The organism is Pseudobutyrivibrio sp. OR37 (genome assembly GCF_900113655.1).
In the GTDB taxonomy this organism is placed as follows: Bacteria; Bacillota; Clostridia; order Lachnospirales; family Lachnospiraceae; genus Pseudobutyrivibrio.
In genome coordinates this window covers 1-43,861 of the sequence record NZ_FOQF01000029.1, presented here as the reverse complement: position 1 = coordinate 43,861, position 43,861 = coordinate 1, and the positions used below count along the sequence as shown (strand labels likewise).

The following is a 43,861-nucleotide window of genomic DNA, read 5'->3' as shown; positions in this document are numbered from 1 at the left end:
TGTGATAAGAATGGGTGGATTTTAGGCTTCGATGTTAATCCTGGCAATGAGCATGACAGCAGAACTTTCAAAGGTCTGTATGATAAACTTCAGGACATTGGTATGGAAAAATGTGTTGTTGATGCAGGTTATAAAACTCCTGCCATTGCAAAGCTACTTCTTGATGATGGAGTCAAACCAGTTTTCCCTTATAAGAGGCCTCAGACCAAAGAAGGATTCTTTAAGAAATATGAGTATGTCTATGATGAATACAATGACTGCTATATTTGCCCTAATGACCAGATATTAAAATACAGTACTACAAATAGAGATGGTTATAAGGAATACAAAAGCTGTGGTCACATATGTGAGAAGTGTGAGTTCTTAGGACAATGTACAGCAAGCAAGAATCATGTAAAAATTGTAACTCGCCATGTCTGGGAAGAATACATGGAAGCATGTGAAGATATAAGACAGACCTTAGGTATGAAAGATTTATACTCTCACAGAAAAGAAACCATAGAAAGAATCTTTGGAACAGCTAAAGAGAATCATGGTTTTAGATATACACAAATGTATGGTAAGGCGCGCATGATAATGAAAGTCGCGCTTACCTTTGCGTGTATGAATTTAAAGAAACTGGCAAAGATACAGCAAGAATGGGAATTAGAAATGGCCTAAAGAAAGGCCTTTTTCAACAAAAATCAGAAAAGAAACTTAGAAAAAAGAAAGGATGCTGCAAAACTCGGTTTTGCAGCATCCTCTTTGTCTACAGTCTGAGCACTTACCTAGGTAAGTGCTCATTCTTGCTACATCACGCCTTCAGACTCTTTAATATAAAAATCACCAATTTCTCTGTCAAACTCCAAGACATATTCTGGAGTTCCCTCGATGAATTGCCCATTCTTCATCCATTTTTCAACAATCTTAAGTTTTTCTTGTAATTCCTTTGGTAAAATTGGCATTTTTCAATCCCTCTACTGTTCTATATTCAACATATACCTCATCAAATCTCTTTGCATTATACATATGCCTTGCATATATACTTATCTCACCTACATTATCGGCTGTAATGCCTTTTTTGTCAAGAATTCTCTTACTTTTTTCACACATATAGTCGATAACGTCCTCATCAGAATTAATAATATTTCCGGCATTTATGTACTGCTGTGAATCCTCCCAATGAAAGAGCTCATGCAAATTCATATGTCTTTCAACATTTTTATCTTCAAACACTTTAAAATAGAGTGTGTTTTCTGCCGCCACATATCTACCACCAGATTTTCCCAATTCTGTATCCGCTACAAGAACAATCTTAGGTTCTACCTTTCCCTCCACTCCTATCATCTTTTTAAATTGTGTGACATTATTCTCTATTTCTTGTAACTTTTTGGGCTTTATATTTAGCTTATCAGAGACGTATATGCCGTTTGGACTTCTTGTAATTCCTTTTGCTGTTATTGTGCCTTCTTTTACGTTTGATACAAAAGGATTATCCGTATCGCGTTCATGCCTAAAATCCATCTGTCGCTTCGCGTAAGCAGCTCTATGCTGCTCTCTAATCTTCTCAGCATTAAGCTTGTACTTATCTCTACGCATCTGATTGATGGCATCCTTATCGGACTTTCCGCTCCAGAAGGTTCCTTCCTCAGCTGCTCTATCCTGAGCATCATAATACATGCGCTCATAATACTTCGGATCGTAGCCTTCAATATGAGTCTTTGAATCAAATCTGATGGCATAGGTACAATCACAATTTGAATGAATATGCTCTGCGTGTCCATTCTTAATAGCATTCTTCGAGGCTAACTGCCAACCTCTTGATGCAAGTGCAATACAGAAGGCACATGTATCACCAGCAGGAATCCATGCAAATTCTGCTCCATATCTCAAAGCATTCTGGAGCGTGGTATCAGCTCCAGCTTGCTTGACTTTTCTACCTACGGCATTCGCTATAACATTCTCATTTTGAGTCTGCTTCATAATGCCATTAACCATTTTTGCTACTTCGTTTCTAGAGGCTGTTTGAGCCATTACAGCGGGCTGAATAACAGCCCCTTCCATCTCTGCTATAGTTTCAAACATCTGCGCCGATAAGGCGGCAGAGCCTTCACCGTACTTAGTTACAAGACCGTATGCATAATCAATAATGGCCTCTGTATCTGCAAATCCGTGTTTGGCAATATACTGCTGCATCTTTTCAGCTGCTGTAGCGTTAAGTTTGGATAACTTCGCTATGTAGTTCTTCCAGTCCTTAGTTGATATCTGCATCTATGTCCTCTATCAGAGCCAATCCTCTAGCTCTTTGCTCCTGAGCTTTGATTCTTGCAATATCTGCTGGGCTAAAGCCCACCATTTCCAAAAATACGTCTGTATCTGCGAAATTGCTTCTAGCACTTGCAAGCTTAATAGCCGCATCTGCTGTTGATGCAACATTAGGCATTGCAGGATTTTTGAAATGTGCTATCACATCCGCTGTCTCATCCAATTCATCCAGGCTCTTATTTTCTGCAATAGCTAGAGCCATTCTTGCAATATGCTCTAATGCATCACCATTTCCTGAATTCAGTTCTTCTGCAAGCGATACTAATGTTTTGCTTTGTGCCAAAATTGCATCACTTGATGTAGGATTAGCATCATTAATGACACCTGTATCTGTAACAGACAATCCTGTTTCTGCTGCAAACTGTGTGGCCAACATTCTCATCATATCGATGTGAGGCTGTAGGCTTCCTTGAGTGAGCTGGCCAAATTGTGGCTGCTTATCACTGTCTGGATTCATTGTTGCTGTCAAAAGTGAGCCAACATATGTCTTGAATTTGTTGTCAATCATCGCATCGTACTGTTCATCAGTAATGCCTAGTAAATACTTCTGCGGTGATGTTGCAAACTCTAAGCCAATTGTGGCATTGGCTACAGTTCTAATGTGACCATCTACCAAGCTTCTTACAGTGCTCTTAATACGAGAACGACCAAAAGGCTTTGCTGTTGTCTTATTCCACACAAGAGCTTCCATCAGAGGACATCCCATCTTATGCTTATACTCATGAGCTACCCAAACACCGTCCTCACGGATGATTTCCCATATGGCCTCATCAGTGTAGTAGTTTATATGTGATGGCTTGTATTCTCCCTGCTTTGATTCGTCCGGAACAGTATCGATAATGGCAAAGCCACAATCAATCCTATCCTTTTCGCCGTTCCAGAGAGCCGCCGCAGTCTGTGGGGAATGAAATTTGATTTTGCATTTGATTTTCTTATCTGCTGATAAGGTCACAAATGTACATCCAAACTTAAGCTCATCCTTACAAGCAGCCTTATACATGGTTACCAGCTTATTTTCTTTCGAGATAGCATCAAGTGTCTTGTTTTCTGTTCCCTTTACACTTACAAAGCCATCAAACATAGAACGTGCCGCAAGCACATCTACAGTCTTTGTAGCCCACTCACAGCCGATTCTAAGATTCTTTAAGCCATCTGGTAAGGCAATACCAATATTGACCTGATTAAGGGTAACCTTACCCTCGTAATACTCTTCTTTTGTTTCATTTTGTGCTTTATGGCGATCGTAAACATCAAATAACTGCTGCAATTTTGCAGCTTCGTTAGAAGGAAAGTTTACAATGCTATCTGGATTGATATTGAATTCCATTAACCTATCCTCATTTTTCTTCCTGGTTCTGATTTACTATTCCTACATCCCCAAAGAGCTAATGCACAAGCCTCAATAGGTTCGGGATTTTCACCACCGAATCCAAATCCACCGCCTGAGCCAATAGACCTTTTAACAGATGTCAATGCACTATCATTAAGCAGCTCCTGCTCTCCATACCAGCTAACAGTTTCTTCCGCCAGCTCATTGATCAGAGTAGATACTGCTGCAATCATGTCGTTTGCTCTTGGACGAACAACAGAGCCTTTGCGCTTCCATGTAGGTGCTATCTTGTCGACAAGCACATCTACACCGTTTCGTCCATCTATTACAACGCAAGATGCCGTGTTGTATCTTGCATTAAGCCAATCTGCAAGCCAGTTAGTACCATGGATAGTCTCTTTGTGCTCTATAAGTGATATTCTTGCATATCCCTTAGAATCAATAATCGCTCCACAAAGAGTGACCATGGCTCCATCTGATGAGAACTTGACTCCATAGGCTCTTTTGCCTTCTCCATCCTGTTTCCTAGAAGATTTGCAAGCCTCCCACATTTTATGATTTAGTGCAAAGTCTTGTTTCTTCTCCAGAATGTTCGCAATATATCCTAAATGCTCTCTAGCGAATCCATCATCGGTCATCATTCTCATGTCTTTTTCAAGACCAGAAATCAAAAGGTTGTATCCCAGAGATGGATTGCATCTGTACCATCTTGTTATGTCCTTGACATCTCCAACCTCATCCACTCCCCAAAGATGCAAGCATGAACCTTTAGGCTTGTCGGCTCTTATCTCTTTAATTGTCTTAGCCAGGATAAATCCTTTGTGTATTGCCTCTGGTGTTGGTGGAGTCCCCATCAATATTGTTTGAGGACTACCTGTAGGGGCTGATATATTTAAAGGCGCTAGAGCTTCAGCTTGTGCTTCTGTGTAGCTCTGCGCCTCATCAACTACTACCAAATCGAATGTACCGCCTCGGCCAACATCTGTACCGTTGCCACGAGTTCTGAATTCAATATGTCCGCCATTAGTCAAATCGAGAATCATTTGATTGGCTGATGTAGTATACTTTTTCACCATTGCATTAAGTTCGGGATACTTTGCAAATGGATCATTCCTTTTTTCACCAAATTTAGCTCTCAATCTATCAAATGCCTTTTTAGCTGTTTGATACTCTTGAGCTGTGTGTAATATGCTCTCACCTCGTGCAATTAATCCCCATGTCTCACGAGGATCTGAAACGCCAGTCTTACCATTTTGACGTGGCACCATTAGCACGCAGGTGTGATTAATCAATACTCCGTTTTCATCTACAGCAAGCCAATCATTTAATACCAGGTCTTGCCATTCATGGGGTGTTAAATCATAAGCGGCTGATAACTGACTAGCAAAGCCACCTTCCGTTTTTTCATATGGAGCGGACCATCTGAAGGTGGGCTCCTGGCACCCCAGCTTAATTTCCATTAGCTGCCTTTAGAATCTTAAATACTGGAGCTTCCATTGCTCCACTTTCGCCCTTCGCCGCTTCAAGGGCTTTCTTTCTGTCGATAGCTTCAAGCATTCCAGATGCCAATGGCTTCAAATCTCTGCTCGAATCTGTGATATCTATCATCTTTGCGTATTTAAGAATGATTGCTTCAACTGCTCCAAGTTCGCCCTCAGATTTCCACTTCTTTTCAACAGAATTAACACTTCTTGCTGATGTCCGCGAGCTCGCTGTTTTAGTGCTTTTGCGCTTTGTTGTAGTCTTCTTTGTTGTAGCCATAATGCACCTCCTTTGTTGTTTTTTGTCGTAAAGTGAAACGACATTTGTTCATTATGTTGTTACTTTTGAAACCTGATGCAAAAACTGTGGATTTTTGCATTTAGTGTGTCGACGCTGGTACGGCATGGGGTCGCTTAGGGGTGTGGGGAGGGGTCCCTCCCCACCCTTCAGCGAAAAAGGAGAATCTATATGACATATAAGAGTTTTACCAGTTGCCGTCCTGCACAATTCTTGAATGTGAAACCTTTTTCTTTTGTTCGTTTGGAAGCTTGTTGCTCTTCTGGGCATTGCACCAATAATGAGCCGCTTGTAGGTTATTCCAGTCCTCGGCAGCTTCACGCTTCGAGCTGTAACCGAACTCTAAAGCTCTCGATATCGGTATTATCTCGTCGATAACGAACGATAGCGGGTGGTTATGGTCGCTAGGCTCGTCGTAATGGATGGGGCCGTATTTGCCTTTGCAGATGCCACAGGGTGCATCCATAGCCTTGAATCTTGCTCTATGTTTTCTTCTTAAGCTACCATTTGCATATCTTTCGTTCTTCATAGTTGCCTCGGCCTTAGCCTCGGGGCGCATTTATATGCTGCCCCGACATGATCTATTATAAAAAGCACTCGAACAGGCCAGCTGTTAATGCTTTGTTATACTCAAAAAGGACCTAGCGTCACGCTAAGTCCTTTCGGAGAAGTAATTTGTATTGGGGGGTCTTTAAGTTTTTTTACACTATCATAGTAGCACTATAAAAACTTTTTTTCTTGACTTTTACTATCATCCTTCTAAAAGTTTTATTGCTTCTCTTTTGAGCTTGTATACCGTAGATTCCGAATAGTTTAGCTCTAGTGCTATCTGTGGTGCTCCATAATCCGCCAAATATCTTAGTTTTATTACATCTCTGTGTGCATCATCCAGGGCATTTGCTAGAGTCTCCACTGCTGTATACTGCTGCATGTATGCAAGTTCCAATCTCTTTGCGGTTTGCATTAGCTCGTCCAGCTTCTCGGCGAATATCAACATTGGGTCTTGTGGCGATGATTGCACGCTATCCTTGTCGTATCGTATTGCTCCAGGCAGCATCATAACTCTAAGCTTCTCCATCTGAGCTTTAGTGACCGCTATCTGTCTTTTAGTCCTTCTTGGTGATGTTAATATCTCGTGCACTTCCGCTTTTGTCATGCTTATTTAATCTCCCTTTTTTTCGTGTGGTATATAAAATTTATTATCCTGCTGCAATAGACCAATTACTTTGGTGGCTCTCTTTCCTTCTCCATGTTCCCCTCCTACTAGATTCCTTCTGTTACAGGATTAAGCACTATTACTGCTCTATGGATATCTTTTACTATCTCCTTAGCATATTCTTCTGTCTCATAAGCTCCAAAAAACCAGGCTTTATCCTGATGCAATTCATCAACTCTTACAATCCAAATTTGATAGTCCTTTGCGTATGGTGGTGCTCCTTCAACCCTTAATCCTACAATCTGTTCCATAACTTACCTCCTTTTTGCTATTTGATAATTATCCGCATTCCTTCCTTGCCATCTTTCTCATACAGATAATCTGCCTTGTAGCCCTGCTTTTTTAGACTCTCTAAAACGTGGCGCATATCCTCATGGTTAAAACATTTAACTGTATCACCAGCTTTTAATTCTCCCATTTCAATTCTCCTCTCACGTTCTTCTTGCATTCTTTCCCTTACTGTTTTGCGTTCTACCCCGTCGCATTGAATAACTACAACATCCTTTCTTTGAAGCTCCTCCATGTAATGTCCATAGCTCTTTAGACTCTTTTTCGCAGCTCCTGCTGCAATGTCTGTTTCATCAGGTCCTCTGTATTCTGCTTTCTTGCGTGCCATTTATTTCTTCCTCTTCCAAAAATCTAAATCCTGGCTCTGTATCTTCTGTTTCTTGCGATGTCGCAACCGACTGTTCATCTTGCTTATAGTTGCGTCCAAATACGCTCATCCAGTCTAACTCTGGGTGTACTGCCTCGAATCTCATTTGTGCTTCGTTCTGAAGCATACGAGCTATCTTGTAATTCTTATGTACTGCATATTTGCCTTCCGTGTGATGCTCATGGCAAAGATAAACCTTGAGTCCGTAGTGCTCGGCTTTGGTTCTGTTCTGGACTCCGAACACTACGTGATGCTCTTCTGTAGTCTTGTGCGTATCATAGTCAAGGTTCAATCGCATACACAGGTAGCAGCTGCCATCCTTCTGATGCATGATTGATTTGCTCATCTTAAGCCTCCAATGTACTCTCGTCTGTGACTTTCTTTTTGACGATGATTTTTCCATCCTTGTAGCTCATTGAGGCTGTAACATTACCAACTTTGACTGTAAGGCTGTCTAGATGGAACTTAGCAAGCTCCTCTGCGAATGGCTTTAGAAGTTCAGCAAATGCATACTTGCCTAAAAGCTTGTCTACGTTCTTCTTCGCCAGCTCTACGCCCTCTAGGCGCTTTGTTTCTCCTATCGCTTCCTCACAATCACACATTGATGTGGCCTTTGTGATCTTCTCCTCTTCGGTCATGTCGATTATTCCTTCAAAGGAATGATGCTGGCCACAATATCGGCATGCTCCGTAGTGTACTATTGTTCCTCTGCTTGTTTCTTTGCTTGGGATTTCGTTTGACATTATTTTTCCTCCTCAAAAAATATTGGTATACGTTTATCTACTGCATAGCAGAATTCTTCTCTAGCTCCGCTGGATTCCTTCCAACCGTTAAGCATTACAATTGCATCGCAACAATCTAGCTGAGCCAAGCACACCTTCATGTACTCTTTGTGTGTAGTTGTTCTTGGCATTACGTGAGCATTCTTTGCTGGATTGATTACCTCGTGTCCGCCTCTTTTGACATCATTCTCTGCTGCTGCAAAATGCTTCATGTAATTCTTTTTTCCTGTGATTGGTCCACTTAAATAAACTCTCATTCTCCCTCGTCCTCCTCATCGTCTTCTGCTATCTCTTTATCCCAAAGCGCTGATGCAAGTCTTCCCATTGCTTGGGCGATTAATGGAACCATATTGTCTTTGAGTTCCCTTACGCCTCGACTTGTTAAATTAGGTTTGCACAGCTCTGCTCTGTAGCCATCTAAAAGATTGATGCACTCTGCCAACTCAATCTCAATAGGTGTTGGCTCGTGACTGTCATCAACAAAATCTTCTACTGCTGCAACCTCAACATGTTCTACTTCATCATCAGCTTCAGCTTCGTCTGAATAATCATCCTCTCCAGGATTACCATTATCAGTTTCATCTTCTATCTCCCCGTTATCATCTTCACAAGAATCGTTCTCAAAATCATGTGATTCGTTCTCAAATCCTTGATTTTCGTTCTCAGAATCGTTTGATTTGTTTTCAGCCTCTGTCAGGTGAGTATCTGTTTCTGTTACTTCCTTGGCTTTGACAACTTTTGACTCCTTTTTCTTTGTCTCTTTCTTTTCCTCTTGCACCGGTGCAATTTCTAGTTTTCGGCCATAGTGCTTTTCCCATCTTTCTTCAGGTTTGTTTGGAAATGGCAGCTCTTCAATAGCTCCAATCTCCTCCCACATTTGCTTAACCTCAGCCCAAGTGTAAAGCTGCTTATCAGCTGTTCTAGAATTTACGATTGAGACCTTATCCTCTGAGCATGTCAGCACCATTCTGCCTAAGCCCATAACTCTTACCGAATACACCTTTGTATCACTAGGAACCATTGCAAGTACCACTCGGCTTTCCGTGTTTTCTAAGTCTGCAGACTTGGCAACCTTGATAAATATCTCTGGCTCACTTTCTCCGAGGCTATCAAGTGTCTTGTACAATAATTGCAACCTCATTGGCAACTCAGGAGCTTCTGCTTGAGGCTCTATCATTCGCTCTATATCTGTCACCTTTTTTTCAGCGTCGAACTCGTCTTTAACGGCTGTTATATCTGCCTTAGTCATGTCTGCTGATAGTTCCTCGTTCATCGCATCTGGAAGCTGAAGCATTACTGAGAGCTTTGCGTATCCGAAGCCTTGATATTTGCTCTCAAGCCGATCTGAGTAGCCACCTTCTGAAAATCTGTCGTTGATAGAAATAAATCTGCTCACGTAGGTGGCATTTAATCCGTATTCAGCTTCAGCAAACTCGGCCACCGTATTGTAGGTGCTTTCTTTCAAGATGTCTGTGTCTCTTGCCACCTTCAGCAGATATCCAAGCCTTACAAAGCTTTCTGCGGTCTGCTTGACTACTGTGTCGCACTCCTCTTTGAACTGCGCATAGGTCTTTTGGTAAGTTATTTCGTTTTCCATGTCTCCTCCTTACATTGCTTTCATGAAATCAGCCTCCAGGATGTCTGCCAGAAGTTGTCCGGCATATTTGCCATGCCATACCTCTTTTTTATCCTTCCTCAGCTGGCTGTAGTTCTCTTGTCTTAATTGGTCCGCTATGACTCCAAGCTTTTTCTCCTCTTTTGTCAGCTGTTTTTTGAAGTATTTCTGCCACTTTTTCAAAAAGGCTATTGCTTTCTTGAAATCATCGTTTTGCTTGTCTCCAGTGGTTCTTTTCTGCCTAATATTTCCTGATGGCTCTACCTCTAAGGTGTACCAAGGAAAATCAGGGTTCTCAGCTCTTCGCAAAAAGAAAATATAGCTTTCGTCCCTTTGGATTCTGTCGTAGTAGTATGTTGAGGTATGTACACAATGTCTCAAGCACAAACCTTCTGTTACGATGTCTTCAATTCCGTTAGGAACCACAATTTGATATCCGTCTGCTGCAAACTCGAACTTCTTGAGCTTTGGCATCTTTGAGTCAACCTTTGGCCATTCCTTTTCTAGCTTTTTAACCAGCTTTGCTCTCTCTTCTTTCTTCGAATCAAGAACCATTGCATCATGTGCCAGCTTGAGGTCTTTTGGCTTAAATAGTTGGTCTGCTGCAAGATTCAGCTTTGCCCTTTCTGCCATGCTCAAATAATCTTTCCATGTTGTGATTGTCTGTCCGATACTCTCGCCCATTGCGTCAGCCTGCTTTACTAAATAGTTAAAGGTTTTGGTTATTGATAGACGTTTGAGAGCAAATGCTATGTCTAGATATCCAATGTTCTCTGAGGCCAATGTTTTGATTATGTCGTCTGATATAACCTCGTTATCCTTCTTTTCGCGCTGTAGCCATCTGAGTGCTGTTAAATTGCCATCCATGGCCTTTAATCTTTTAAGCCTGAACTTATCAAGCTCTAATCCATCTGCAAGAGATGTCTGTTCTGAATACTTTTTTAGTTGCTCGCTGTTGCTGGTTCGAATTAATTCTTTTGCCAGGCTAAACAATCCCACTTTGGCCAGTCTCTCGATTACTGGGTATCGCTTTTCGAGTATTACGTATGCCATCAACCTCGTTGGAAGCTTGTTCCATAGCATATATGAGCTATGTTTAAGCAAAGGACTATCCATCTTCTTGAGATTGCCTTTGTATAGAATCGTGTTTTCATACCAGCCATAGTGGAAGCCTTCATGGGCTACACTAATGGTCTCTCCTAGGCACCATCTAACATATTTGTTTTTGTATGACTGCCAGTAGTATGTCTTCACTTCGTCATCCACTAAAAGCTTTCTTGAATACTCGTAGAAGTGTTCTTGCGGATGCCTTGGATCACCTCGATAGCTCTCGCTATACGTAAATGTCCTCTCGACAATTCCTCCATCAATCTTTTGAATGATGTTCGCTGAATATCCTTCAGCGTATAGCGTCTTAATCTTGCCTGTGGACTTGTAGATGATTTTAGCTCTACAGTGAGGGCACCTTGCTGTTTTGTTGTACTTAGGCTCCTGGACTGTTACCTCAGTTCTACAATTCGTGCACCACCCTGTGGTAGTCTTCTTTGGGCTATATTCGTAGAAGATAAAATGGTCTTTAAGCACATTCTTCCTAGCCCATACATTGAAGTTCTTTGGCAGTGCTGGTATCTTTGCCATATCCTCATCCCATGGCTTCTGTTCTGCCTTCTCTCTTCTCTTTGTTTCCTCGTCTTTGACTGCTTGTTGCCACTGCTGCAACCTTTCTATCCCTTTATAGCCTCTTTCATGTTCTACTGGAATTCTTGCTAATGTCTTCATTGCATCTGCATTAGCAAATATCTTTTGTTTGCAATCATATTGCCACCAGTAATGCTTGAGCCCGTTCTTCTCTAACAAGTTGTATATCATGGCTGTTAGCCATTTTACTTCGTTGCCTTCCTGATCGAGCTCTCTTGTGATGTATTCCTGACCTTCGATGTTTAAAAACACTTCGAATTTTGCACCGGTGCAATTTGCCCTCATCCAGCTTGGGTCAAAGATTGCTATTTTGATATAAGCTCCTAGGTTTTGTATTCTGATAAAGGCTTCGTACTCATAAATCTGCGTGTCCTCATCCTCGTATCTGTCATGGACCGTAATTTTATACTTTGCCTTTTGCATCATCTCTTTAGTCGCATCTAGCCTTCGGAGTTTTCTTAATTCTGCTTTTTGCATCTATCCTTCCCCCGCTTAAGAAAACAATGTTTTTTGTTTCCTCTGTAACCTTAATCACATCAATCGATACTATTTCCTTTTCATGAGCTTTACCTTTTTCTTTTACCAGGAATAAGGTTGCTCTCTCGTCTCCTGATGCTTTAGGATTTGTGCCTCTTACGATAAGAATCTCGTTTTTGGATGCATAACCTGAATTTCGTTGAACAAATCCGTCATAATCTCGATTGGGTCTCTGTCTCATCCACTCGCATTCCAGAGCTGCTATCTGCTCCTTTGTTACCTCTTTGAGCAATGTCAGTTCGGTACAAGATATTCTGTCAGCACCATCTTCATGGACATCTCCTTTTGCTTCGCATATGCAATATCTTGCTCCGTTACCGCTATACCATCTAAATACCTGGATTGGTTCTTCAACTGCATGGAATCCAGTCTGAACGCACTGGGCTTTCTCTTCTTTGTAGGTTTGGCCAACCTTGTACTGAAATGCTCCATTTCCTAATGTGCACACCAAGTCTCGATTGAATCCTTTGTAACAAATCATGATGGCCTCCTAACTCAGGTAGTAGTCCTTCATCAATTGCAATCTTGTAGCTTTATCTGGCACACCTATAGAAAACTCGTGGCCATTTAGCAGCTTATTAATTGTTTTTGTCTGCTTCACAATTGCTGGGCTTACTACGCATCTGTTCTCATATCCGTTTTCAGCAAGAGCTGCAATATATCCTGCAAGCTCCTTTGATGATGATCTAACAGCCTGCTGCATCTTTTCATCGTTTATGCATTCATTTCTAAGTTCATCTACCCAGTCTGTTAGGATTCCGCCAAGCTTCAGATACGCTTCCTCTGCTCTAAGTTTTCCAAGAGCTGCTGACAACGGAGTAACAAGCTCATCTAGAACTCCGTCCATATAGTCTTCTGCATCTTCTTGGTCTATTCCGTTCTCTTCGCATAAAGCCTTTAGCTTTTCTTCGTCTCCTGTCGCTTTGATTTCCTCTGCGACCTTGTTGATTGCATCTGCTGTGTCTAGATTTCCGAATCTTTCAAACATAACAACTTTTTCCTTTCCGTGTTTAACTATCCTTTTCTATGCCTTCAAGGATTTTAATGCCTGCATGCCATAGTAGTTCCTCGTCCTCTTCTCGTATAGTTCTAAGAACTGTTTCGCCTCGCTTGATTTGTAGAAAGTTTTCTTTGGGATGAATCAAGTTCAAATAAACATGATGGTTGAGATTTGGCGCACAGCTTTTTTTCAGCTTTATTTCAAGATTGATGAACTCCACTTGCTTATCCATCAGCTGCTCTCCTTTCCATCTCTGACTTCATCCACTTTGAATAACTATGGCTCTCTGTACTTACAGTGATTTCTTTGGTCCTAATATGCTCAAATATCGCTGACCAGTGAGGCGCATATTTGAGTTCCTTCCCATCCGTCTTCTTCCAGTCGTTAGCGTTCCATTCATCCAAGCTGGTAAGTCCTTTTGCAACGTATGTTGATGTTGTGTATATTAAAAGCTCGTCGGCTTCAACGTTTATCAGCCTTAACGCTCCTTTTAAACACATGAGGTTTGCTTTTTGAGTAGTTCCTCGTATCTGAGAGAAGGCTGTTCGGCTTCTTCCGCCCTCGTATTCAACAACTGCTGCACACCAGCCATCTGTTTCCGCTGGGCCCTTGATGGTGCTGTCTGTGTATATTGTTACTTTCATGGTTCCGTGTCTCCTCGGATTTCCGTGTAATAGCAATAGCTGAGTCCTGTGAACGGGTTAACTCCGAATACCACAGAGCTCTTATCCACGTAATAGCCTTTACGTGCTATTGGCTGACCTGTGTCAACAACCTTGCGCATGGTTCTGTGACTATACGCTTTTCGCTTTGGCTTTGGCCTGATCAAGTTGCGGGAGCTGGATACCTTGACAAGTTCCTTTGGATTGATGTCTTGCTCTCTTGCTCGTTTAACCTGGTTCTCAGTCAATGGCTTGGTGATGTAGTCTCCAATCTTCTTGTTTGACTCTTCATCGCCTTTGAACATTTCGAAATTGACTCGTCCCTGCTTCCAGTGTTCCGCTATAAATTGTTCTATGCTTGGCTCTCCTCTTACGTGATTAACAATCATGTGTATGTGGATGCCACCGTTTGCCCCAATTTCGATTCTGCTAATCCATTTGTAATCAGCTCCTCGTTTTCGATACTCCCGCCTGAGCATCTTGTTGAGATTCGAAATATCCTTTTTCACTTCCTCGATGGTTAGTCTAGTTCCTCGTGGGTAAGTGAGAGTCAACCACAGGTCTCCCTTCCTGAAATTGGCCTTTATTAATCTTCGATATCTCTTTTCCTTGTTTCGCTGATTTTGTTTTTCAATAACCTCTGGCGTAGCTTTCTGTCGTGGGCCTCGTCTCTCTCCCCTGGCTCCATACCTACCAGTCCATTTAATCTCTACTTCTATTGAGTCGGGGAATGTGTATTCTTCTCTTATATATGCCATGGTGTGTCCCTAACTTTAATATTCTTATCAAGCTTTCAAGACTGCCCTTGGCAGCCCTTAAAAATTGCATTGGTGGGCACCTTATGGTATACTTTCTTTAGTTGAAAAAAGCCGTAAGGTGCTTGGCCAATCACTTAGTTGATTGGTCTTTTTTTACATTTTTTAATAAAGTGAAATTGTTGCCGACTGGCAATGTGAAACACCCTCTCCCAATTTCATTTTTTATTCTCCCTTGTAAAATATTAGATTTCCGTATTGAAACAGCTCTTGAAGATTTTCTTTGTGCCACTGGCTTTCGTTCCAGTCTGCCTCAAAGTAAAGTGCTCCGCTGGAGCCATCCCAACCGTTTAAAACCATCTCTAGTGATTCGTAGCATTCTGCATCGGGTACCGCCTCATCATATCGACCATCCCAGACGGGACTGAATTGCTTAAAATCGTATATGACATCCTCAATGCTGTTTGGGAATGCTTCTGAATCTACTCTGTTTTTGATTACATTCATTACAAGTGCTTTTCCGATAACGCCCTGGTCTTCCGCTTCAGCCATGGCTATCTTTAAAAGCATTTGTGATTCTTCATCAGCGAATGTTAGTCCTGAAACATCGTCCGCTTGCGACGTCGCAACAGAGTAATTCGGACTTACCATATTAAGGATCAGATATGGTTCTTCTGTTTCTTTTTGTATCTTTGATACTGCTGCAATTGCTCCAGCTCTTGGAGCGCTCGCTTTGGCAACTATCATTTCATCTAGCTTGTTGTCTAGATAATCCATTGTGAGCCTACTTGTTAATCCGCCGACAAGTAGCCCTGCTGCAATCGGTACCGCTGTATACCTTAGCAGCCTTAACTTTTTTCTTTTCATTCTCTCCTTTTTTCCTTTCAACGAGCCGCTTGCTCGGGAATGATTATGTTTATCGCGGCAATCAGGTTGAATGCCGGAATATTTTTGGCCATGTTCTTCTCCTTGAACCATCTACGGTATTTAATGAAGTCTGCGAATGCCGCCACATTCGTTTGGGTATCTAAGATTGCGTATGGTCCATATCGACCTGTTGCAACCACCGCCTCAAAATCCGAGTACCAGTTGCCAATGCATTGGCGAGATAGTCCAAAGGTCTCTGCCAGTTGGCTCTTGTTCTCGTACGCGTGGGGAATTTTAACAGCCATTTTTCTGGAGCTTTCTAATTCAACCGCAAGCTCGTTCATAGCCTCATAGGCTTGTGTTATTGCTTCTTTTAGCTTTTCTTCCGTTCCCACCGTGGTCTCCTTTCTGCTATACTCTCCTTATCAGCTGTTGCAGAGCTGAAATAAGATAAGGAGGTTAATGTTATGTGCGATATCGAACTCGATGAAAAAGGCATTTCAGACATGCTTGCTGAAATATCTGCCAATGTTTCAACAATTGGCATTGATGTGATTTGCCCTCACTGTAATTCAGAAGTACACGTATTTTCGCTTTTAGTGAACTGCCCTAATTGCGAAAAAGATTTCGAAGTTAGCTTTGTTTAGAAGGTAGCTTTACTTTTATTTTTACTTCTGTATTGGCCAGTTCTTTCTGCAAAGAGCTGGCTTCTTTTAGTAAATTCTTTAATTCTTCAGCTTTCTTCCTTACAGCTTTTAGTTCTGAATCGTCAAGCTGGAGCTGTACATATGCTTTCTTCATCTCATCTTCAAGTACAGCATCAAATCTGTATCTTTTCCCTGTCTTAATTACCTGCGTACTCTTAACTACTCCTACATATCCATTAGGTCTTATATAATGAACATTGCGCTTTCTTTTTGGATTAATTCCAGTTACCATTCCATCAAATAAGTAATGTCCATTCCTATCTAATACTTGGATTTCGTCGCCTCTTTGTAATTCCATATCTTCCTCCCTTCCCCAATGTTTTAGACATATGTTGTCAACATATGTCTACTGTGATAGCCGTAGGGTATCACAGTAGTAACCTAAAAGGTTACTCGTGTGCAAAAAAAATATCCATAGGATTCTCGATTTCGAGCTTATCTATCATTATTTGGATTTCATCACTTCCAAATATTCCAGATTTCATCTTGAGGTACAGTGTTTTTGTGCTTATTCCAAGCATATCAGCTATTTCTTTCTGACTGTATCCCTTAGCTGCGAACCTCCCTCTAAGCTCATTGGTCTTTATCATTTAATCGCCTCCGTAACTTTTTAAGTTACTTATATCATATTACATTTTTGTAACTTGTCAAGTTATTTTTTTCTTGTTCGGTAACTTTTTTGATGATATTATGTATACATATTCAAATATTGAAGGAGGAAGTAGCAATGACCGTTGGGGACCGAATTAAAGTACTAAGGGAAAAGATGTGCATGCCGCAAGTAGAGTTTGCCGACAAAATCGGCGTTTCAAAGCAAACACTATACAAATATGAAAATAATATTATAACCAATATTCCATCAGACAAAATCGAACTTGCCGCCAAATTATGTAATGTGCCCCCCGCCTTTTTGATGGGATGGCAACAAACCGGTTCTATTAACATGCCAGTAATGGATGGTGAAAATGTAGTTGAATTAATAAAGATGCCAATTACAGAATCTTTAGATGATAAAGAATTCTTGGCTCGCGCAAACAAACAGTTCGTGACAACAGGTATTACTCCCGAGGAAAAAACTGTAATTGAGAAATATCGCTCAGCAGATAATATAACTAAAGCTATGGTTTGCAGAGCGCTCGGATTAGATGATAGAGAACGTGAAAACAGATTAAAGCAAGAAGTAGCACTAGAACATGAAAGAACTGAAATGGAAGAGCATGAACTAGATAGGTAAAGTCTTATCGTTTTGCCGACGTCGGGAAAATTGCACCGGTGCAATTTAGATAAACAAAAAAGCACCCCGCAGGGTGCTAAATTGTTCGCAGTTGTTCAGGCTGCTGTTTAGAAAGTTCAGTTATGAACCGTCTCATCGTTCTATAGATATATTATCACATCTTTAGTTTTTGTCAAATAATGCAGCTCCACTCACTTCCGTAGTGCCTGGCTCGCCAGTTGCATGAGATTTTAATGTCTCAAGTGAACGGTTTGAGCTTGCGAGCTACACTGCTACTTCTGAGAGCTTCTGCTGCATCATCAGGCTAGATTAACTAGCAGTCACTTTTGTGACGGTCGCGCCAGATTTCATAAAGCAAGCGAATAATATTCACTGCTAACTGAGCCACTTGAACGATGAAACTCATAATCTGTCTCCCTCTAACTCATGCAACCAGGCAACGCCTATTATATAGATTTCAATTTGCATATTCAAGGAGGTATTTATTATGTGGGTTGAACCTTTAGATAATGGAAAATTTAAATTCTGTGAGAGATACAAAGACCCTCTCACGGGTAAAACTAAGAAGGTCTCTGTTACTCTTCTAAAAGATAATAAAATGACTAGGAAGGATGCTGCTGCAATCCTGGCTGAAAAGATAGCCGCTGCATCTACCCCTGCTCTCAAGCATGAGAACATTACTCTTGGAGAGCTTGCGGACCTTTATATCGAATATCAAGCAAAAACTGTTACCAAAGGAACTGTTAAGCGCAACAGGAGCACTCTTAACACCATTTGCAAGATGCTTAATCCTGCTGCAATCGTCTCCAACCTGACTGCTGGGTACGTGGCCAATAATCTATATTCCACAAGAGACAAGGCTAGCACCAAGAACGAGAGGCTCGTTAGGTTCAAATCGTTTATGCACTGGGCTTATGATAATGACTATATTGCAGATATCAGATGGATTGACAAGCTAAAGCCTGTAAATGATAAAGAGGCTAAGGAGAAGCTAGAGCATAAGTTCCTAGAACGTGAGGAGCTGAACCTTCTTGTTAATTCTATGAAGGTGCAACGGTGGAAAGGGCTTACTCAGTTCATGGCTCTTACGGGGATGCGTGTAGGTGAAGTGCTAGCTCTTACAATCGTTGATGTTGATTTCAGAAATAAGAAGATACACATTAACAAAACTTTAGACGCTCAGATAAAATCTGATGTGCACTCTCCCAAGACCAGCTGCTCTAATAGAGATATAGATATGCAACCTGAGCTTGAATCTTTGTGCCAGGAGATTAAAAAGGATCTAAACGCTAGACGGTTTAAAACAGGCTTGAGGCTTCGCTTATTCTTCTGTGATGAAAACGGGGATTATTTGAATTATTATGCTTTTAATAAATACCTTAAGAAGACGTCAGAGGATGTTCTGAAGCGTCCAATAACTACTCATGTGCTAAGACATACTCATGTGTCACTTCTTGCTGAGGCTGGCGTGCCTCTTGATACCATTACAAGAAGAGTTGGCCACGAGGATTCAAGAATCACTAAAAAGATATATCTGCACGTTACTGAGAGAATGAAAGAAAAGGATAAGGAACTTGTCCGCTCTGTTAATCTACTTGCTTAATAAGGGGCAATTAAGGGGCACATTTTTTCAAAAAGGGGCAATTAAGGGGCAAAAATATTGCCACTTATTTACATCAAAAAAGAGCACAAACCTTGAAAAATCAAGGAATGTGCTCTTTTCGTTTACGCCTATTGGCGCTTCTGAGATGCGGGTGACAGGACTTGAACCTGCACGGTCGCCCACTAGAACCTAAATCTAGCGCGTCTGCCAATTCCGCCACACCCGCGTAAGCAATGAAGAATTGCCATTTAAAATTGCTTCGCAATGGGCAATTCTGGGCAAGTAATTTCACTCACTGCATGAGCGAAATTACTTACATTAGTCGGCTCATCGACGTAGAATAATATATCATAATCCCCATTTAAAAGCAACAAAAAACTGCCAAAAACTTGGCAGTTTTTATTTTAATTATTATGGTGGCTTGCGCCTTTAAGTCGGGCCATGGCGCGGGCCATGTTTGCGATTGACATCTGGTGTTCAATATAGCTTTGCTTCTGTTGCAATGCATCCTGAGCACGCTCTAAAGCTTCCTGAGCTCTAAAGGTGTCGATGTCTTCTGGCTTCTCGCAGGAGTAGGCCAGAATCTTGACACCGCCGTCGGGATATACTGAAAGCAAGCCATCTGAAATGATTGCGTGCTGCCAGGTGCCATCTTCAAGCTTGAAGCGGATTTCACCGATATCTACCACACCTGTCATCTTCTCGTGATGATTCATGATGGCGATTTCACCATCGTCAGCTGGGTACACAAGCATCTCGCTTGGTCCATCGTAAAAGACTCCGTTACAAGCCACTATTTTAAGATTAAATACTGATGCCATAAGCTACTCCTTTGAAAGCTCTGCAGCCTTCGCCTTAACATCTTCGATAGTTCCAACGTTGAAGAATGCAGCTTCTGGATATTCATCCATTTCACCATCAAGGATTGCCTTGAAGCCCTTAACTGTTTCTGCAACTGGAACGAACTGTCCCTTTACGCCTGTGAAGTTCTCAGCAACTGAGAATGGCTGTGAAAGGAAACGCTGCACCTTACGTGCACGATATACTGTAAGTTTATCCTCGTCAGAAAGTTCTTCCATACCAAGGATTGCGATGATATCCTGAAGTTCCTTGTACTTCTGTAGGATTTCCTGAACACCACGAGCTACTGCATAATGCTCATCGCCTACAACGTCTGGCTCAAGGATACGTGATGTAGATTCAAGTGGATCAACAGCTGGATAAATACCCTGCTCTACGATCTTTCTTGAAAGAACTGTGGTTGCATCCAAGTGCGAGAAGGTTGTTGCTGGTGCTGGGTCAGTTAAGTCATCAGCAGGTACGTAAACGGCCTGAACTGATGTGATTGAACCGCTCTTTGTAGATGCGATACGCTCCTGCAGCTCACCTAAATCGTTGGCAAGTGTTGGCTGGTAACCAACGGCTGATGGCATACGACCTAAAAGTGCTGAAACCTCTGAACCAGCCTGTACGAAACGGAAGATATTATCAATGAAAAGAAGCACATCCTGATGCTTAACATCACGGAAGTATTCTGCCATTGTAAGTCCTGTTTCAGCTACACGCATACGTGCTCCAGGTGGCTCGTTCATCTGACCAAAGACTAGGGCTGTCTTATCAAGAACTCCTGATTCGCCCATTTCTGTCCAAAGGTCATTACCTTCACGGGAACGCTCTCCTACACCTGTAAATATTGAATAGCCACCGCTTTCTGTTGCGATGTTGTGGATAAGCTCCTGAATAAGTACAGTCTTACCTACACCGGCACCACCGAATAGACCGACCTTACCACCCTTTGCGTAAGGTGCAAGAAGATCAATGACCTTGATACCTGTTTCAAGCATTTCTACTACAGGACTCTGGTCCTCGAAGGTAGGTGGCTCACGGTGAATACACCAGTGCTCACCCTCGTCAAGCTTTTCGCCATTATCAAGAGTGTCACCGAGTACATTGAAGAGTCTGCCTAGAGTCTGCTCGCCAACAGGAACGGAAATACCCTGTCCTGTTGCAACAACCTCCATATCACGGCAAAGGCCTTCAGATGGAGCAAGCATGATACATCTAACAACATTGAAGCCAATGTGCTGACTGACCTCCATAACTCGCTTTTCGTCACCAACCATTACATACAATGCATCTCTGATTGCAGGTAAGTCATTGCTTCTGAATTCCACATCGACTACAGGTCCTGAAACCTGTACGATTTTTCCTTTTAATTGTGACATATAGTTTCACCTCTCATTTCCAAGCAACGGTGCTCGAAAATAATTATTTGTTCTGTAATTTCTTTTTCTCTTTCTTTTTCTTAAGTGCCTTGGCACCACCGATTACCTCGGTAATTTCCTGTGTAATCTGGGCCTGACGCACTCTGTTGTATTCTATAGATAAATCATGAAGAATTGCCTCCGCATTATCAGTTGCAGATTGCATGGCCATCATTCTGGCGTTTTCCTCACTGGCTGAACATTCTACTAAAGCTCCATAGCAGAAGGCTGTAAAATGATTTTGTACAAGCTTCTCTAGGACAACCGAAACAGAAGGATAAAATGGAATGAAATTATCTCCTTGAGATATAGCCTCCATTTCGTAGCTGTTGATGGAGTGAACATGCTTGATGCCTTCCTTCATCTCTCGGGCGGCTTTACTTACGCCCTCGGAATCAGCTGCGATTTCCTCTGCCTGTTCCTTGATAAACTTATGTGTCTTAAGTGGAAGTAGACGTTCTACACATACCTCCTCAGTGATTGAGTTAAGCATCTTTGTGTAGACCACATCTATCCTGTCAAGCTCACCCTTGTTGTACAAATCAATCATGTATGATGCCATTACTCTGGCGCGGTGCATGGAAGGATTGTTTGATGAAAATCTGAAATTCTCGTCAACCTTGTATCCACCGTTCAAGAAGAATGAACGTCCAACCTCACCAACAACAAACAGCGTACAATCATCTCCATCAGCTATACCTTTTACACGATCAACCGCAAGCTTGATGGCGTTGTGGTTGTAAGCACCTGCCATTCCTTTATCGCCTGTGAAGACGATGATTCCATGCTTTTTCATGGATTCATTATCATCTTCTACTCGGTTATCAAAATAGATATGTCTGATATCTGGGAAATGAGCCAGGCATTCTGCCAGTCCGATCTGAGTACCCTTGAAAAATGGCTCAGTCTCTTCCAGCTTCTTTCTTGCCTTTCTCAGCTTCATTGAAGACATCATGTACATGGCTCTAGTAATCTTCATGGTATCCTGAATACTATTTATTCTATTTTGGATTTCCTTTGTACTAGCCATAGATTACTCCTGATTCTTCTTAAATTCAGTAGCGGCATCAATGATTGCAGCCTTTATGCCATCTGATAAATCCTTTGATGATTCCAGCTGGCTGATGATATCTGAGTGCTCTGTCTTGAAGAAATTCAGCATATCTGTTCTGAACTTCTTGATATCTGAAAGCGCTACATCACTGAAGATGTGTGCGTTAGCAGATACCAAAATGATTACCTGCTCTGCCATTGAGAATGGACGTGAAAGTGGCTGCTTCAAAAGCTCCATAAGAGCTCGTCCATGAGCAAGCTGCTTCTTAGTTGCATCATCAAGGTCTGATGAGAACTGAGTGAATACTTCCATTTCACGATACTGAGCAAGGTCGATACGAACAGAACCTGCTGCCTTCTTCATAGCCTTTGTCTGCGCGGCACCACCTACACGGGAAACTGAAAGACCTACGTTTACCGCTGGGCGCTGACCAGCATTGAAAAGCTCTGACTCAAGGAATATCTGACCATCTGTGATGGAAATAACATTTGTAGGAATATAAGCTGATAAGTCACCAGCCTGTGTTTCAATGATTGGAAGGGCTGTGATTGAACCGCCTCCTGCTTCATCTGTGATTCGTGCGCTTCGCTCTAGCAATCTTGAGTGTAAGTAGAATACATCACCAGGGTATGCCTCACGTCCTGGAGAACGCTCAAGAAGAAGTGAAATAGCACGATATGCAACGGCATGCTTTGATAAATCATCATAAACGATAAGTACATCCTTGCCTGAATACATGAAGAATTCTGCAAGCGCTGTACCAGCGTAAGGAGCGATGTACTGCAATGATGCTGAATCAGATGCAGTAGCATTTACGATGATTGTATAATCCATAGCGCCGTGTTCTTTTAATGTGTTTACAAGCTTTGCAACGGTAGAAGCCTTCTGACCGATTGCAACATAAACACAGACAACATCCTTACCCTTCTGATTGATGATTGTATCAGTGGCGATTGATGTCTTACCTGTCTGTCTATCGCCGATGATAAGCTCACGCTGACCACGGCCGATTGGGAACATTGAATCGATTGAAAGAAGTCCTGTTTCCATAGGAACACTAACGGATTTTCTATCAACGATGCTTGGTGCTGGGCACTCGATTGGTCTGTAACCATCTGCATCGATTTCTCCAGCTCCATCAAGAGGAGAACCAAGTGCATCAACGATACGTCCAAGGAAGCCGTTACCTACTGGTATACCAGCCATCTTGCCTGTACGAACAACACGTGTACCCTCTTTAATCTCTGTGTCACGGCCAAATAGGATAACACCGATTTCATCGCGTCGAACATCCTGAACCATGCCCTTGACACCACAATCAAAGATAACGATTTCACCGTAGAAGGCATGGTCGATACCATCGATATTGGCGATACCATCACCAACCCATGTTACAATACCAACTTCGTTATCCTTAATCTCTAATTCAAATTCATCAACGCTAGCCTTCAAAATTGAAAGGATGCTTTCATCAACTGATGAAATACCAACTGCTGCGTCGATTTTTGTGGCCAACTGCTTGATACGGCCCTGCTCACTCCAGTCGTACTCCTTTGTTCCAACTGAAAGAATGAAACCGCTCTTGATAGATGGATCACTTACAAGATTAATTTCGATATCAGCATTGCCTGTTTCCTTAACAAGGAATTTCTTAATTCCAGCAAGCTGTTCGTCTGATGGAGCTGTAACGTATCTAAGCTTTGCCTTTTCTACAACCTCTGATTTAGCCCTCTGGCTATCTTCAAAGGATTCTTTAATTTCATAAAATAAATCAAAATCTCCGTTTGAACATAGAAGCTTCAAGAAGTTTCTAATTTCATGTGGGAAGATGCTATCTACAACGATACACTTTTTTGCAAGCTCCACTGTAGGATTTCGTAGCTCTTCGCCAACTGCAGGCACAGCTTCAAGAATAGAAGCGGCAGACTGCAAAAAAACTTCTGCATTAGCTATACTATGCAAACTGTGTGCATATTCTAATGTTTTCTCTGTCACTTTTACTCACCTGCTTTACCGATAAACTCATCAAACAAACTGCTATCAACTTCAGCGCCTGTCTGACCACCAACGACCTTTGTAGTTGCATCAACAATAATGTCTGCAATTTCTTTCTTAGCACTGGCAATAATCTGCTCTTTCTCGCGATTTGCCTCTGTAGCTGCTGCTGTTTTAATCTCTGACGCATTAGCCTTAGCCTCAGCAACAATCTTCTGATATTGACCATCTGCTGATTTTCTTGCATCAGCTATAATCTGCTTCTTCTCTGTCTCAGCCTCTGCAACCTTCTGTTCATACTGTGCAGCAAGCTCATTAGCTTCAGTTTCCTTTGCTGTAGCTTTTGCATAAACCTCATTTGCTTCTTCCTGGCGCTTTGCAATGATATTGGCAATTGGCTTAAAGAAGAAGATTCTGAAAGCTACAAACAGGATAAGAAGATTGACTACTGTCCAGAGAATACTCCAAAATGAAATATTAATCATATATATTACCTATCCTTATATTTATAAAATATAAAATGCTTTTTACAATACGAACATAATCATAAGAGCGATAACGAAACCATAGATGGCTGTTGCTTCTGCAAGGGCACAACCTAAAATGAGGTTCTTCTGAATCTTACTCTCTGCTTCTGGCTGACGAGCAATACCTTCGCATGCCTTACCTGTTGCGATACCGATACCAATACCAGCACCAAGACCTGTTACTACTGCAATACCTGCTCCAACTGCAATTAAAGTGTTCATAAATTTTTCCTCCTAAGTCTGTTTGTTACGCTGACAAACTCATTAAATTAGTTAATAAATAAAATTTCTTTTAGTACGATTATTCAATAGCTTCCTTGATGTACAAAGAAGTTAAGAATACGAATACGTATGCCTGTAACAGTCCATCGAATAAATCAAAGTAGAGACTGAATACGGCTGGAATAACTGGTGGAACTACAATCTTAAGTAATTCCATGATAACAAATGCACCAAGTACATTACCAAAAAGTCGCATGCACAAAGACAATGGACGGGTAAATACATCAAGGATGTTGAATGGTGTTACGATTGCAACTGGCTCTACGAATTTGTGTAGCCATTTTTTAACACCAAGCTGATAAATACCAGCAGCCTCAACTAAGATAATGCTCATAAGAGCAAGTGCTGCTGTAACATTAACATCTTTGGTTGGTGACTTAAAACCAAATAGACCTATTATGTTGGATAAACCAATGTATAAAAGTACTGTAACCAAATAACCAGTATAAGCTTTTCCTTCTTCACCTAAAGTGGCTCCAACAATAGCATTTAGTTTTTCGTAAATAAGCTCTGCAAAAGCCTGCTTTTTACTGATGTTTTGTGTCTTTAGTCCCGTAGTCAAGAAAATTGCCAAGAGAATAAGCACAGCCATGATAATCCAAGTAACTACAACTGATTCCATGACCGGGATTTCATAGCCACCAATGTGCATTCGAAATACCTCTTCACAATTAAGCTCTTCTACAAGCTTTTCTGCTAAAGTCAAGAAAACACCTCCTATTCTTTCTTTTGATAGCCCTCATTTTAAACTTTTTACACAAAAATATAAGATACAAATTGGGCAATCTGTATAGATTTGTAAACTTGACATTAGGTTTGTCTAACCTTCGAAAACAATCCTAACATCACTGTAAAATATTAAAAAAGAGGGCTAACATAACAAGCTAGCCCCCTATTTTAAACTCCTTTATTCAGCCTCTGGGTTAACCTCTTTATCATCCTTGAAGAACAGCATTTCTTCATTTAGTTTTTGAGCAATTTCCTTCAAATCATCTGCAGAATTTGCAAGACTTGAAACTGTTGCTGAAAGCTCCTGAACGGAAGCGCCTGTGGTTTCCGAGCTAGCTGCATTCTCTTCTGAAATAGCTGAAAGAGAAGACATTGCATCAGATACTACATCATTAGATGTAACGCAGGTAGATGCGCCACCAGCAATATCTCTGATACCTACTACAGTACCATTGATATCTTCCAACATTCCGTTTACAGACTCAAGCGTTCCGCCGATAGCTTCCTGCTGCTCCAAATTGCCCTGTTTAACAAGATTTGCAGCTGCAACCGCCGCCTCGGCCTGCCTCAGAAGCTCATCCATCTCAACTCGAATTGCCTGTGCCATGCTATCGGAATCATCTGCCAGTTTTCTGATTTCCTCAGCAACTACAGCAAAGCCCTTACCAGCTTCACCTGCACGGGCTGCCTCGATTGAAGCATTCAGTGAAAGCAAATTAGTCTGGGATGCGATTCCCGAAATGCCTTCTACTCTATCATTAATATTTGCAACCGCATTTTGTGTTGCAGAAATGGTTCTTGCAATCTCTTCAATCTTTTCGGTCATATCGCTACTTGAATCCTTAAGATTGATGAGGGACTTACTAGAAGCCTGAGAAGCTTCTTTCATCTTGCCTGCCAGACTCTCTACATTATCAGTAGAATTCTGAACACCGCCTACGGCATCAGTAATCTTACCAACGTTTTCAGCAGCCTCCTGGATTTCTTCAGCCTGCTGAACAGCGCCAGTAGCAATCTCCTGTACTGCGTTTGCTACTGTGTCTGTTGTGGCAGCAATCTGATTTGCCATATCTGCCAAATCTTCAGAGGACGTTGTGACTGTTGAAGCCGATTGCTTGATAGCATTCACAATGTCTCGCAGCTTATCTATAACTGAATTCGTACTTCGCACAATCTCGCCAAATTCATCCTTGCGCTTTGTATAACCTTCAATTTTCTTAAATCTACCGTCAGCAAGAAGGGTAACTGTATTTGTAACCGCAACAATTGGTTTTGTGAAGCTTGTAGCAACAAGGATGGCAATTACAACGCCTAAAATCAATAAAATCGTTCCGATTGCTACTACTAAAAGTGCGGCTTTTATAGCTGACGCCATGATTTCGCTATTCTTCTGTGATACCGCTACATAATATCCACTAGCTGGTTCTTTTACCCAAGACATATAGGTAAGTTCCCCGTCAAATGAAGATGTAATAAGACCGCTCGAATCTGAGGATGTCATGAATTCATATCCGCTTAAGTCATACTCATCTTCAGGTGTAATTTCAAACTGAGCATGAGCTACCATCATACCCTTTGTATCTGCGATAAAGCCATCGCTAATGTTTGCTGCCAAAAATTCATGTAAAACATTTAAATCGAAGCTTCGCTGAACTGTTCCGATTATCTGTGTATGGGCTTCATTATAAACAGGGACGCAAATAATAGTGATTCGATTTCCAACCGCTTTACTTACAACGACATCAGATACTGCTGGCTTTCCTGTGTTAATCGCCTGCTGGAAATATTCTCTGTCAGCTATATTTGTTAATTCATTTCTATCAGCTCTAACTAATTGATCACCAGTTGTCGTTGAAATAATGATGTTAATATTACCATCATTCATATATTCGTTAAGAGCATCCATCTGCGCAAGCATTGCTGCATCCGGAACTGCTTGACCTTCAGTTCCATAGGTTTCAATGAAGGCAATAGTGCTGGGAGCCGTAGCAATAGTTTCTAGCAATGAAGTATTCTTCTCAACCATCTCTGAAAACATGGACTCCACAAGACGAGCGTTTGAATTCAACAATTGCAAAGCATCTTCTTTTGCCTTACTTGTAGAGCTATTGTAGCTAACAATAATGGCAATCAATAACGGTACTGCCACTAATGCTGCCATCAATAATATCAGCTTAGTCTTAATACTGTCTTTAACAGCTATAGTGCTTTTAGCTGGTTTCGTGGCTTTTTTTGTCTTCTCGCCCATATTTGCCTCCTTTACTTTTCACACCCCTCAGCGTAAATTTTACTATTTTTTTCGGAAATAATTGTGTGACAAATGTTAAATAAATGTGTACAAATCCTCACCCGTATCGAAATTTGCGTACAAAAAAAGAGTAGCCAAAAATGACTACTCTCTAGACTATTTTACATTTGAATATATATTGTTACCGCGTACGTATTTATCGGTAATAATAGCATCAGCATCGTTATAGACCATACGCTCGATTCTTTCTCTAATAGACATATCTCGCATTGAAAACATCTTGCTATCATCTATTACAACGGCGTCGAAATCGTATCCATCCTTGAATGTTCCAACCTTGCCAAAGTAGCTTCCTCCACCCATTGTAGCCAGATAGAACATTTCCTCAAAGGATAATGGCTTTACATTAGTATCTACTAAACGGTAGTACATCTTTGACGCCTGAAGAGAAATAAGCATTGTCTTAATCATGTTCATAGATGAACCTGCCGCCACATCAGTACCAAGACCAATGTTGATTCCGGCATCCATAAACTTACGTATTGGTGCGATACCTGATGTAAGGTTCATATTTGAATCTGCGCAGTGAGCAATATATGCTCCATGCTCCTTGAGGATTCTCATTTCTTCCTCATCAGAATATACACAATGTGCCATTATTGTAGGAAGCTCGGCTGAGCCCATTGTATCGAAAATTTCGTATGCATTTGCATAGCTGGTAGATTCAGGAACAAGCTCCTTTACCCAGGCAACCTCGGACTTATTTTCTGAAAGATGTGACTGAATTCTAAGACCTCTTTCAGCTGACATTTCGCCAAGTCCCTTCATCAAATCATCTGAGCATGATGGAATGAACCTAGGTGTAAGGATTGGCATGGTGTTTTTATATCTGCCCTTAATAGCTTCTAACCATTCTACGGTAGCCTTAAGAGATGCAGCTGCATCTTCCTCTTCAAGTCCGACGCCACCATTTCTATCCATGTTTACCTTACCAACGTAGGTAATCATGCCTGTCTTTTCAAGCTGATCCATAAGCTCTATGGTAGCTTCATTGTGAAGTGTGGCAAATACAACTGCACGTGTGGTAAAGCAACGGCGTAAATCCTCTGAGAAATATTCATAGGCCTTACGGGCGTATGCCAAATCCGCATACTTTGCTTCCTCTGGGAATGTGTATTTGCTAAGCCACTCCAAAAGCTCCTCATCCATACCGATTCCACGGAAGGTATACTGAGGCGCATGAACATGCAAATCAGTCATTCCTGGAATGATTAGCTTATCGCCATAATCATATACTGGTAAATCCTTGTACTGGTCTGGAAGTTTGGAAAAGGCACCCTTACAGATGCCGTCCACACAAACCACATAGCCATTGCTATATGTAACTATACTTTTACTTCCCTCCGAAAAGGCAATGCCTCCGCGAAGGACAAAACTATCTTTATTCATAAAACTCCTAATTGTAAAAAATAACTGCTAGCCCTGAAGACCTCTAGCCTGTCTATCCATATCTTCTACTACGATATCGTAGATTTCGCCAAGTGTACGGCAATACTCAAGTACCTTCCATGGCTCGTTTGTATGATAGTGAATCTTGATAAGCTCCTCATCACCTACTGCAAGAAGGCTATCACCTACAAAGTTCTCTGTGATGTAATCGTTGATTGCATCCTCATCAAGATCCTCTCCTTCAATAAGAAGCTGTGTGTCATATCTAAATTCAATTGACTGCTCTGGTAACATTTTATTTTCCTCCTAATAATTAGTATTTATTCTCTTAAAAGCAAGTAAGATTTTATCATATATTTGCCCAAAAGTAACTATTGAAAAAAAATGTAAAAAAGTTGTTGACATAATGTGTTTTATACTGTAATATTATCTTCGTTGCTGAGGCAAACACAAAAGAAAACAGCGAACATGGTTCCTTGGTCAAGCGGTTAAGACGTCGCCCTCTCACGGCGAAAACAGCGGTTCGATTCCGCTAGGAACTGCTAAAAGCACTCGATGATTCGAGTGCTTTTTTTTATTTTTTATAATCTTGCCTCAACTCCACCTCATTTATCGCAGGCCAACGGTAGCTTGCGGCTTCCCAGACTTCTTGCGATAAAATTCAGCCAATATCTTCCAATTTTTATCACAAGCCAACAGTGACTTGCGGCTTCCCAGACTTCTTGCGATAAAATTCAGCCAATATCTTCCAATTTTTATCGCAAGCCAACGGTAACTTGCGGCTTCCCAGACTTCTTATGATAAAATTCAGCCAATATCTTCCAATTTTTATCGCAGGCCACATAGACGAAAAGCCCTGGATTACTTGTTTTGGTATTGGTTCTTCTAAAAATTATAATATGTAAGTAAAAAAGAGCCTAGTAGCTTTCAAGTACTTGTATTGCTCTGGTGATAAGTTTCTTCACTGAGCAATACTAGAGCTTGATAACATAACTAGGCTCTTATTATATTAATATTATTTATCTTCTTCTGGCATTACGATAGCGATGTGAACATCGTCAAGCTGCTTCTGATCTACAGTAGCAGGTGCATCCATCATAATATCCTGTGCGTTCTTATTCATTGGGAATGGAATAATCTCACGGATTGATTCCTCGCCAGCGATAAGCATAATCATACGGTCTACACCAGGAGCGATACCGCCGTGTGGTGGTGCACCATAAGTGAATGCATTGTACATAGCTGGGAATTTAGCCTTAACATCATCCTCACCAAGACCTACAAGCTTGAATGCTTCGATCATGATTTCAGGATCGTGGTTACGAATAGCACCTGATGAAAGCTCTACACCGTTACATACTAAATCGTACTGGTATGCAAGGATATCAAGTGGCTCTTTAGTCTGAAGTGCTTCCTTACCGCCCTGTGGCATTGAGAATGGGTTGTGGCAGAACTCAAGCTCTCCTGACTCCTCGCCGATTTCGTACATTGGGAAATCAACGATCCAACAGAACTCGTATGTGTCCTTCTTCATGTGACCTTCTGCTGCTGCACCAAGAAGCTTTCTGAATACACCAGCTGTCTTTTGAGCAACAAGAAGTGGACCTGCAGCAAGACCAACGAAATCGCCAGGCTTAAGACCAAGCTTTTCGATAACAGCAGCTTTTCGCTCTTGAAGGAACTTAGCGATACCACCAACAAGCTCTCCGTTTTCGTCAAGCTTGAACCAGTATGTCTTCTGAGCTGTAGCAACTTCTACTTCAGCGATCATAGCATCAATCTGCTTACGTGTAGCTGTAAGATTATCAACAACGATAGCCTTAACTACATTGCCCTCGAATGGACCAAAGCCGCAATCAGCCATAACATCTGTAGCATCCTGAAGTACAAGGTCGATACGAAGATCTGGCTTGTCTGAACCATATTTATCCATAGACTCAAGGTATGGAATGCGTACGAATGGAGCTGTTGAAGCTGTTTTATATACGCCGTACTTAGCAAAGATTGGTGGAAGTACATCTTCTACTACCGCGAAGACATCTTCCTGTGAAGCAAATGCCATCTCCATATCAAGCTGGTAGAACTCTCCTGGAGAACGATCAGCACGTGCATCCTCATCACGGAAGCAAGGTGCAATCTGGAAATATCTATCAAAACCTGATGCCATAAGGATCTGCTTGAACTGCTGTGGTGCCTGTGGAAGTGCATAGAACTTACCAGGATGATTACGAGCTGGTACAAGGTAATCACGTGCACCCTCTGGTGAAGAGCATGTAAGGATTGGTGTTGTGATTTCCATGAAATCATGTGCAATCATAGCTGCTCTTAACTCTGCAACGATTTTGCTTCTAAGAACGATTTTGCTCTTAACCTCTGGATTACGAAGGTCAAGATAACGATATTTTAAACGTGTATTCTCATCTGCTTCTTTTGAACGATTGATTTCAAATGGAAGCTCGTTGTGAGTACACTTTCCAAGTATTTCGATTGATGTAGGAACTACTTCGATTTCACCAGTAGGAAGCTCTGTGTTCTTAGATGAACGCTCGCGAACTGTACCAGTAACTGAAATTGTAGATTCCTTATTTACAGAATCAATGACAGCCATCATTTCTTCTGTCTCTACGACTATCTGTGTAGTGCCATAAAAATCACGAAGGATAACGAATCCAAGATTCTTTGACACTTTTCTGATGTTTTCAAACCATCCAACTAACGTAACTTCCTTACCTGCATCTGCAAGACGGAGCTCGTTACAGTTGTGTGTACGTGACTGAGTCATTTTATATCTCCTCTTCTTAATACAAAACTAGGGCTGCCAGTACCTACTAGCAACCCTTTTATGATACATCAGAACATAAATTTATTCAATATCCTACATAGCCAATCTGGCAATCTTCTTGCCTGATTCTACACGGCCTGTGGCATGTAATCCTGCCTCCAAAAGCTTGGTGAGCTCGTTTCGGCCAATAACAAGCTTTGTGTCGTCATCCAGTGTGACTACCACATTGGTCTCGCAGGCTGCGCAGCTACCACCAGGACAGCTTTCGTCGCAATCTGCATCCTCACAAAGATTTGCACAGTTGGTGCAGTCTACCTGATACATGTTTTTGCGATTGATTACGCCAATTTCTTCTAATGTATTAACCATTCTGTAAACGGTGGCGCTTCCTATATTTTTATCAATCTTTACAGCCTCGCGGTAAATCTCTTTAACACATGATGGATCGCTATTTAAAATGATATCCAAAATGGTAAGACGCTGTTTAGTAATACGACAGCCTGATTCACGAAGCTGCTGAATAATTATATCTCTCTGTTCGGTTTCCATAACATCCATCACTTTTACCTCTCGTTCCATAACATGAAAAACCAGCCCCATACAGGGCTGGAATAGTTTCAACGCTAATTTACTTTGATACTCTTTCAACGTAATCTCTTAAGGCCTTAAAGCTTTCCTTGCTGATTACGTGCTCAATTCTACAAGCATCTTCAGCAGCGATTTCCTCATCAACACCAAGCTTCACAAGAATGTCTGTAAAAAACTCGTGTCTTTCAAGAATCATCTCTGCGATTTCCTTACCCTCTTCTGTAAGATATATGTATCCTGCATCTGTAACTGTGATTTGATTCTTTTCTCTAAGATTCTTCATTGCTATACTAACAGATGACTTTTTAAAATTTAGTTCGTTGGCAACATCAACAGATCTAACAACTGGCAATTTCTTGCTAAGAACTAGAATAGTCTCTAAATAATTTTCTGCTGACTCATTAACAAAAGTTCTCAAAATGTTTTCCTCCTGTATAAATGGATCAATTATTTCAATTGCACACAACCCACTTACAATGTATAGGTTATCACACTTCTTACTCCTGTGCAACTGTATAAACTATAGTTAGTTTACACTAACTATAGACTTTTTTCAAGCATTATAAATCAATTCTTAAACTTTTCTAAAATAACCCTTCAAAGTGTTGACGATGAGCTAATTTCCGTATAAAGTGCAACTAGAGTTTTTACCTAACAGGAGGCCGGTATGAACGATTTCAGATATCGCATGGCAAAATTTTTTAGTGGACGCACAGGTGTGGATGCCTTAGGCAGAGCTGTTACCTGGTTAGCACTTATCCTGATGCTTCTCACTATGATTACACATTCAAATATTTGTTATCTGCTTGCCATGGCTTGTCTCCTATACAGCTTCTGGCGTATGCTTTCTAAGAACTATCAAAAGCGCTACTATGAAAACGCTAAATTCTTAGAAAAGACCGCAGGTATTCGAAGAAAGCTTTCTGTTTTATCTGCAAAGCTTATGGCGTTTTTTAACAAGGCCAAGGCTGATTATAATCAGCGCAAGGTATACGCAATCTTCAAATGCCCTAGCTGCAAACAGAAGCTTCGCGCCCCAAAGGGACGTGGTAAGATTCAGGTAACATGTAGTAAATGTCATACAGTATTTATTAAAAAGGTGTAATCTTGTTTGGATACATTAACGCTGATTTAAAACAGCTATCAGAAGAAGACAAAAATAAATACAGACAATTTTACTGTGGATTATGTCATTCACTTGGAAAGACTGCAGGCTTTAAGGGGCAGATGCTTCTTAATTATGATTTGTGCTTTTTGGCTATTTTACTGCAAAGTCTTTACGAGCCTGATTTGTCACAGGACAATCACTGGTGTGTCATTCATCCTTTCAAGAAAAAGCCATTTTTTGAAAGTGAAGCCATTAAATACGCCGCTGACATGGATATCATCCTGTCATATTACAGTCTGATGGACAATTACATTGATGACAACTCAAGGCTTGCAAAAATTGCCGCAGATAGCCTGAAAAAGGAGTATGTTCTTATAAAAGACAGATACCCTAGACAGGTGGCTGCCATCGAAGAATATATTAAAAATCTTTCCCTGGCAGAGGCTGCAAACGAAAGCAACATCGATATAATTTCCAGCTACACTGGAGAGATGCTTGGCACTCTCATGAACTGGAAGGACGATAATTGGGGAAAGACTCTCCATTGCATGGGCTTTCACATGGGTAAATTCATTTACATTTTGGATGCTTATGAAGATTTAAAGAAGGATGAAAAGCGTGGTAGCTACAATCCTCTTCTATATATGAAAAATGAGTCGCCAAAGGAATATGAGACATTTGTAAGAATTAATCTTACATCTCTCATGGCAGAATGTGCCAAAGGCTTTGAGCGATTGCCTATAGTTGAAAATGTAGATATTTTAAGAAACATCATTTATTCTGGTGTATGGACTAAATATGAATATCTGCAGATTAAAGAGAAGAAAAACACTCCAAAGGAGAAGCCTTAATGATTGATCCTTATAGTGTCTTAGGCGTTAATAGAGGCGCCTCTGACGAGGAAATCAAAAAAGCATATCGTAATCTTAGCCGCAAGTATCATCCTGATGCCAACATTAACAATCCTAATAAGGCACAGGCGGAAGAAAAATTCAAAGAGATACAGGCTGCATATAATCAAATCATGGATGAGCGCCAAAACGGAAGCTATTCTAGTGGATTTGGCTACAACAATTACAATTCCACAGCAGGTAATTCATCTATGGAGATGCAGGCCGCAGCTAATTATATCAACGCAAGACAGTTTGGGCAGGCATTAAATGTGCTTAATTCCATCCCTGATAGCGGACGAAACGGACAGTGGTATTTCTTCGCTGCCGTTGCTTCACAGGGACTTGGTAATCTAAACGATGCAAGAGAATACATTTCTCGTGCCATTGCTTTAGAGCCTAGCAACTTTAGATATAGACAGTTTCAGCAAAGCATAGACTTTGGAAGCAGTTGGTACAACACCACTGGCGCAGGCTACGGTTACTCCAGACCTTATTCAGGGGTTACCAGATGGTGCGTAAGTATGTTATTATTGAATCTGTTGTGCAATATATGTTGTTGCTTTTAAAAGATTATTACTAGGTCATTCGGACCGTTCATATATTTTCTCCCTTCAAAGAACCCGCGGGCTTCAGCCACCCGCGGGTTCTTTACTTTTCTTATTTAGTTTGTACTTCTTTATTTTGCTTTTCCTTTTTGTTCTTTCTCTTTTTATGGATTCTAATTATAATCACCACCACTACTAATATTATAATAATGTATGGCAGTATATATATTAATCCAATCACAAGATTTTGCAGGAACGTAATAAATCCTGCGAAGGAACCCTCAAAGGCTTCTGCGAAACGATTCCATGCACTATCCGCCTTCACCTCGGAATAGGTTGCCACCTCTTCAATATCGATTGAAACTGTACTGTAATCTATCTGGTCGTCATAGGCCTTCTTCTGAGCTGTGTAACTTTCAATCTGATACTGAACATCGTTTATTCTATCTTCTATTTCAAGAAGCTCTGTCACATTTTCTGCGTTAGCCTCAAGCTCCTGAAGGCGGGCAAGCTTTGTATTGAGGCTCTTTAATCTTGCCTGCACATCAACATAGCTTGATGTAATATCATCCACACTTTCGCTCTTAGATGTTACTGAGCCTACATCCCCCACGCTAGACATAAATGCTTGATACTTATCAGCAGGAATGCGGGCTATCATGCTTGCACTACGGCTGCCATATTCTGCATTACCATAGGTGGAATTATTTTCTAAATAACCTCCATTTTCAGTGACAAGTGCTTTTACCCTGGCAAGGTCATCATCAAACTTCTTAGTTTCTAGCCTTATATTAGAATTATATACTAGTTTTCTGCTGGTATCGTATTCGGATAGGTCTACTTCCTCTCCACCTGCATCCGTGGTGGTATTAGTATCCATGTCATAGGATTCTGCTGCGGTTTCTTCAAACCCAACTGCATCCTTTGCCATAAATGAATTAGTAGCGCCTTCAAGTGTTGCTGCACTATCTGCACTACTTGTTCCCCCACAGGCAGTAGTTGCTAGCACCATACAAGAAATAATTACTGCTAATAGTCTTCTTTTCATAATTACCCCTCACCTTCTTTGTTTGAAATCTCTACCTGACAATGCCGTAATTGGATTTACAAATATATTATCTATGAAATAGGCCGTAATTAGTGAGCCTATTAAGGTTATTAATACTATTAAAACAAATCCAAGCCCTTGATAATATAGAGCGCTAAAATATTTGTATATATATAGCTTAACAGCAAAATTAATTACAAGCATGTGAACTAAGATTATTCCATAGCTATACTTACTTATAACTCTGACTAGATAGATGTTTTTTAACTTTTCCTGTAGCTTGAAAAATATAGCCATTATCCCTATAGATGCAGGAATCAAAAATGGATATTCACCGTCTAAATCATCAGGCAAGCCTGTTCGCAATTTAAGATATATTCCAAAGAGAATTGCTGCAAGTAAGCCTACTACTATGGCAATATTATCGTATTTTCTGGTTTCACTCCTACCATACCAATAGCCCATAATAAACATCATAAGCCAAAAACTAAAATGCATTGGCATTGCACTTTCGTTGATAATAAACCTTGTAAGTAAATAATATATAAACAGCACTGCCACAAGGGATGTGAGAACCTTGTATGGCATATCCTTTAGCATATATCGTAAAAACGGTACTATCACATACAAGGAAATAATGATATATATAAGCCAAAAATGGTATACATTTGCCCCTGCATAATCTGCTGTGATAATCTTTTTGATTACCTGCAATACACTGAGTCCGCCCATAGCATCATACTGCCAGAGATAAAATAGATAATATATGATAAGTGGAATCGCAACCTTAGTTAATCTTTTTCTATAAAAGGTTAATACAGGCTCTTCCTTAAAGCCTAATAGCAATGCACCAGAAATCATAATAAAAAGGCAATCACCACTGACACCTGTGAAACAGCGAATGTAGTTTAGCACATGATAGATAATGGTATTTTCCATGCCTTTAGTATTTTCCCAATCAGGTCCAAGTATATGAACGCTTATGATAAAAACTACGGCGATAATTCTAATATAATCATATACCGGCTTACGATTATTCTCAGGGATGGCTAGTGTATTTGGCAGATATCCAGGAGTTTTGTATGATTTAAATATGCTATACATACTAAATCCTACAACGCCAATTGCCACCACCCATAGATTAGCCTTATGGCTTGAAAACATGCAAGCAAGTACTATCGTTATTAAATCTATTATAAACCAACATACTACCTCTAATGAACCTTTTTTCATCATTATCCTCCATTGTAGCTTCTCCCTTAACCCTCTTTTTACTTTACATCATTACATGTTCAAGATAAAGACCTCAAGTATAATAAAGGCTATAACATTTTGGTTGGTATTGATGATATATCAAACAAAAGATGGAAAAGCTCAAGATATAAAAAATTTAGAAGGGCTGCAATTTACAGCCCTTCTTTTGCATATTTTTCCAGCAACTCATCTATCTTACGGTTAGTGTTATCAATTGCTGAGTTTTGGTCCTCTATAATCTTTATCCACAAATCTATGTCTGCATACTTTTTGCCGTATCTGGTAGACTTTGGAGTGTCGGATACTACCATCTTTACCTGAGCTTTCTTTTGCTCAAATAGAGGGATGATTACATAATATAGCCTATCATCCTTAAAACTAAGATAGCCTAATATCTCGCCACCCTTGTTTCGTAAATATAAACGATGTTTTGATATACCGGCAGGATAAAGCGCGGTACCTGGCTTTGGCACAGGTGTATTCATCTCTAGCTCCACCATTGCATCTATCTTATAGGCACTGGTATCCATTACTGCCAATTCATTCAGTGTAAGGCTGCTATCAATAAACTGTCCTGTTAGAAGATATGTAATATCAGCCAGATATTTCTGTTTAATTACCGCTGGCGGTTCAAAAAATAATGAAGGCCTTGCATTGTCCATAAGCTCCTTACTGGTCTCGTACAAGCTCTTCAAAAATAACGAAAACTCCTCATCCTTTGACCACACATACTTACCTCTGGCAATCTCTATAGTTCCGATACTGCTACCATCATAATCTTCTACCTCATGAAATATAGGCCTAACACAATATGCATTTTTATTTTCCTTGGCGTTCCAGTTTTTTATTTTGGTAGATTTTTTAGTTGTAGGCTTCTTTGGGGTACTATGATGCTTACCATCACTCCCATCAAAGTCCTTCATAACCATCTCATAGGCTGTATTTATCTTTGCTGCAAGCTCACTATCCTCGGACTCACTATTATCAGGATGATGTTCATGCATCAGCTTTCTGTATTTCCTTTTTATTGCTCTTTCATCCTCGGTTCCATTTAGCCCTAAGATTTTTCGCGCAGTACTTTTATTCATTTACTTTATAAGCTCCAGTAATAAATCAAGTTATCTTAGTATTTCGTCGATAGTAGATACCGTACTAAAACTTCCTGAATGATTAGAGATGATATCCTTCATAATTGGTAATTCAAAATAGCTGATGTAGCAGATAAGAGTGTTATTCTCTCCTGCAATAGCACCTCTTGAATCCATGATTGTACAGGTCTTGTTTAGCTTTTCCTTGATATCCTTTATGATGTTATCAGGATCCTGGGTGATAATTGTCACCTGCTTGATTGCTTCGAAATGGTCAGTGTAATGATCGATAACAGTGGTAGCCACCACATAAACCAAAAGACTAAGCAATGCCGCTGTCATATCTATCGTGAAAAACACTGTGAAATAAACTAATGCATTGAATGCAAGCAAAACGGGAGTCATGCTGTAATTTCGACCTGTTTTATCAGATAGGCGTTTAACAACTATGTTGGCTAATATCTCAGAACCATCTATGCATCCACCATTTCGAAGGATAAGGGATAGGCCTGCCCCAAGGATTGCCCCGCCAAAAGCAACTGCAAGGAAATGCTCGGTGTTAAGCTCAAAGGGAATCTCCTCGAAAAAATGGATTCCCAAAGTGTAGGTCAAAGAACCTAATGTAGCTTTGATAGTGAAGCTTTTTCCAAGCACTACGTGTCCTGCTATTATAAAAGGTATAAATACTAAAAATACAAGAGGCGCCAGTGAAAGCCCAGTAAGCTTGCTGATAATAATAGCAACCCCTGCTGTACCATAATCAATGGCGTCATTTGGCAATATAATCAGTGCGACTGCAAAACTTGCCATTATGGCTCCAACTACAATAAATATGTACTGTAAAATCCCTTGAGTTTTCTTCATATACACCTTTCTACTGTAAATGTTCTGTAAAATTGATTCTTATAAAAATTATAACTAACAATATTTTCCATATCAACAGATGTGTCCCACACTTATTGAAAAATATTTTAACAAGTGCTATCTTGTTCATAACGCTATCACTTTAAAGCGCTAAACTATTATTTATAAGAAAGGATGGAATTATGTTATGAAACAAATCAGTAGCTTTATCGGAAAGTACATGGCTATCATTGTACTTGTAGTCGCAGCGTTGGCTCTTTTTAAGCCAGGCACATGCCTTTGGATTCAGACTAGTTGGATTAACTATCTCCTTATGATAGTAATGTTTGGAATGGGTCTTACAATTAAGCCTGAAGATTTTGTTTTAGTATTCACTCATCCAAAGGATATTCTTATTGGCTGTATTGCCCAATTCACAATAATGCCTCTGCTTGCATTTATACTGGGAAAGACCTTCGGTCTTGAGGCTGGACTTCTTGCAGGTGTTATTCTAGTTGGAACTTGCCCTGGTGGTACATCCAGCAACGTCATCACATATCTTAGTGAAGGTGATGTAGCTTTATCAGTTGGCATGACTAGCGTAAACACTCTTCTTGCTCCACTGCTTACACCTGTTATCACATATTTATTCCTTCGCACAACAGTATCTGTTGATGTGCTGGCTATGTTCCTATCAATTATCAAGGTAGTAATCGTTCCAATCGCACTGGGCTTCGTCATTAACCACTTCTTTGGAAAATTCACTACTAAGGTAAAGGAAGCACTTCCACTTGTTTCAGTGCTGGCAATCACACTGATTGTTGCAGCCGTTGTATCTCACAACTCACAGCAGATTCTTACAACAGGTGCTGTAATCTTTGTAGTTGTAATCCTTCATAATCTTCTTGGTTATGGCTGCGGATTACTTCTTGGAAAAGCCCTTAGACTTCCACTTGCTAAGAAGAAGGCACTCTCTGTTGAAATTGGAATGCAAAACTCGGGACTTGCAACTTCTCTTGCAGCCACAGCATTTCCTAATCTTGCAATGGCCACAGTACCTGGCGCCATCTTCTCTGTATGGCACAACATCTCAGGCGCTTTGCTTGCAAACATCTACCGCAGAATGACTGAGGAGAAGGCAGTTGCTGTTGGGGTTAACCTTGATGTAAAGGCTACTAATAGTTAATATTATTGGGGAATTGAATTCAGTTGGCTTTTGAAGTAATCGCACCTTTTGACGGGTGGGCGATTACTTCTTTTTTTGTAGTAACTTTTTTAGTAAATGCAAAATTCTTAAACTTAATGCAAATTTTTACAGGTAAAAGCAAAACATATTTCGATGTTGCATTTAGTCAGACAAATTTGAAGTTGTTAATCTTACTGTTTTCAATTATACAGAATCCACATCCAGCAAGGAATACACAATTCAAAAGTGATATTTTTTTCTACTCCCAAGCAGTGCTGGATTCACTTTTTGCTCTAGCACTGCCTACTTCTCTTCTCCAAAGCAGTACTAACCTTATTTTTCTTTCTAACACTGCTCATTTCTCTTCTCTCGAATGGGCTTTGTGGCTTTGAGATTTGTGATGCTACGGTAATATGCTATGAATAGTTACTTCTTACCGTAATATTTCGCTGAGATTGGACTGATTTTCTATTGCTTATTTTAGTTTACTTTTGTTAGCTAAAGTGTATTTCACCATATTTCAAATACGTCGCCAAGTTACGCCACACTGCCTGAAGTCATTACATCACAAATCTTGCTAATGTTTGTCAACGTTTTTTTACAAGAAATATGTGTTTAAGTTTTTGAAAAAAGCATGACTTTAATAAGGCCTGTCTATGCAGGTCTTTATTATGAGTTTATAATTATGATATTGAATTTACTTGTATAGCTCCATTGCACGGGCGTAGTAAATTCTGAGGAACTTATTAACGGCAGCCATTTTAGCTACGTTATAAGGCTTTCCTTCCTGTTCTTTCTTTATCATGAAAAGATAGACAGGATCGTTTTGAGGTTTGGATAGTTTGAGAGCTTGCATAACCTCAAAACAAGCTTTTCGTAGAGCCGGATTGCCACGTTTAGAGATATGACGGTTTCGGCTCTCGAATTGCCCAGATTGATATGGTGGGGCATCATTTCCTGCATAGGCATTTAAAGCTTTTCCGCTATGGAAACGACGTATATCTCCTATTTCTGCAAGAATAATTGGGCCTAGTCTATCGCCAACACCAGGCATGTCATGAAGGATTTTATACTCAGGTATGGTTTCTGCAATAATCCTCATCTGCAGGTTGATTTCATCGGCTGCAGTTTGAGCGGTCGAGACTAAATCAACGCATTGTTCTTGGACAATAGATGATAGTGGATTTTCACCTCTAGTAGTTACGCTATTTATTACTAATTCATAGATTGCAAGACCTTTGGAAAGAGCATATCTGTCAGTAGTTTTTTTGACTAATACTTTATAGCTCTCTAAGAACCTTGTTTTTCCCATCTTTCGGATTACATCAAATGATTTAAAGCGTTTGATAAATCTTAAGAGAACACAGTTTTCTGGATCTCGGCTCTTAAGAGGGAGCATTCCTGTAATTCATAAATAACACCAATTGAATAAAAAAGAACCTCAAGGTAAGATTGAGATGCATCTTGGCGGATGTAACAAATCAATCAAAACACTGGAGGTTCCAAATGAATTATACACAGAATGAAAAAATCGAACAAGTAACAGATGAGACATTAGTTGTTGGTGTGGATATAGGAAGCCAAACTCACTACGCTAGAGCATTTGACAACCGAGGACGTGAGTTAACAAGAAAAGTATTTGTATTTCATAATGACTTAGAAGGGTTCAATTCCTTTAATTTCTGGACAGAGACATTAAAAGCTGATAATAAAAAGACAAAAGTTTTAGTAGGCTGTGAGCCAACAGGTCATTATTGGTTTTCATTAGCAAAGTATTTGAAAGACCATCAAAAGAAGCTTGTAATGGTAAATCCATTCTCTGTTAAAAAGATAAAGGAATTAGATGATAACAGCCCAAAGAAAACAGATGCTAAAGATCCAAAAACAATTGCAAAATTGGTTATAGATGGTAGATATTCAGAGCCATATATACCGGAAGGCATTTATGCCGAAATAAGAGATTTGGTATACAGCCGCGATAGAATTATGAAGCAGCATAACATTTCTGCAAATAGAATTCAGCGCTGGCTTGCAATACATTTCCCAGAGTATCTGGGATTATACAAAAGATATGATGCTGTGTGTGGCTTAATGATTCTTGAAAAGGCGCCTTTGCCACAAGATATCATTACACTTGGAGTAGACGGTGTTAAACAAATCTGGAAAGATGCTAAAAAACGAGGCCGTGGAGTAAGTAAAGATAGGGCAGAGACCCTGGTTGAGGCGGCTCATAATAGTATTGGACTAGAAGGAGGCATCGGTGCAAAAAGTGAGTTCTTTATGCTACTTGAAGAGCATCGCTTATGGGCTTCGCAATTAGAAGCTATAAATAAGGTACTTGAAGAAGCAATTCGAAAAGTATCAAACGTGGAGAAGTTACTCGCCATTAAAGGAGTAGGAGTTGTAACAATAGCAGGATTCATAGCTGAGGTTGGTGATATAAGACGCTTTAAATCACCAAAACAAATCCAAAAGTATGCTGGGCTAGAACTAGTGGAAAGAAGTTCTGGAAAGCATAAAGGAAAAACGAGAATCAGTAAACGAGGAAGACGTAAACTGAGAAGAATTCTTTATCAAGTAATGGTGCCATTGCTAGCAAGGAACCATGAATTTAGAGAAATCTATGATTATTATGTTACTCGTGTTAAGAATCCGCTGAAACGCAGACAAGCCATGATGGCCGTAAGCTGCAAATTGATTCGCGTATTTCACGCGGTATTAACAAAAGGTATGGATTATGACAGATTCAAAATGATGACGGATATCCATAGGAATAGCGAGCTAATCGCTGCCTAGTCAAAAAAGAAACTTGTAAACAGGAAGCGTCCGCCAATAGTTGGTGCTGAATACAGGAATGACAAAATATAGAGAACAAAGTAGAGCTAGTAGCTGCGTTGACATTTATTATAGGGCAACGACCCTGACTGAGGAGCATGAGCAGCACCCAACTACGGATAAGCAGTACGAAGGAATTTAGGACCTGACAGAGGTCAGTGATCCTGGTAGACATGAGAGGTTAGTTACTGTAGGTGATTAGGGAGACAAGAGGGCCTTCATAAAGAAAAAACAAAGACGTTCTTTTTGTTGTACCAAAAATCATCAGAAAAGGGCTCCAAGAAGCCAACTTCATATCTGTAATGCACTATTTTGATCAATATAAGTAACTGTAAACAGTTTAACAAAGCTTGATAAATCAAGGTTCTTTGTTAAACATCAACAAAAAAGAATAGAGAG

General features: G+C 40.5%; 49 protein-coding genes, 2 tRNA genes and 2 pseudogenes. 11 read left to right on the top strand and 42 right to left on the bottom strand.

Annotated elements, in window-relative coordinates; all coding sequences use genetic code 11:
* Window positions 1-642, top strand: a pseudogene (locus tag BM097_RS12855) (transposase); the annotation flags it as partial.
* Window positions 643-788: 146 nt separating this feature from the next.
* Here BM097_RS12855 and BM097_RS16420 read toward each other — a convergent pair.
* The 21 genes from BM097_RS16420 to BM097_RS16105 form a co-directional block, all read right to left on the bottom strand.
* Complete coding sequence (locus BM097_RS16420; protein WP_177197464.1) at window positions 789-944, bottom strand: hypothetical protein; 156 nt, start codon at window positions 942-944, stop codon at window positions 789-791.
* A complete protein-coding gene (locus tag BM097_RS12850) occupies window positions 907-2,250 on the bottom strand; it encodes a VG15 protein (protein ID WP_090550726.1) in 1,344 nt (447 codons plus the stop codon). Before BM097_RS12850 ends, BM097_RS16420 begins: the two co-directional genes overlap by 38 nt.
* Window positions 2,234-3,631, bottom strand: a complete 1,398-nt coding sequence (locus tag BM097_RS12845) for a phage portal protein (RefSeq protein ID WP_090550722.1) — start codon at window positions 3,629-3,631, stop codon at window positions 2,234-2,236. The genes BM097_RS12850 and BM097_RS12845 overlap by 17 nt, the downstream gene beginning before the upstream one ends.
* The gene (locus BM097_RS12840; RefSeq protein ID WP_090550717.1) at window positions 3,631-5,094 is read right to left on the bottom strand and encodes a hypothetical protein; all 1,464 of its coding nucleotides are present in this window, start codon (window positions 5,092-5,094) and stop codon (window positions 3,631-3,633) included. Before BM097_RS12840 ends, BM097_RS12845 begins: the two co-directional genes overlap by 1 nt.
* Window positions 5,084-5,395: a hypothetical protein gene (locus BM097_RS12835; protein ID WP_090550713.1), complete on the bottom strand. Its 312-nt coding sequence runs from the start codon at window positions 5,393-5,395 to the stop codon at window positions 5,084-5,086. The genes BM097_RS12840 and BM097_RS12835 overlap by 11 nt, the downstream gene beginning before the upstream one ends.
* Before the next feature lie 205 nt (window positions 5,396-5,600).
* A complete protein-coding gene (locus BM097_RS12830) occupies window positions 5,601-5,942 on the bottom strand; it encodes an HNH endonuclease (RefSeq protein WP_143084992.1) in 342 nt (113 codons plus the stop codon).
* Window positions 5,943-6,164: 222 nt separating this feature from the next.
* A complete protein-coding gene (locus BM097_RS12825) occupies window positions 6,165-6,569 on the bottom strand; it encodes a sigma factor-like helix-turn-helix DNA-binding protein (protein WP_090550704.1) in 405 nt (134 codons plus the stop codon).
* Window positions 6,570-6,676: 107 nt separating this feature from the next.
* The gene (locus tag BM097_RS12820; RefSeq protein WP_090550701.1) at window positions 6,677-6,880 is read right to left on the bottom strand and encodes a hypothetical protein; all 204 of its coding nucleotides are present in this window, start codon (window positions 6,878-6,880) and stop codon (window positions 6,677-6,679) included.
* A 17-nt stretch (window positions 6,881-6,897) separates the two neighbouring features.
* Entirely contained in the window at window positions 6,898-7,245 is a 348-nt protein-coding gene (locus BM097_RS12815) for a hypothetical protein (protein WP_090550697.1), read from the bottom strand.
* The gene (locus BM097_RS12810; RefSeq protein WP_090550694.1) at window positions 7,211-7,630 is read right to left on the bottom strand and encodes a hypothetical protein; all 420 of its coding nucleotides are present in this window, start codon (window positions 7,628-7,630) and stop codon (window positions 7,211-7,213) included. Before BM097_RS12810 ends, BM097_RS12815 begins: the two co-directional genes overlap by 35 nt.
* 1 nt (window position 7,631) lies before the next feature.
* Window positions 7,632-8,027, bottom strand: a complete 396-nt coding sequence (locus BM097_RS12805) for a hypothetical protein (protein WP_090550690.1) — start codon at window positions 8,025-8,027, stop codon at window positions 7,632-7,634.
* Window positions 8,027-8,323, bottom strand: coding sequence for a DUF1937 family protein (locus BM097_RS12800; protein ID WP_090550686.1), 297 nt, complete (start codon window positions 8,321-8,323; stop codon window positions 8,027-8,029). The genes BM097_RS12805 and BM097_RS12800 overlap by 1 nt, the downstream gene beginning before the upstream one ends.
* Complete coding sequence (locus tag BM097_RS12795) at window positions 8,320-9,663, bottom strand: hypothetical protein (RefSeq protein ID WP_090550681.1); 1,344 nt, start codon at window positions 9,661-9,663, stop codon at window positions 8,320-8,322. The genes BM097_RS12800 and BM097_RS12795 overlap by 4 nt, the downstream gene beginning before the upstream one ends.
* A 9-nt stretch (window positions 9,664-9,672) precedes the next feature.
* Window positions 9,673-11,856, bottom strand: coding sequence for a PcfJ domain-containing protein (locus BM097_RS12790; RefSeq protein WP_090550678.1), 2,184 nt, complete (start codon window positions 11,854-11,856; stop codon window positions 9,673-9,675).
* Window positions 11,810-12,397, bottom strand: coding sequence for a DUF7666 domain-containing protein (locus BM097_RS12785; RefSeq protein ID WP_090550676.1), 588 nt, complete (start codon window positions 12,395-12,397; stop codon window positions 11,810-11,812). The genes BM097_RS12790 and BM097_RS12785 overlap by 47 nt, the downstream gene beginning before the upstream one ends.
* Before the next feature lie 9 nt (window positions 12,398-12,406).
* On the bottom strand, window positions 12,407-12,904 hold the full coding sequence (locus tag BM097_RS12780) for a hypothetical protein (protein ID WP_090550673.1): 498 nt from the start codon (window positions 12,902-12,904) through the stop codon (window positions 12,407-12,409).
* A gap of 22 nt (window positions 12,905-12,926) precedes the next feature.
* On the bottom strand, window positions 12,927-13,148 hold the full coding sequence (locus BM097_RS12775) for a hypothetical protein (RefSeq protein ID WP_090550670.1): 222 nt from the start codon (window positions 13,146-13,148) through the stop codon (window positions 12,927-12,929).
* Entirely contained in the window at window positions 13,141-13,560 is a 420-nt protein-coding gene (locus tag BM097_RS12770; protein WP_090550668.1) for an RNase H family protein, read from the bottom strand. Before BM097_RS12770 ends, BM097_RS12775 begins: the two co-directional genes overlap by 8 nt.
* Window positions 13,557-14,132: a rolling circle replication-associated protein gene (locus tag BM097_RS12765; RefSeq protein ID WP_143084991.1), complete on the bottom strand. Its 576-nt coding sequence runs from the start codon at window positions 14,130-14,132 to the stop codon at window positions 13,557-13,559. Before BM097_RS12765 ends, BM097_RS12770 begins: the two co-directional genes overlap by 4 nt.
* 426 nt (window positions 14,133-14,558) lie before the next feature.
* Complete coding sequence (locus tag BM097_RS12760; RefSeq protein ID WP_177197463.1) at window positions 14,559-15,110, bottom strand: cell wall hydrolase; 552 nt, start codon at window positions 15,108-15,110, stop codon at window positions 14,559-14,561.
* Between the two features lie 107 nt (window positions 15,111-15,217).
* Entirely contained in the window at window positions 15,218-15,595 is a 378-nt protein-coding gene (locus BM097_RS16105) for a hypothetical protein (protein ID WP_143084990.1), read from the bottom strand.
* Window positions 15,596-15,667: 72 nt separating this feature from the next.
* Between BM097_RS16105 and BM097_RS12755 the strand changes: the two genes are divergently transcribed.
* A complete protein-coding gene (locus BM097_RS12755) occupies window positions 15,668-15,847 on the top strand; it encodes a hypothetical protein (protein WP_090550656.1) in 180 nt (59 codons plus the stop codon).
* On the opposite strand, the gene BM097_RS12750 is transcribed toward BM097_RS12755, so the two are convergent.
* Both BM097_RS12750 and BM097_RS12745 read right to left on the bottom strand, forming a co-directional pair.
* A complete protein-coding gene (locus BM097_RS12750) occupies window positions 15,834-16,205 on the bottom strand; it encodes a hypothetical protein (protein ID WP_090550653.1) in 372 nt (123 codons plus the stop codon). The two genes, BM097_RS12755 and BM097_RS12750, sit on opposite strands and share 14 nt — an antisense overlap.
* Window positions 16,206-16,296: 91 nt before the next feature.
* Entirely contained in the window at window positions 16,297-16,497 is a 201-nt protein-coding gene (locus BM097_RS12745) for a helix-turn-helix domain-containing protein (protein ID WP_090550648.1), read from the bottom strand.
* 137 nt (window positions 16,498-16,634) lie between these two features.
* Between BM097_RS12745 and BM097_RS12740 the strand changes: the two genes are divergently transcribed.
* A complete protein-coding gene (locus BM097_RS12740) occupies window positions 16,635-17,141 on the top strand; it encodes a helix-turn-helix domain-containing protein (protein WP_090550644.1) in 507 nt (168 codons plus the stop codon).
* A 487-nt stretch (window positions 17,142-17,628) separates the two neighbouring features.
* Window positions 17,629-18,744, top strand: a complete 1,116-nt coding sequence (locus BM097_RS12735; protein ID WP_090550639.1) for a tyrosine-type recombinase/integrase — start codon at window positions 17,629-17,631, stop codon at window positions 18,742-18,744.
* 146 nt (window positions 18,745-18,890) lie between these two features.
* Here the strand turns inward: BM097_RS12735 and BM097_RS12730 are convergent.
* From BM097_RS12730 to BM097_RS12680, 11 genes are all read right to left on the bottom strand, one after another.
* A tRNA-Leu gene (locus BM097_RS12730) sits at window positions 18,891-18,970 on the bottom strand.
* 178 nt (window positions 18,971-19,148) lie between these two features.
* Window positions 19,149-19,565 carry an ATP synthase F1 subunit epsilon gene (atpC, locus tag BM097_RS12725; RefSeq protein ID WP_090550634.1) on the bottom strand — a complete coding sequence of 139 codons (417 nt, stop codon included), beginning with the start codon at window positions 19,563-19,565 and terminating at the stop codon, window positions 19,149-19,151.
* Window positions 19,566-19,568: 3 nt separating this feature from the next.
* Window positions 19,569-20,969 carry a F0F1 ATP synthase subunit beta gene (gene atpD, locus BM097_RS12720; RefSeq protein WP_090550630.1) on the bottom strand — a complete coding sequence of 467 codons (1,401 nt, stop codon included), beginning with the start codon at window positions 20,967-20,969 and terminating at the stop codon, window positions 19,569-19,571.
* A gap of 43 nt (window positions 20,970-21,012) precedes the next feature.
* Window positions 21,013-22,038, bottom strand: a complete 1,026-nt coding sequence (gene atpG / locus BM097_RS12715) for an ATP synthase F1 subunit gamma (protein ID WP_090550625.1) — start codon at window positions 22,036-22,038, stop codon at window positions 21,013-21,015.
* 3 nt (window positions 22,039-22,041) lie between these two features.
* Window positions 22,042-24,057, bottom strand: a complete 2,016-nt coding sequence (atpA, locus tag BM097_RS12710) for a F0F1 ATP synthase subunit alpha (protein WP_090550621.1) — start codon at window positions 24,055-24,057, stop codon at window positions 22,042-22,044.
* 2 nt (window positions 24,058-24,059) lie between these two features.
* On the bottom strand, window positions 24,060-24,542 hold the full coding sequence (gene atpF, locus BM097_RS12705) for a F0F1 ATP synthase subunit B (RefSeq protein ID WP_090550618.1): 483 nt from the start codon (window positions 24,540-24,542) through the stop codon (window positions 24,060-24,062).
* A 42-nt stretch (window positions 24,543-24,584) separates the two neighbouring features.
* Window positions 24,585-24,806 (bottom strand): ATP synthase F0 subunit C, encoded by a 222-nt coding sequence (gene atpE, locus BM097_RS12700; protein WP_015548814.1) that lies wholly within the window; start codon window positions 24,804-24,806, stop codon window positions 24,585-24,587.
* A 79-nt stretch (window positions 24,807-24,885) separates the two neighbouring features.
* Window positions 24,886-25,518 (bottom strand): F0F1 ATP synthase subunit A, encoded by a 633-nt coding sequence (locus BM097_RS12695; RefSeq protein ID WP_090550734.1) that lies wholly within the window; start codon window positions 25,516-25,518, stop codon window positions 24,886-24,888.
* Between the two features lie 255 nt (window positions 25,519-25,773).
* On the bottom strand, window positions 25,774-27,843 hold the full coding sequence (locus tag BM097_RS12690) for a methyl-accepting chemotaxis protein (protein WP_090550614.1): 2,070 nt from the start codon (window positions 27,841-27,843) through the stop codon (window positions 25,774-25,776).
* A 156-nt stretch (window positions 27,844-27,999) separates the two neighbouring features.
* Window positions 28,000-29,292, bottom strand: a complete 1,293-nt coding sequence (locus BM097_RS12685; RefSeq protein ID WP_090550610.1) for an amidohydrolase family protein — start codon at window positions 29,290-29,292, stop codon at window positions 28,000-28,002.
* A gap of 27 nt (window positions 29,293-29,319) precedes the next feature.
* Window positions 29,320-29,586 (bottom strand): hypothetical protein, encoded by a 267-nt coding sequence (locus BM097_RS12680; RefSeq protein WP_028248527.1) that lies wholly within the window; start codon window positions 29,584-29,586, stop codon window positions 29,320-29,322.
* Between the two features lie 176 nt (window positions 29,587-29,762).
* On the opposite strand from BM097_RS12680, the gene BM097_RS12675 reads away from it, so the two are divergent.
* A tRNA-Glu gene (locus tag BM097_RS12675) sits at window positions 29,763-29,834 on the top strand.
* A 473-nt stretch (window positions 29,835-30,307) separates the two neighbouring features.
* On the opposite strand, the gene aspS is transcribed toward BM097_RS12675, so the two are convergent.
* The 3 genes from aspS to BM097_RS12660 form a co-directional block, all read right to left on the bottom strand.
* Window positions 30,308-32,074: an aspartate--tRNA ligase gene (gene aspS, locus BM097_RS12670; RefSeq protein ID WP_090550608.1), complete on the bottom strand. Its 1,767-nt coding sequence runs from the start codon at window positions 32,072-32,074 to the stop codon at window positions 30,308-30,310.
* A gap of 93 nt (window positions 32,075-32,167) precedes the next feature.
* Window positions 32,168-32,632, bottom strand: coding sequence for a Fur family transcriptional regulator (locus BM097_RS12665; RefSeq protein WP_242944715.1), 465 nt, complete (start codon window positions 32,630-32,632; stop codon window positions 32,168-32,170).
* 70 nt (window positions 32,633-32,702) lie between these two features.
* Entirely contained in the window at window positions 32,703-33,080 is a 378-nt protein-coding gene (locus BM097_RS12660; protein ID WP_090550598.1) for a metal-dependent transcriptional regulator, read from the bottom strand.
* A gap of 249 nt (window positions 33,081-33,329) precedes the next feature.
* Here BM097_RS12660 and BM097_RS12655 point away from each other — a divergent pair, with 249 nt between their 5' ends.
* Genes BM097_RS12655 through BM097_RS12645 form a run of 3 tightly spaced genes read left to right on the top strand, consistent with a single transcriptional unit; the run spans window position 33,330 to window position 35,229 of the window.
* Window positions 33,330-33,767, top strand: a complete 438-nt coding sequence (locus BM097_RS12655) for a hypothetical protein (protein ID WP_242944714.1) — start codon at window positions 33,330-33,332, stop codon at window positions 33,765-33,767.
* A 2-nt stretch (window positions 33,768-33,769) separates the two neighbouring features.
* On the top strand, window positions 33,770-34,621 hold the full coding sequence (locus tag BM097_RS12650; RefSeq protein ID WP_090550593.1) for a DUF5685 family protein: 852 nt from the start codon (window positions 33,770-33,772) through the stop codon (window positions 34,619-34,621).
* Window positions 34,621-35,229: a J domain-containing protein gene (locus BM097_RS12645; protein WP_090550589.1), complete on the top strand. Its 609-nt coding sequence runs from the start codon at window positions 34,621-34,623 to the stop codon at window positions 35,227-35,229. The genes BM097_RS12650 and BM097_RS12645 overlap by 1 nt, the downstream gene beginning before the upstream one ends.
* A gap of 91 nt (window positions 35,230-35,320) precedes the next feature.
* Here BM097_RS12645 and BM097_RS12640 read toward each other — a convergent pair whose 3' ends face one another.
* From BM097_RS12640 to BM097_RS12625, 4 genes are all read right to left on the bottom strand, one after another.
* The gene (locus BM097_RS12640) at window positions 35,321-36,256 is read right to left on the bottom strand and encodes a DUF4349 domain-containing protein (protein WP_090550584.1); all 936 of its coding nucleotides are present in this window, start codon (window positions 36,254-36,256) and stop codon (window positions 35,321-35,323) included.
* 9 nt (window positions 36,257-36,265) lie between these two features.
* Window positions 36,266-37,489, bottom strand: a complete 1,224-nt coding sequence (locus BM097_RS12635) for an acyltransferase (RefSeq protein WP_177197462.1) — start codon at window positions 37,487-37,489, stop codon at window positions 36,266-36,268.
* A 173-nt stretch (window positions 37,490-37,662) separates the two neighbouring features.
* Window positions 37,663-38,598 carry a J domain-containing protein gene (locus BM097_RS12630; protein ID WP_090550577.1) on the bottom strand — a complete coding sequence of 312 codons (936 nt, stop codon included), beginning with the start codon at window positions 38,596-38,598 and terminating at the stop codon, window positions 37,663-37,665.
* 30 nt (window positions 38,599-38,628) lie between these two features.
* A complete protein-coding gene (locus BM097_RS12625) occupies window positions 38,629-39,462 on the bottom strand; it encodes a YitT family protein (protein ID WP_090550572.1) in 834 nt (277 codons plus the stop codon).
* A 187-nt stretch (window positions 39,463-39,649) separates the two neighbouring features.
* Here BM097_RS12625 and BM097_RS12620 point away from each other — a divergent pair, with 187 nt between their 5' ends.
* Window positions 39,650-40,627 (top strand): bile acid:sodium symporter family protein, encoded by a 978-nt coding sequence (locus BM097_RS12620; protein WP_090550569.1) that lies wholly within the window; start codon window positions 39,650-39,652, stop codon window positions 40,625-40,627.
* Between the two features lie 23 nt (window positions 40,628-40,650).
* Entirely contained in the window at window positions 40,651-41,019 is a 369-nt protein-coding gene (locus BM097_RS12615) for a hypothetical protein (protein WP_090550564.1), read from the top strand.
* 305 nt (window positions 41,020-41,324) lie between these two features.
* Here the strand turns inward: BM097_RS12615 and BM097_RS12610 are convergent.
* Window positions 41,325-42,035: pseudogene (locus BM097_RS12610) on the bottom strand (transposase); the annotation flags it as partial.
* Window positions 42,036-42,133: 98 nt separating this feature from the next.
* Here BM097_RS12610 and BM097_RS12605 point away from each other — a divergent pair.
* Entirely contained in the window at window positions 42,134-43,423 is a 1,290-nt protein-coding gene (locus tag BM097_RS12605; RefSeq protein WP_090549543.1) for an IS110 family RNA-guided transposase, read from the top strand.
* The last annotated feature ends 438 nt before the right edge of the window (window positions 43,424-43,861 follow it).

Coding starts and splice junctions, on each gene's coding strand:
- BM097_RS12695 (WP_090550734.1), bottom strand. CDS start 25,518: ATGCACATTGGTGGCTATGAAATCCCGGTCATGGAATCAGTTGTAGTT.
- aspS (WP_090550608.1), bottom strand. CDS start 32,074: ATGACTCAGTCACGTACACACAACTGTAACGAGCTCCGTCTTGCAGAT.
- BM097_RS12780 (WP_090550673.1), bottom strand. CDS start 12,904: ATGTTTGAAAGATTCGGAAATCTAGACACAGCAGATGCAATCAACAAG.
- BM097_RS12750 (WP_090550653.1), bottom strand. CDS start 16,205: ATGGAATTACAAAGAGGCGACGAAATCCAAGTATTAGATAGGAATGGA.
- BM097_RS16420 (WP_177197464.1), bottom strand. CDS start 944: ATGCCAATTTTACCAAAGGAATTACAAGAAAAACTTAAGATTGTTGAA.
- atpG (WP_090550625.1), bottom strand. CDS start 22,038: ATGGCTAGTACAAAGGAAATCCAAAATAGAATAAATAGTATTCAGGAT.
- BM097_RS12755 (WP_090550656.1), top strand. CDS start 15,668: ATGTGCGATATCGAACTCGATGAAAAAGGCATTTCAGACATGCTTGCT.
- BM097_RS12800 (WP_090550686.1), bottom strand. CDS start 8,323: ATGAGAGTTTATTTAAGTGGACCAATCACAGGAAAAAAGAATTACATG.
- BM097_RS12640 (WP_090550584.1), bottom strand. CDS start 36,256: ATGAAAAGAAGACTATTAGCAGTAATTATTTCTTGTATGGTGCTAGCA.
- BM097_RS12625 (WP_090550572.1), bottom strand. CDS start 39,462: ATGAAGAAAACTCAAGGGATTTTACAGTACATATTTATTGTAGTTGGA.
- BM097_RS12645 (WP_090550589.1), top strand. CDS start 34,621: ATGATTGATCCTTATAGTGTCTTAGGCGTTAATAGAGGCGCCTCTGAC.
- atpD (WP_090550630.1), bottom strand. CDS start 20,969: ATGTCACAATTAAAAGGAAAAATCGTACAGGTTTCAGGACCTGTAGTC.
- BM097_RS12605 (WP_090549543.1), top strand. CDS start 42,134: ATGAATTATACACAGAATGAAAAAATCGAACAAGTAACAGATGAGACA.
- BM097_RS12820 (WP_090550701.1), bottom strand. CDS start 6,880: ATGGAACAGATTGTAGGATTAAGGGTTGAAGGAGCACCACCATACGCA.
- BM097_RS12795 (WP_090550681.1), bottom strand. CDS start 9,663: ATGGAAAACGAAATAACTTACCAAAAGACCTATGCGCAGTTCAAAGAG.
- BM097_RS12735 (WP_090550639.1), top strand. CDS start 17,629: ATGTGGGTTGAACCTTTAGATAATGGAAAATTTAAATTCTGTGAGAGA.
- BM097_RS12825 (WP_090550704.1), bottom strand. CDS start 6,569: ATGACAAAAGCGGAAGTGCACGAGATATTAACATCACCAAGAAGGACT.
- BM097_RS12665 (WP_242944715.1), bottom strand. CDS start 32,632: ATGGATGTTATGGAAACCGAACAGAGAGATATAATTATTCAGCAGCTT.
- BM097_RS12830 (WP_143084992.1), bottom strand. CDS start 5,942: ATGAAGAACGAAAGATATGCAAATGGTAGCTTAAGAAGAAAACATAGA.
- BM097_RS12745 (WP_090550648.1), bottom strand. CDS start 16,497: ATGATAAAGACCAATGAGCTTAGAGGGAGGTTCGCAGCTAAGGGATAC.
- BM097_RS12785 (WP_090550676.1), bottom strand. CDS start 12,397: ATGATTTGTTACAAAGGATTCAATCGAGACTTGGTGTGCACATTAGGA.
- BM097_RS12810 (WP_090550694.1), bottom strand. CDS start 7,630: ATGAGCAAATCAATCATGCATCAGAAGGATGGCAGCTGCTACCTGTGT.
- BM097_RS12620 (WP_090550569.1), top strand. CDS start 39,650: ATGAAACAAATCAGTAGCTTTATCGGAAAGTACATGGCTATCATTGTA.
- BM097_RS12740 (WP_090550644.1), top strand. CDS start 16,635: ATGACCGTTGGGGACCGAATTAAAGTACTAAGGGAAAAGATGTGCATG.
- BM097_RS12760 (WP_177197463.1), bottom strand. CDS start 15,110: ATGGATTATCTAGACAACAAGCTAGATGAAATGATAGTTGCCAAAGCG.
- BM097_RS12690 (WP_090550614.1), bottom strand. CDS start 27,843: ATGGGCGAGAAGACAAAAAAAGCCACGAAACCAGCTAAAAGCACTATA.
- BM097_RS12850 (WP_090550726.1), bottom strand. CDS start 2,250: ATGCAGATATCAACTAAGGACTGGAAGAACTACATAGCGAAGTTATCC.
- BM097_RS12845 (WP_090550722.1), bottom strand. CDS start 3,631: ATGGAATTCAATATCAATCCAGATAGCATTGTAAACTTTCCTTCTAAC.
- atpF (WP_090550618.1), bottom strand. CDS start 24,542: ATGATTAATATTTCATTTTGGAGTATTCTCTGGACAGTAGTCAATCTT.
- BM097_RS12835 (WP_090550713.1), bottom strand. CDS start 5,395: ATGGCTACAACAAAGAAGACTACAACAAAGCGCAAAAGCACTAAAACA.
- atpC (WP_090550634.1), bottom strand. CDS start 19,565: ATGGCATCAGTATTTAATCTTAAAATAGTGGCTTGTAACGGAGTCTTT.
- BM097_RS12840 (WP_090550717.1), bottom strand. CDS start 5,094: ATGGAAATTAAGCTGGGGTGCCAGGAGCCCACCTTCAGATGGTCCGCT.
- BM097_RS12685 (WP_090550610.1), bottom strand. CDS start 29,292: ATGAATAAAGATAGTTTTGTCCTTCGCGGAGGCATTGCCTTTTCGGAG.
- BM097_RS12680 (WP_028248527.1), bottom strand. CDS start 29,586: ATGTTACCAGAGCAGTCAATTGAATTTAGATATGACACACAGCTTCTT.
- atpE (WP_015548814.1), bottom strand. CDS start 24,806: ATGAACACTTTAATTGCAGTTGGAGCAGGTATTGCAGTAGTAACAGGT.
- BM097_RS12655 (WP_242944714.1), top strand. CDS start 33,330: ATGAACGATTTCAGATATCGCATGGCAAAATTTTTTAGTGGACGCACA.
- BM097_RS12775 (WP_090550670.1), bottom strand. CDS start 13,148: ATGGATAAGCAAGTGGAGTTCATCAATCTTGAAATAAAGCTGAAAAAA.
- BM097_RS12770 (WP_090550668.1), bottom strand. CDS start 13,560: ATGAAAGTAACAATATACACAGACAGCACCATCAAGGGCCCAGCGGAA.
- BM097_RS12635 (WP_177197462.1), bottom strand. CDS start 37,489: ATGAAAAAAGGTTCATTAGAGGTAGTATGTTGGTTTATAATAGATTTA.
- BM097_RS12790 (WP_090550678.1), bottom strand. CDS start 11,856: ATGCAAAAAGCAGAATTAAGAAAACTCCGAAGGCTAGATGCGACTAAA.
- BM097_RS12630 (WP_090550577.1), bottom strand. CDS start 38,598: ATGAATAAAAGTACTGCGCGAAAAATCTTAGGGCTAAATGGAACCGAG.
- BM097_RS12805 (WP_090550690.1), bottom strand. CDS start 8,027: ATGTCAAACGAAATCCCAAGCAAAGAAACAAGCAGAGGAACAATAGTA.
- BM097_RS12815 (WP_090550697.1), bottom strand. CDS start 7,245: ATGGCACGCAAGAAAGCAGAATACAGAGGACCTGATGAAACAGACATT.